The sequence below is a fragment of the Variovorax sp. WDL1 genome (assembly GCF_001541225.1).
Lineage (GTDB): Bacteria > Pseudomonadota > Gammaproteobacteria > Burkholderiales > Burkholderiaceae_C > Variovorax.
The window spans coordinates 220,410-278,080 of record NZ_LMTS01000026.1 but is presented as its reverse complement, the minus strand read 5'-3'; the positions used below and the strand labels follow the sequence as shown (position 1 = coordinate 278,080).

Annotated in this window: 46 protein-coding genes (1 of these 46 only partly in view); 23 read left to right on the top strand and 23 right to left on the bottom strand. The window is 63.6% G+C overall.

The features are described 5' to 3' along the window. The 3 genes in view from APY03_RS04980 to APY03_RS43255 are tightly spaced (each overlapping or abutting the next) and all read right to left on the bottom strand, a layout consistent with a single transcriptional unit that may run on beyond the window. On the bottom strand, positions 1-4,338 hold the 5' portion of the coding sequence (locus APY03_RS04980) for an AAA domain-containing protein (protein ID WP_068674509.1). 282 nt of this gene lie to the left of the window's left edge; only the first 4,338 of its 4,620 coding nucleotides appear in the window; the start codon lies at positions 4,336-4,338; its stop codon lies beyond the left edge, outside the window. After that, positions 4,335-4,532 carry a hypothetical protein gene (locus APY03_RS04975; protein WP_068674507.1) on the bottom strand — a complete coding sequence of 66 codons (198 nt, stop codon included), beginning with the start codon at positions 4,530-4,532 and terminating at the stop codon, positions 4,335-4,337. The genes APY03_RS04980 and APY03_RS04975 overlap by 4 nt, the downstream gene beginning before the upstream one ends. Next, entirely contained in the window at positions 4,504-4,761 is a 258-nt protein-coding gene (locus tag APY03_RS43255; RefSeq protein WP_232324156.1) for a hypothetical protein, read from the bottom strand. The genes APY03_RS04975 and APY03_RS43255 overlap by 29 nt, the downstream gene beginning before the upstream one ends. Positions 4,762-5,115: 354 nt before the next feature. Here APY03_RS43255 and APY03_RS04970 point away from each other — a divergent pair, with 354 nt between their 5' ends. After that, positions 5,116-6,429 (top strand): CysS/YqeB C-terminal domain-containing protein, encoded by a 1,314-nt coding sequence (locus APY03_RS04970; protein ID WP_162487205.1) that lies wholly within the window; start codon positions 5,116-5,118, stop codon positions 6,427-6,429. Positions 6,430-6,578: 149 nt separating this feature from the next. Here APY03_RS04970 and APY03_RS04965 read toward each other — a convergent pair whose 3' ends face one another. Together APY03_RS04965 and APY03_RS04960 are read right to left on the bottom strand one after the other, a co-directional pair. Continuing rightward, complete coding sequence (locus APY03_RS04965; protein ID WP_068674505.1) at positions 6,579-7,100, bottom strand: hypothetical protein; 522 nt, start codon at positions 7,098-7,100, stop codon at positions 6,579-6,581. After that, complete coding sequence (locus tag APY03_RS04960; protein ID WP_068674503.1) at positions 7,090-7,395, bottom strand: hypothetical protein; 306 nt, start codon at positions 7,393-7,395, stop codon at positions 7,090-7,092. Before APY03_RS04960 ends, APY03_RS04965 begins: the two co-directional genes overlap by 11 nt. A gap of 378 nt (positions 7,396-7,773) precedes the next feature. On the opposite strand from APY03_RS04960, the gene APY03_RS04955 reads away from it, so the two are divergent. Further along, complete coding sequence (locus APY03_RS04955) at positions 7,774-9,873, top strand: class I SAM-dependent methyltransferase (RefSeq protein WP_068674501.1); 2,100 nt, start codon at positions 7,774-7,776, stop codon at positions 9,871-9,873. A 28-nt stretch (positions 9,874-9,901) separates the two neighbouring features. Here APY03_RS04955 and APY03_RS04950 read toward each other — a convergent pair whose 3' ends face one another. The 3 genes from APY03_RS04950 to APY03_RS45585 form a co-directional block, all read right to left on the bottom strand. Continuing rightward, positions 9,902-11,407, bottom strand: coding sequence for a hypothetical protein (locus tag APY03_RS04950; protein WP_068674499.1), 1,506 nt, complete (start codon positions 11,405-11,407; stop codon positions 9,902-9,904). Between the two features lie 248 nt (positions 11,408-11,655). Further along, positions 11,656-12,552, bottom strand: coding sequence for a hypothetical protein (locus APY03_RS04945; protein ID WP_146039509.1), 897 nt, complete (start codon positions 12,550-12,552; stop codon positions 11,656-11,658). Between the two features lie 5 nt (positions 12,553-12,557). Beyond that, entirely contained in the window at positions 12,558-13,442 is an 885-nt protein-coding gene (locus APY03_RS45585; protein WP_443082796.1) for a GIY-YIG nuclease family protein, read from the bottom strand. A gap of 173 nt (positions 13,443-13,615) precedes the next feature. Here APY03_RS45585 and APY03_RS41230 point away from each other — a divergent pair, with 173 nt between their 5' ends. Continuing rightward, positions 13,616-13,801: a hypothetical protein gene (locus tag APY03_RS41230; protein WP_102905932.1), complete on the top strand. Its 186-nt coding sequence runs from the start codon at positions 13,616-13,618 to the stop codon at positions 13,799-13,801. 13 nt (positions 13,802-13,814) lie between these two features. On the opposite strand, the gene APY03_RS04940 is transcribed toward APY03_RS41230, so the two are convergent. The 3 genes from APY03_RS04940 to APY03_RS04930 form a co-directional block, all read right to left on the bottom strand. Continuing rightward, positions 13,815-14,159: a cold shock domain-containing protein gene (locus APY03_RS04940; protein WP_162487206.1), complete on the bottom strand. Its 345-nt coding sequence runs from the start codon at positions 14,157-14,159 to the stop codon at positions 13,815-13,817. An 876-nt stretch (positions 14,160-15,035) separates the two neighbouring features. After that, the gene (locus APY03_RS04935) at positions 15,036-15,578 is read right to left on the bottom strand and encodes a hypothetical protein (protein ID WP_068674494.1); all 543 of its coding nucleotides are present in this window, start codon (positions 15,576-15,578) and stop codon (positions 15,036-15,038) included. 903 nt (positions 15,579-16,481) lie between these two features. Next, positions 16,482-17,939 (bottom strand): RNA-guided endonuclease InsQ/TnpB family protein, encoded by a 1,458-nt coding sequence (locus tag APY03_RS04930; RefSeq protein ID WP_068674491.1) that lies wholly within the window; start codon positions 17,937-17,939, stop codon positions 16,482-16,484. 293 nt (positions 17,940-18,232) lie between these two features. Here APY03_RS04930 and APY03_RS04925 point away from each other — a divergent pair, with 293 nt between their 5' ends. The 3 genes from APY03_RS04925 (at position 18,233) to APY03_RS04915 (ending at position 19,849) form a co-directional block, all read left to right on the top strand. Then, on the top strand, positions 18,233-18,787 hold the full coding sequence (locus tag APY03_RS04925; RefSeq protein ID WP_146039510.1) for a hypothetical protein: 555 nt from the start codon (positions 18,233-18,235) through the stop codon (positions 18,785-18,787). Between the two features lie 389 nt (positions 18,788-19,176). Beyond that, positions 19,177-19,431 (top strand): SWIB/MDM2 domain-containing protein, encoded by a 255-nt coding sequence (locus APY03_RS04920; protein WP_083944163.1) that lies wholly within the window; start codon positions 19,177-19,179, stop codon positions 19,429-19,431. Between the two features lie 37 nt (positions 19,432-19,468). Continuing rightward, positions 19,469-19,849, top strand: coding sequence for a hypothetical protein (locus APY03_RS04915; protein WP_068674485.1), 381 nt, complete (start codon positions 19,469-19,471; stop codon positions 19,847-19,849). 27 nt (positions 19,850-19,876) lie between these two features. Here APY03_RS04915 and APY03_RS04910 read toward each other — a convergent pair whose 3' ends face one another. From APY03_RS04910 to APY03_RS04895, 4 genes are all read right to left on the bottom strand, one after another. Next, positions 19,877-20,437 carry a peptidoglycan recognition protein family protein gene (locus tag APY03_RS04910; protein ID WP_068674483.1) on the bottom strand — a complete coding sequence of 187 codons (561 nt, stop codon included), beginning with the start codon at positions 20,435-20,437 and terminating at the stop codon, positions 19,877-19,879. A 154-nt stretch (positions 20,438-20,591) separates the two neighbouring features. Further along, positions 20,592-21,089, bottom strand: coding sequence for a hypothetical protein (locus tag APY03_RS04905; protein WP_068674481.1), 498 nt, complete (start codon positions 21,087-21,089; stop codon positions 20,592-20,594). A 188-nt stretch (positions 21,090-21,277) separates the two neighbouring features. Further along, positions 21,278-21,490: a hypothetical protein gene (locus tag APY03_RS04900; RefSeq protein ID WP_068674479.1), complete on the bottom strand. Its 213-nt coding sequence runs from the start codon at positions 21,488-21,490 to the stop codon at positions 21,278-21,280. A 101-nt stretch (positions 21,491-21,591) separates the two neighbouring features. Next, entirely contained in the window at positions 21,592-22,005 is a 414-nt protein-coding gene (locus APY03_RS04895; RefSeq protein ID WP_068674477.1) for a hypothetical protein, read from the bottom strand. A gap of 335 nt (positions 22,006-22,340) precedes the next feature. Between APY03_RS04895 and APY03_RS04890 the strand changes: the two genes are divergently transcribed. Further along, on the top strand, positions 22,341-23,492 hold the full coding sequence (locus APY03_RS04890) for a glyoxalase superfamily protein (protein WP_068674476.1): 1,152 nt from the start codon (positions 22,341-22,343) through the stop codon (positions 23,490-23,492). Positions 23,493-23,878: 386 nt separating this feature from the next. Beyond that, positions 23,879-24,637 carry an SPOR domain-containing protein gene (locus tag APY03_RS04885; protein WP_068674474.1) on the top strand — a complete coding sequence of 253 codons (759 nt, stop codon included), beginning with the start codon at positions 23,879-23,881 and terminating at the stop codon, positions 24,635-24,637. Positions 24,638-24,985: 348 nt separating this feature from the next. Here APY03_RS04885 and APY03_RS04880 read toward each other — a convergent pair whose 3' ends face one another. Then, a complete protein-coding gene (locus APY03_RS04880) occupies positions 24,986-34,828 on the bottom strand; it encodes a choice-of-anchor D domain-containing protein (protein WP_068674472.1) in 9,843 nt (3,280 codons plus the stop codon). A gap of 302 nt (positions 34,829-35,130) precedes the next feature. Between APY03_RS04880 and APY03_RS04875 the strand changes: the two genes are divergently transcribed. From APY03_RS04875 to APY03_RS04855, 4 genes are all read left to right on the top strand, one after another. Then, entirely contained in the window at positions 35,131-35,427 is a 297-nt protein-coding gene (locus tag APY03_RS04875) for a hypothetical protein (protein ID WP_068674470.1), read from the top strand. Between the two features lie 350 nt (positions 35,428-35,777). Further along, positions 35,778-36,212: a hypothetical protein gene (locus APY03_RS04870; RefSeq protein WP_068674468.1), complete on the top strand. Its 435-nt coding sequence runs from the start codon at positions 35,778-35,780 to the stop codon at positions 36,210-36,212. A gap of 139 nt (positions 36,213-36,351) precedes the next feature. Next, positions 36,352-37,011, top strand: coding sequence for a hypothetical protein (locus APY03_RS04865; RefSeq protein ID WP_068674466.1), 660 nt, complete (start codon positions 36,352-36,354; stop codon positions 37,009-37,011). A 797-nt stretch (positions 37,012-37,808) separates the two neighbouring features. Continuing rightward, entirely contained in the window at positions 37,809-39,020 is a 1,212-nt protein-coding gene (locus APY03_RS04855) for a hypothetical protein (RefSeq protein WP_068674462.1), read from the top strand. A 1,121-nt stretch (positions 39,021-40,141) separates the two neighbouring features. Here the strand turns inward: APY03_RS04855 and APY03_RS04845 are convergent. Next, positions 40,142-41,191, bottom strand: coding sequence for an acyltransferase family protein (locus APY03_RS04845; RefSeq protein ID WP_068674458.1), 1,050 nt, complete (start codon positions 41,189-41,191; stop codon positions 40,142-40,144). 318 nt (positions 41,192-41,509) lie between these two features. Next, a complete protein-coding gene (locus APY03_RS04840) occupies positions 41,510-43,831 on the bottom strand; it encodes an FG-GAP repeat protein (RefSeq protein WP_146039512.1) in 2,322 nt (773 codons plus the stop codon). A 752-nt stretch (positions 43,832-44,583) separates the two neighbouring features. Between APY03_RS04840 and APY03_RS04835 the strand changes: the two genes are divergently transcribed. The 6 genes from APY03_RS04835 (at position 44,584) to APY03_RS04810 (ending at position 48,065) form a co-directional block, all read left to right on the top strand. Continuing rightward, complete coding sequence (locus tag APY03_RS04835; protein ID WP_232324155.1) at positions 44,584-45,099, top strand: hypothetical protein; 516 nt, start codon at positions 44,584-44,586, stop codon at positions 45,097-45,099. 191 nt (positions 45,100-45,290) lie between these two features. Further along, positions 45,291-45,482, top strand: coding sequence for a hypothetical protein (locus APY03_RS04830; protein WP_068674452.1), 192 nt, complete (start codon positions 45,291-45,293; stop codon positions 45,480-45,482). A 17-nt stretch (positions 45,483-45,499) separates the two neighbouring features. Next, positions 45,500-46,078 carry a hypothetical protein gene (locus tag APY03_RS04825; protein ID WP_232324154.1) on the top strand — a complete coding sequence of 193 codons (579 nt, stop codon included), beginning with the start codon at positions 45,500-45,502 and terminating at the stop codon, positions 46,076-46,078. Between the two features lie 120 nt (positions 46,079-46,198). Further along, on the top strand, positions 46,199-46,615 hold the full coding sequence (locus APY03_RS04820; RefSeq protein WP_068674449.1) for a hypothetical protein: 417 nt from the start codon (positions 46,199-46,201) through the stop codon (positions 46,613-46,615). A 6-nt stretch (positions 46,616-46,621) separates the two neighbouring features. Further along, complete coding sequence (locus tag APY03_RS04815; protein ID WP_068674447.1) at positions 46,622-47,557, top strand: hypothetical protein; 936 nt, start codon at positions 46,622-46,624, stop codon at positions 47,555-47,557. An 88-nt stretch (positions 47,558-47,645) separates the two neighbouring features. Further along, positions 47,646-48,065: a dual specificity protein phosphatase family protein gene (locus APY03_RS04810; RefSeq protein ID WP_068674445.1), complete on the top strand. Its 420-nt coding sequence runs from the start codon at positions 47,646-47,648 to the stop codon at positions 48,063-48,065. Positions 48,066-48,197: 132 nt separating this feature from the next. On the opposite strand, the gene APY03_RS04805 is transcribed toward APY03_RS04810, so the two are convergent. Then, positions 48,198-48,401, bottom strand: a complete 204-nt coding sequence (locus tag APY03_RS04805) for a hypothetical protein (RefSeq protein WP_068674443.1) — start codon at positions 48,399-48,401, stop codon at positions 48,198-48,200. 240 nt (positions 48,402-48,641) lie between these two features. Here APY03_RS04805 and APY03_RS04800 point away from each other — a divergent pair, with 240 nt between their 5' ends. Both APY03_RS04800 and APY03_RS04795 read left to right on the top strand, forming a co-directional pair. Then, the gene (locus APY03_RS04800; RefSeq protein ID WP_083944159.1) at positions 48,642-50,423 is read left to right on the top strand and encodes a phosphoadenosine phosphosulfate reductase domain-containing protein; all 1,782 of its coding nucleotides are present in this window, start codon (positions 48,642-48,644) and stop codon (positions 50,421-50,423) included. A gap of 103 nt (positions 50,424-50,526) precedes the next feature. Then, the gene (locus APY03_RS04795) at positions 50,527-50,961 is read left to right on the top strand and encodes an NUDIX hydrolase (protein WP_068674439.1); all 435 of its coding nucleotides are present in this window, start codon (positions 50,527-50,529) and stop codon (positions 50,959-50,961) included. Positions 50,962-51,005: 44 nt separating this feature from the next. On the opposite strand, the gene APY03_RS04790 is transcribed toward APY03_RS04795, so the two are convergent. Continuing rightward, positions 51,006-52,088: a competence protein CoiA family protein gene (locus APY03_RS04790; protein ID WP_068674437.1), complete on the bottom strand. Its 1,083-nt coding sequence runs from the start codon at positions 52,086-52,088 to the stop codon at positions 51,006-51,008. Between the two features lie 47 nt (positions 52,089-52,135). On the opposite strand from APY03_RS04790, the gene APY03_RS04785 reads away from it, so the two are divergent. After that, a complete protein-coding gene (locus APY03_RS04785) occupies positions 52,136-52,618 on the top strand; it encodes a hypothetical protein (protein ID WP_146039513.1) in 483 nt (160 codons plus the stop codon). 442 nt (positions 52,619-53,060) lie between these two features. Further along, complete coding sequence (locus APY03_RS04780) at positions 53,061-55,022, top strand: dienelactone hydrolase family protein (protein ID WP_162487209.1); 1,962 nt, start codon at positions 53,061-53,063, stop codon at positions 55,020-55,022. Between the two features lie 367 nt (positions 55,023-55,389). On the opposite strand, the gene APY03_RS04775 is transcribed toward APY03_RS04780, so the two are convergent. Beyond that, complete coding sequence (locus APY03_RS04775; protein WP_068674431.1) at positions 55,390-55,602, bottom strand: hypothetical protein; 213 nt, start codon at positions 55,600-55,602, stop codon at positions 55,390-55,392. A 133-nt stretch (positions 55,603-55,735) separates the two neighbouring features. Between APY03_RS04775 and APY03_RS04770 the strand changes: the two genes are divergently transcribed. Further along, positions 55,736-56,341 carry a hypothetical protein gene (locus tag APY03_RS04770; protein ID WP_068674429.1) on the top strand — a complete coding sequence of 202 codons (606 nt, stop codon included), beginning with the start codon at positions 55,736-55,738 and terminating at the stop codon, positions 56,339-56,341. A 33-nt stretch (positions 56,342-56,374) separates the two neighbouring features. On the opposite strand, the gene APY03_RS04765 is transcribed toward APY03_RS04770, so the two are convergent. Further along, on the bottom strand, positions 56,375-56,809 hold the full coding sequence (locus APY03_RS04765) for a hypothetical protein (protein WP_146041337.1): 435 nt from the start codon (positions 56,807-56,809) through the stop codon (positions 56,375-56,377). A gap of 269 nt (positions 56,810-57,078) precedes the next feature. Beyond that, positions 57,079-57,537 carry a competence protein CoiA family protein gene (locus APY03_RS04760; RefSeq protein WP_068674425.1) on the bottom strand — a complete coding sequence of 153 codons (459 nt, stop codon included), beginning with the start codon at positions 57,535-57,537 and terminating at the stop codon, positions 57,079-57,081. Positions 57,538-57,671: the final 134 nt, after the last annotated feature.

Genomic DNA, 57,671 nt, shown 5'->3' with positions numbered 1-57,671 from the left:
CCAGCCGGCTCGCTCGAGCACGCGCTGGCGGCCCATGTCGGCCTGCCAACGGTCGGGCCCGTGGAACTCGTCCCCGTCACATTCGATGGCCAGGCGAGCATCGTCAGCGCCTTCGACCACCATGTCGATGCGGAAGGAGCCTGCCTTCACCTGCGGCACCACGCGATAGCCGCGGCTGTAGAGCTCGGTGTAGACCTGTTTCTCGAAGCCAGATTCGCACAGCTCGATGAGCGACTTGGCCTGGTCGTCCTTGAACTCCTCCATCGGCCGGCTGAAGTGCTCCAGGAGCCCACGGCGCAGGTCCAGGTGCGACAGGTCTGACATCTGAACCGAGCGCACCAGGTACATCCGGTCTCGTGCACGGCTTGCCGCTACGTTGAACCGCTGCTCGGAACTGTTGCCGGAGAGCGCCTTCGAGCGCTGCGGGTCAGCGACCATCGAGAGGAACATGATGTCGCGTTCGCTGCCCTGGAAAAGGCGGGCGTCGCCCACGTCGAACCGCCGGCGGATGAGTTCCTTGGCATCTAGGCGCTGACGCACCAAAGTATCAATTCTCTTGGCCTGTTCGGGGCCCAGGAGTGACACGACCCCGATGGTCCGGCCGGCAAGCTGTGGGTTGGCGACGATGGCCTCGATTTCCGCCAGGATGCACTGCGCTTCCAGGCTGTTCTCGTCCTTCACGCCGCGCATGCCGCCGGGCACGAAGATGTCCACAAGCGGAGGGTCGATGCGCTCAGAGGCCTTCGGAATGCGCAGGGGCTGGATGCCGTCGTAGAACCTGTCGCTGTAGGCAATGATGGCCGGCACGCAGCGGAAGTGTTCCCGCAGCATCACCTTCTGGGCCGCGAAGACGGTTGAGGCGATGTCGTAGAGCGACTTCTCCGGCGTCAGCACGGTCGCGTACGGCTGCTCGCTCAGGAACCGGTCACGCAGTTCCTGAATTCGAACGGCCGAGACGAAGCTGCCGTCGGGCGAGACCTGCTTATCGTCTCCGACCACCAGAATCTTCTTGCCGCGCAGCACCGCGGGCAGCGCCCACAGGTCCGACTGGCTTGCCTCGTCGACGATGACGAGGTCGAAGGCGCCAAGCTGCGCCGGGAGGCTCTCGGACACCTTGGCGTGGCTCATCACCCAGCAGGGGATGGCGCCCTGCGCGTCCAGCATCGCTTTCTGCGCGTCGCGACGGTGCCGCGTCGCATTCGGGCCGGTGCCCATGCCGATACGGCGGACCGCTGTCCGGTAGGTCTCCAGTGCCGCCAGCACTCTTGGCGAAGCTCCGAGCTTGGTTGAGAGCCAGGCGGATTTGGACACGACGCTCTCGTAGAGCCGGGCGAGGCCTGCCTCCAGGTCTCGCCGGCGCGCCGCGAGTGTGCGCAGCTCTTCGCGCGATTCGATGGCATCCAGATGGGCGCGGACACGCGACCACGTCCAGGCCTCGCGCCAGCTGACTGGCAGGACAGGGTCATCTCCAGACGCGTCGACCACCGAAGTTCTGATTCGCACAGCAAGCTTGGCGGCGCCGGCGCGCTCCAACCTGTCCGCCACGTCGTTCACCAGCGCCAGGTCATGGCCGAGGCCTTCCACTCGGCGCACGTCACTCACGAGCTCCGCGTATCGTGCCGTGGCCCGTTCAACAGGGATGGCTGTGTTGCCTAGCTCATTCGCAACGAAGGCGCGCAGGGCGTCGGAGACCGGACCGGTCGTTCCCGCAAGCTTCTCCTGCAGCGTCACCAGGGTCGTGGCTGCCTTGGCCAACTCGAGACGGGTCAGATGACTGCGCAGATGGCGCTGCATCTCTTCGAGCTGGGAGGACAAGCCACGCAGCAGCATCTTTGGAGGGTTCGCAAAAACGCGTTCTCCAAGAGCCGGCAACTGCGCGTCGAACTGCATGGCTAGCGTGTGTGCCTTCCTGGCAATGCCCGTGACCAGCTCAACGCGCCGCAGCCCGACCACGCCACCCTTGAGCTCAGGCAAGGAGAGAAGGTCGGCGACCTCGTTCCACCGCACGCCGAACGAAAGAACTTGTTCGTGGAGCGCCAGGTAGCGGTGCACGTGCTTCCAGTGGTCGACGGAGGCAGGCGCCAGGCCGCTTACCCGGATGGCATTCACGAGCTCCTTGATGTCGCTGCCGCCGAAGCTCATGAGACCAAAGGGTTTGCCGGTTTCCGCAGCGCGCTGCACGGCTTCGCGCACCTTCGGCTGCGCCAGCGCCTGCTCAGGCACCTCCACCGGCGTCTTCAGGAACTGGGCGCGCGCTGCAATCAGCTGCTCGATGTTGGCAAAGAGTGCCTCGAAGGCGGCCCGTTCGCTCGCAAAGGTCGCCTGGCCACACTTCTTGCGCAGCTCCAGGGTCCACAGCTCGCCGGATTCCTCGAGCTCGAAAGCGAGTTGCCGTGCCTCCTCGACCTTTGCCAGCAGGCGACGGGCGTCATCCAATACCTCAGGGGTCATGGCGCGCAACGCCAGCAGGCCTCCATTGGCTTCTGCAGCCTCGATTTCGCGCAAGCTGACCAGCGCGTCGTGCAGCTGGGCCACCTCTGCAGCTGGCAACAAGGCGTTGCTCGAAGGGATGCGGGCGAGGGCGTAGTCCAAGTCTTGGCCAAGCCGGCGACGGGCTTCACGGGTCTGGGCGGCCAGCGCTGCGTCCATGGGCGGCGCATGCGCGGCATCGAGCGACAGCGCGTCATCGAACCATGCGTGCTTCTCCTGGCCCGAGATGACCAGCTCTGCCATCTTTTGCGCGCGCATCTGCACCCCGTCGACCTCGATGTCCGAGAGCTGTGCCATCGCAATCGCGTCCACCCGTCGGTCGATGGTCGCGAGCTCCTCGTGCGCGCGGTCGATGCCGCTGCGCTCGGTGCGAATCTGCTCGTTCACCACCTCGGGGTTGAGCTGCGAGACGTTGTGGATGATGGCCTCGATGGAGCCCTGAAACTGGCGCATGCCTTCGCGGTCACCGGAGAGGAGCGCCACGGTCAGCGGCCGGACGGTCTCCGGAATCTTGGACTGCAGCACCTCGAGCGCCTGCTCGCCTTTGGAGGTCACCAGCACCTTACGCCCCGTGGCCAGGTAGTGGCAAACGATGTTGGCGATGGTGTGAGTCTTGCCCGTCCCGGGCGGGCCTTGCACGGCGACACCACTCGAGCGTTCGAGCTGCTCGACGATGGTGACCTGCTCGTGGTTGTAGGGCAGGGGGAAGAAGAGCTCCTGCACCTGGTTGCGGCCGCCGTAGTTGCCTGAAACACCGGAGAGCCCGCGGAACGCGACCGGCACGTGCGTGGCCAGTTGGTCCGATGGTGGCGTGACCAGCGAGAGTGGCCCGAGAGGAATCTCGACGCCGGGCGTGAGGCGCGCCTTCAGGCGCTCGATGTCCTCTTCCAGGTAGTTGACGGACTTCGGGCGGGACAAAAGAACCCATGCGTCGGTGACCACCAGGTCCTCGCCAGGCTTCGGGAAGGCCTCTGCTCCAGGCTCGTAGCGCCCCTTGTCATGCAGGTTGCCGGCGATGAGCTTGAGCAGGTGCTCGTAGCTGCCCGAATCAAAGGGGCTCACTGGGCGGTCTGCGCTCTTCTCCAATGCCGCGCGAGCGGCCTTCTCGACCTCGGGCGCGCTGAGCAGCTGGCAGGCAGCGAACGCATCGAACGAGAACTGCGGGCCGACGGCGCGCGGGCGCAGCTCAAGCGCTAGCGTGCGGTCATCCATCCCGACCTCGAGAGCCTGAGTGATGAGCGGGTACTGGAAATCGACGACCGATGTCGTGCCGCGCTCAGTGTAATTCAGCTTCCAGGCTGACACGCCCACGCCCCAGACGAGCTCATGGGGCTTGGCGGTCTCCTCGGCCTCCAGCTGATGCTTGATGGCAAAGAGGTCGCCGTAGAGCGCGATGGTCTTGCGGCGGGGCTTCTCGCCGGTGGCCCAGGCTGTCCACAGCTGGGTGTACGCCCCAAGGGCTTCTTCGAGCCGGGTACGTGCTTCGGCGACAAAGACGACCCGCTCCTCGGCGAGCATGGCTTGGGTCGCAGCTGTCATCCGATGCTCAAACGCGACCTCGTCGATGCTCGGGCGGGCGCCCGTGGGCTCGCGGTGCGCGACGATGAGGGGCTTCCACTCGTCGTTCGGCAGCGCCGGCGGCGGGTGCGCTTCAAGGCGCGCCACCTTCAGCCACACATGGTCGCCGTCACCGGCCAGGTCGAAGTCAACACCGGGCAGGCCTTGGAGGTCGGGCTTTGCCTTCTGGAAGCCGCCCTGGCCAGAGAGCTGGAAGGCCGTGGGGTCGACGGTCTTCGCTTGCTCGAGCACGTAGTCGAGCAGCTTCTTCATCAGGTCGGGCGCGTTCATTGGGCACCTGCTTTCTCGAGCTCGCGCGCGGCCGGCGGGTTGGCGCTCAGGCCGTGGGTCCGGCAGTAGTCGAAAAGAAGTTTTTCGAGGAGGTTCGTCTGGCTGCGCTGCTCGTGAGCTGCGGCTCGCTCGAGGAGGAACTTGAACTCAGGCGTCACTCTGAAACTAATCGAGACGTTCTTCTCTGCGGCCATTTGGCTCCTCTTTGCTTTTATCGGCTGTATAGAGGTTCACCATACAAGACTTCGCTGTGTTGCCGACTGCTTGCGGCTCAATGAACTGGTGCACCTGTGAAGTTGTTTGCACCATCGCTTGCTGTGACGGGCAGGACAGGGCAGATGGGCGGCTCAGCCCTCGGACGAACGGCCGTGCAACGCCGCCGACGAGTTCAAAGGACAGGTTCAAAAAGCTGAAAAGGGCCACTTCTATGTTGTGTGGTCCAGACTTTCCAGCCGACGTCCCGCGGCAGGGCGGCCAAGGTGTTCCCTCGGGATGAAACCTACGCAGCCATTGGCCCATGGATGATGCCGGAGTACGCGTTCTCGAGCGCCTGTGCCAAAGCTGAAATCATGAGACAGTGCCGCCGTGCCATGGCTGTGTATGCGACGCGGCAGGCTAAACTGATACGCTATAGGCTACGTTTTAAAGGTAGAATTCAAAGATGACGGTTTTAAGCAAGCTAAGCATTTCCAAGGCGGTTGTCCGCCATGCTGCGCTTGCACGATGTCTGTGCGCGAATCACGTCAACCGATTCCCGCAGCCATCGAACGAACCATCATGCATCTCAAAGATTCCCTCTCGGGCGCGCTGAAGCGCGTCGAACCCACCGACGTTTCAATCTACGCTTGCGGCATCACGCCGTACTCGTCCGCGCATGTCGGTCACGCACGCACCTATGTCGTCTTCGACCTCCTGAAGCGCGTCCTCACGGCGCAGGGTCACCGTGTGCGCCTGGTGCGCAACATCACAGACATTGACGACAAAATCATCAACACGGCCAAGACGGCCGGCGTTGCCTGGCACGAGCTCTCGGACAAGTACGCCGAGGAGAACCGCCAGCTGATGCGCGCCACCGGGCTGGATGTTCCGGAGGAGCCGAAGGCGAGCGAGTACCTGGCCGACATGTTCTGGCTCATGAAGCAGCTCATCGGCCTGGGGCTGGCCTACGTGGCGAGCACGGGTGACGTGCTCTACCGGGTGAGCGCCTATGACGGTGCACTGTTGATGCCCCACAAGGAAGGCGCACTTCGCTCGGAGCAAGGCGCCACGCGGGTGAGTACTGACGGCAAGGAGGACCTGCGGGACTTTGCGCTGTGGAAAACCACTTCTCGGGATGAGCCTGGCTTCGAATCGCCCTGGGGCTGGGGCCGCCCGGGCTGGCACATCGAGTGCTCCGCAATGATTCGCGCGCTCTTTGGCGGCAGCGTGACCATCCACGGAGGCGGCGTCGACCTCAAGTTCCCGCACCACCAGGCGGAGATGATGCAGTCGGAGCCGGTGTTCGGCCGGCCCCTGGCCGAAATCTGGATGCACAACGGCTCGGTCCTGTCCGATGGTCGCAAGATGAGCAAGAGCGAGGGCAACTTCGTCACTTGGCAGGCGGCCCTCGACTCCGCGGAGGCGTTGGCGCCGGGCCTGGGCGGGCAGCTGCTGAGCTTCGCGCTGGTGCAGGCTCACTGGCAGAAGCCGCTGGACTGGAATGACAAGCTTCTGGCGTCCACCCATGCGGACGTGCTGCAGCTCACCCAGGATTTGGCTGGCGTTGTGCCTGGGACAGCGGATGCTCTCATTGAGGTTCTGGCGGACAACCTGAATGCACCTGCCGGCAGCTTTTGGCTGAAGCAGGAGCTCAAGGGCGGCACACCTGCGCGATTGGCGGCCGGTCTGCACTTCTTCGGTATCGACGTCGATGCCTGGGCCCGCCTGCCCCGTTCGGCCGCGGTGAGCTTGAGCCACACGGACATCGACGACCTGCAGTCGCAGCGACAGCAGGCCCGGGCTGCCAAGAACTGGGCGCTCGCCGACGAAATCCGCCAGCGGTTGAATGCCCATGGCGTTGCCGTCAGCGACGCGCCCGTCGCGCAGCTGTAGTCCGACTCGGCTCGAAATTCCATCCCCAAGGACGCCTTGTGCCGCGAGAACGATGGCAAGCCTGCACCTTGCGAGGAGGCATTTTGGGCAGCTGACGGCCGAAAACAAAATGCCCTGCATCGCAGGGCTTCCTCCGACTCTGGCAAGGACTACTGGTCGGAATGCCCGCGGGCCTTTGCTGCATGCGAGCTCGCGTGCCACAGGCTTTCGAACACTTCGTAGGCCACGATGAGTCCCAGAAGCTCATGCATGCCCAGCACGGCAGCGCATGCCGTCGGGCCCAGCTGAGAGGCATGCCACAGCCACATCGCGAGCGGCGCCAGCATGACCCCGTTCGCCACTGCATCGACCAGGCCAAGCCAAGAGCTCAGGCGGAGCTGCGCTTTGGGCAGGAGCCGACGAACGCACGCACCGAAGGTGCGGGCCCACCTAGGCTGCTCGTTTCCGTAGCGGGCCAGCACATACGCTTTCGCGGGGGCCCCAAACAAATGCACCGAAAGCTTGGCCGCGACGTAGATGGCGGCCAGGGCGTTCGGGTCGGTGAAGACCGATACCGCGTCGGCCAGGTTCTGCGCCGCCAACAGGCCGCGGGCCACCGCGAACACGCCCGCGCTGTGAGCGGCTTGCGTGCCCAGCAGAAGGAAACCCCAGAGTGTCAGTTTAGTGCTCACTTTCGGCTCCTTGCATGATGTGTGCTGTGGTGGCAGCGCGAGGCTTGTTGAACTCGGCTTCGAGCAGATGAGGTGCAAAACGCTCCTCGTGCTCGCGCTTTTGGATGGGCGCCGGCGGCTGGGTAGGTTCTGGCTCGTGGCCGCCTCCGTGGGTATCGCCGTGGGTTCCGCTGAAAAAGGCACCAAGGGATAAGCCGAGCGACACGGCGACGGCGGTTGCCAGCCGACGCACAGCAGGTTCCTTCAGGCAGGCGGTCGCGACGGCGGTGATGACCTGGACGATGGGGCTGAACACGACAATCTCCGGTTGGGTTTTAGATGACCCAATCATCCGGATTGAAACGGGAAAGTCTTTAGGGTACTTTGCGTTGACTCTAAAACGTTCCCTGAACTCGCCGCCCGGGCTACTGAGCCACCGCGCAGCACGGTCCGAAAACCGTCGTCAGGGCGTTTCAGGGGGCCGAAAGACGAGGGCCGGGAAAACCCCAGTGCCTTGTCATCGGGTCGGGGCCCCTCGTCGCAGTGCTCGGCTCAGCGGACCGTCGTATTCGGCGGAATTCTGCCATGCGTGCGGGCGTGGGGGTAACGTCCAGGCGTGGAACCTTCATATCAAGAACGCGTTTTTTGGGCAGAATTCTCCGCTTCGGGGAATCCTCCTCGACGGAGGACAGGCATGGCAGCGCAAGACGCAGAGGATGTCGATGGTGCCGACCAGGGCCGGGAGGTCCGAGACGCTGGCGACGCAACCGATGAGCTTCGCCGAGAACTGGTCGACCCAATCGTGCAAGGTCTGTTGTGCTACGACCCCACGGGAAGCCGAGATGTCACCTCCATCCAGGCGGCGCTACAGAGGTGGGAGGGGCTTTGCGACCAGGCGACAAGCGCTGAGTTGACGCCAGAGAAGATGTGGACCTACAAGGATTGGCCCTCCAACAAGCGTCACGACAGAGTGCTGGACCTCGGGTGTGGCGATGCAGTCATCGGCCACAAACTGATGAATGCGCCGAATGTCGCCGCCTACGTCGGCGTGGATAAGGAATCGGAACGGCTCAAGGCTGCGCAGCCCTCCAAGTTCATGCAGGTTCTCGTCAGGAACCTCGAGGAAGACGACCCCTTCGGATTCATAGACACGAAGGAGATGCCGAACATCATCCTGGCAATTCGGCTTTTCGACCACATCGCTGACCCGGCTAAGCTTTTGCTCGCACTCGGGCAGCTGTTCGAACCGGGCCGGGAAGGAATCATGTTGGTGGCGACGAGCAACAGGCGCTATTTCAAGAAGGACCTGGGTCCCGAAGACTTCAGCACTGAAAAGCAGGATGAGCCCTCCTTGACCGAGTGCCGGGATGGGCTCCATCGGCATTTGCGGTCCCGAACGGCGATGAGACGACACTTCCGAGACGCAGGCTTTCACGTCTTCGACGAGGCCTCACCCCTCCTTCCGGCGAGCATCGACCGTCTCAAGGGTTTCACAAAGCGCAACGGAGACCACGCGGTAGCGCCATTCCACATCTGGTTGCTTGGGATATACAGCACACGGCGCATTCAGGCCTCACGCAAGGACATCGACAAGTGGGTTGCAGAGCTCGCGGCCGCGCGTAGAAGTCTCGGGCCAGAGGAAAACCCCGGTCCGGCCCACTTGCTGCTGAGCGCCATCAGCGACGATATCCTCCCTGGTGTGCATTGGCGCACGGTTGCCGTCAACCATCCGATAGCCTACAAGCACAACACGGCCGGCCAGGTCTTCATTGTTGAGAGTGGACGATTCGGAGCCTACCTTCCTGGTACTGAGCCATCCCCGGCCCTCACCGTCAGTGCGGAGCCTCGAGTGGTCTTCGACCCCAACGAGGTGTTTGGCGAGCTCGAGGTGTTCAACCAGGACAGGGAGCATGACCGACGCTACGTGGCTTCGGTCTATGCCATGCCGGGCGAAGACAAGGCTGCCAAGTTCTACAACGTGTTGGTCCTTCCTGTGAAGCCGACGGTGCAGGCCTTGATGGGGGTGGCCACGGTGCTCGGCAACCCCATGCTGCAGGATTTGCGCACGAAGAGTTTGGAGTCGAATTTGCGCTATCACGCCCAATACAACGGCGTGGAGCGCTTCAGCTTTACCTCCCCGACCGGGGTGACCACGACTGTAAGGCCGGCATTCGTCATCGTGGTGGCATCGCTGCTCGCGTTGGCTCTTGAAGCGGACAGGGAAAAAGGGCTGTACTCGCTCGATGGACGGCGGGTGGTCTATATCGACCGAATCGACCTGGCAGCGGAACGGCTGCTGCGCCGGTCAGGATTCAAGGACGCGAATGCCATCAACGGAGCTCTGAAGTATCTCCAGGCCGCGGGCATTATCGGGGTATTGAGGCCTGTGCCTGACGTCGCAGCCGAACGGGTGGCAGCAGCGGCGCGGCTGGAGCTTGCGGCGAGCGAGCTGTACGGCGTTCGAAAGGCCACGGCTAACGTTCCTGGCAGCAAGGAGGTGTTCGACGGATTCATCAGGAACAGCTATATATGCATGGTGCTGGTGGAGCGCGAGATGGCGCTGCGCAAGTTTCTCCTGGAGCCCACTCAGGCGCTATTCGATGAGACAACGAGGGGAATAGCGGCCCAGGACCCCGCCAGCGCGGAGACGCAGGAGTACTGGCGGGCGGAAATGGACAAGGTGAGCATGCAGTTCTGGAAGCGGCGCATTGAGGTCGGTGCATGGGCTTACGACAGTCTCGGGTTCCCGTTGTCGAAGTTCGCGGGAGCGAAGCGGCCGGCCAGAGTGCAATGACCCACGGAGATGGCGACGGCCGCGTCGTTCAGTTGGGGAAGAGTGGCGGTATCTCCAGCATCTCCGTCGGGGGCCCGCGTCCTGGCAACATGGCTGTTTCACACTCGTCCGCCACCTTCTTGAGGTCCCAGGGGCCTATTGCCCGCCTACGGGCCACACTGGATGGCGTGCCGACGGCCGCAAGGACGCTTACGCCGACGTACAGCCACACGTTGCCGCGCATCTCAGCCTGTTTGAAGGAGCAAAACCGTTCTGCTTCGAGGCGGACGTAAACGCTAAAAGGGCGTCCAAGCTCCAATAGTGCTACGTCCTCCACGACGCTGCCTCTCACCTGCGAAACGTGCCCAAGTCCCCCGGCGCGCAACTCAGCGGTGCTCGGCTCTCCCTCCTGCTCCAGCGGCTGTGGCGGCCTCATTGCTTGAGCTGCGAATTCTCCGAAGCTTGGCGTTGCTATAGCGGCGGCTGTGCTTAGCCGGCGGGTGGTGCGCACGCCGGGGCCAAGGATTCTGGGTGTGAAGTACAGCAGCTGCTCACCATAGTCCAGGGCAATGCTGCCCGCACCGGACGTGAAGCCCAGGAGCTGGCACTCAATCACTGACTCACCGGCTTGGGTCATTGGGCCCAACTTGCAGAATGAGGTCAATGGCTCCACCTCTACCGTCTCCTGGGGTTCCCCTCTTGGAGTGCCTGCAACTTGCGCCTGTTCCAGGAGTCCTGAAGAGGTACTCAGCGCGAGAACAGCGCTCATCAAAATTGCTGCTGGCAGGGAGACTGCAAGCAGGACGAGTGCCGGCGCGGTGAGGATGGAGGACAAAAGACCTGCCCACCTGCGGCGAAAAAGGGCTCCCGCAAGGCTCCGGGAAGCGCGAATCGCCGCGACCACGAGAGCGAGATACAAGGGGACTAAAGCCAAGTACGACAACAAGCTCGCAACAAGCCCCGCATACATGGCGGTCGGCAGCTCACGGGGCGAGGTGGGCACACTGTTGAAGTCGTAGTTGCCTAGTCCAAGCACCCCGCGTATTGGTGCAAGCGGAACCAAGGCGCCCGAGACCAGAAATGCAATCAGCCAGGCGCTGAGCGCGAGGGCGAACGTCGTCGCGGCCAGCAGTCGGACACCGTGGGCAGCGCGACCATTTACGAGCTTCGCAGCAAACCAAGGGACCAGCGCCCAGGCCAGCCCGAGAGCAAGCAAAGGTACAAACGCCGCGAGGTATCGCGATGGCGTCAGCACGTTGCCGAGCGATACCGCCAGCGAAAAGGGGTCTACTATGCGCGGCCCATGGGCGAGCACTGGGTAAAGGACGCTGAATAGCGCGGTGGACACCAGGAGCACGCCAACCCAGCCGAGGACGCGCCTATCGGCCTCCAATTTGCAAAGCTTGTCGACGGGATGCCGACTCATCAACGTGCCGTAGCCGTGGATGACGGAGCCCCACACCCGCTTGACCAATTCCAGCCAGCCTGCAAGCCAGTCTTCCCCTTCGGATACCAGAGGAAGCCGCTGCCGCAGCTTCTGGGTCTCCTGTGCCATCCTACGGGAACGGGACCGAAGTGAGCCCCCGGGTTTCCGCGCTGCGGACCCTCTCAAGCTCCAACGCCTTTTTGGGTGGGCCATCCTTCGCTCCTTCGCCCACATCATCAAGGCGCGGCGTCACCTTGGCAACTCGTTCGGAGCCGGCCATGAGCTAGGAGCCAGGCCCAGCGACCGTCCGCGCTGGGCGATTCGAGAGGGCTAGCAAAAGAAAACGAGCCCAGAGGGCTTGTTTGCAGCCAATCAGGCTAGTCGTCGAGGAGGTCGGCGCCGCCGTCGGGGGCCAGCTCGGGCACCAGCATCGACACGGCAAAGCCGATGCGCTCCATCGCATGTGAAATCCGGTGGAAGCCGAACCAGTGCACATCTTTGACCGCCGGGCAATCCCCATAGGGCTGCTCGTAGCTCAGAACGTAGCCCTTGTCGCGGCCGTCGGCATAGCGCAGACCGATGCCCGCATCCTTGTGACCAGGTACCAGTGAGCCGCGCAGGAACGTATTCAGGCAGGGCCGTTTGGGATAGTTCACCCCGGGCATGTCATCAGAAAACCTGTCCGCAGCTTCTGCAGCCAGGCGGACGACGTCCTTGATGCTCAGGTTGCTCCCGGTGTACTGGTCGAACGTACCGTGGTAGTCCGGGGAATCCAGCAAGGCTGGGTCGTCCCAGAACTGCCGGATGTGCAGCGTGTGCCGCCCGAAACGTTCCTCGAGGACCACGACCCAGTTCGTGCTCTGTGTTTCCACGACGAACGCCTTGACGACATGCGGCGGTAGCTTCTCGCCGCCAATCAGGCCGAGGAGGCCCTTTGCGCCGGCGGGTACCTCTTCTGCCTCCACCTCGCGATGAGGGATGAAGTAGCAGTACGCGTCGTTGCCGAACTCGAACGAGTTGCTGGCGTCGTGGCCCTCGGCGACCAGCTTGTCGTAGAGGGCGACGTATCCTGCGAGGACGCCTTGCACCGCCAGGCCGACGTAGTTGGCCATCGTGCTCTCGAGCTCGAGGTTGCGAAGGGCCGCCTTGTCGCGGCGCTTGAGCTCAAAAAGCTCGGCCAGGACGACGGGGCGCTCCAGAAGCGAAAACTGCTCGCAGCAGCCGGCCTCCATTGCGACGCGCAGGGACGCGGCGAGCGTCTTCAGCTCTGTCATGCTTTTCATGTTCGTTTCCTTGTTGATTGACCTTCCTTGTGTAGGAAGCTGCAAACAAGGGACGGGGTAGGCTTCTCCGAAAACATCACAAGCTGGCGCGGTGTGCCTGGGTTGCGCCTCACAAAGCAATCAAGTCTGCTGGACGTTGCGCTAACCGGCCGCTCCGATTGCCCGCTGTTGCCCTTTAGTGGCCGCCGGGTGCGGCAGTTTGCCAACGGGCATCGCCTAGACCCCATAGAACTCGCGCGTTTGATGTCCATTGAGGGCCGTACCCTGACTTTGCAGGGTCCGTAAATCAAGTTGCTGATTGAGCGCGCCAGCGATGCGGCGTCCTGCTGGGGAGGAGGCGGTATGCCATGCACGAGCATCATCTGCCGTACCTCTCGCACAGTACGTCGCCTGCTGAAGGGCTCGAATACCCAATCACCGGGAGCAACGTCGTCACGCGCAATAAGACCTGCGAGCGTCTTCAATCCAAGGCGAAAGTCGACGCTCAACGCCTCTACGCTGAGGTAGCGGCGATGCTCGAGAGTTCGAAGGTTCCAGGCGAACCACTTGTGCAGGACTGTGTCTCTCAGAACCTCATGGGCGGAGTTGTAGTTTTTCGCGGTGCCCCAATAAGTGTTTAGCAGCGCCTGCTCGCCTGCAAGCATTGCCTCTCTCGTCTCGAATCTCTCGATGATTCCAAAACGAAAATCAGACAGCCCCCAGCCGTTCTTCTGAATGTCCAAGCACATCAGATGGTTCCCGACTCTGGCTGTGCGGGCAGCTTTAATAGCCCGCCGATGTTCTGCCCACCGGCTTGAAGTATTGCTCGTCGACCCAACGTAGAACTTGCCGTTCCGCTCGTTTTTTATCTTGTAAGTGACAAACGGACGTTCGCTTTCCATCATTCTCCCTTTCTACGCTTCTTCCGTTTCTAGTGTTCCGTGTCGACGCCAACTGCTGACCTGACCGGGGTTCAAAGGACTCTAAACGGTAGCGTTAAGTGTTTTAGAGTCATCAATGATACAATGCAGCCATCGGGTATTCCGCCCTAAAACACAAGGGTAAGAAGAATCGAATGAGCGAAATGAACGGCTGGGCCTGGTTTGCCCTTTGGTATGCGACTGGCCTGCTGACAAGCTTGTTCTGGCCGCTCAGATATCGCAAGAACATGCGTCGGCGCGACTGGGATGTTGTGCTCAAGCGGTTGCCCTTGATGGCGCTCTGTGGCCCGTTGGGCCTGATTCTTTTCTTCCCGGTCTAGGCCGACGAGTTCCTCAGCCGACAAGGCCCGGCCATGCCGGAAAGGGCGTGGCCGTGGCAGGAGCCGTTGTGCCTTCCTGCTTGTCCGCAATGCCAGCTGCCCCTTCCGCTACCGCGGTCGCCGAATGAGCTTTCAATGTACGCTGCTGGAGGGCCATGTGGCGTGACAGGACTGAAACGGCCAACGCCTGAGGCACACCGTCCAAGTCGCCCAACTCGAACTCCACCTGGTCGCCGGCGTCGAGCTTCCCTTTGCCTGCGACGACCTGTGAGAGGTGGAAGCTCACCTTACCCGACGTCTTGCTCGCAATGAGCCCTCGGCCCGTGATGCGGTTGAAATCAGCGACTTTGCCGGTCATTCTCATTCAGCACTCCATCCTCGTTGTTGCAGCATTTTAGGCGCGCATCTGATGCACTCCGATGCGGACTAACGCGCACTCCGTTGAGACCGTTTGCGGCGGGCCGCAGCGGTAGACTGCAGCCTGGTGGCTTCTGAGAGGACCGCAATGAAGACGACGAAGGCTTGGGTGCGAGGAGAGGGCGTGGTCCTTGAGATGGACCTCGCGACCGGAGAAGCCCGGATTGAGTGTGGGCATTTGGGCAGGCTCACCGCTCGTGCCAAGGAGGTACGGGCCGGCGCCAGGCTTAGCGTAGGGCAGCGCGTGGACTTCGACATCGTCCTTTGCGGCGGGACCGCCTCGGCCGTTGACGTTCGGGTGCTCCCAGAAAAAGCCGGTGTACCGCCCCGGCAAGCGCCCGTCTACGCAAGGCCGAGCCCCAACGTACTCCGGCCAGGGCCGCTCGAACCTGGTTCCGCAAGCCGTTCTGCCAGGTCCGCGGGGCCGCGGGAGGTCCCGGCTTGGCCACAGCGGTCGCCGCAACCGGTCTCGGCTGGAAAAGGAGTTTTCTCTCGCCTGCCGGATGAGCGGACGCATCCAAATGCTGCCGGTGCTTCCCAGGTGCAAGTTCCGCCTAAGGCCCGGCCGGCGGCGCCCTCCATGGAGCCAAAGCCCAAAACGGCGCGCCGCCAACGGCCGGACGTCACGGAAACGCATGACCGCTGCGGACACTGCGGAAAGCTGATGGTCCCAATACTCGTTGTCAGAAAGGGCAGGGCGGTCCGCTCTCTGTGTCGGTTTTGCGGGGGCACGCACATCGATTTCACGAAGAGCAGCGGCGCCGGGGTGGCGGCCGCGCTGTTGTTGCTCGGCCTCCTCGCGAGCTGAAGCTCGAGCCTAGAACACTTCGTAGAGCTTCTTCTCGCGGCCGCGCGGGTCAAGCGCGCTGCAATGTCGGATTGCCTTGGGCGTTTCGGTATAGCCCTCGACCGACTTTCCAGGCAGGACCCGCAGTCCGGTGAGCTCGAGCTTCACGAACTCGCGGTCGCGCACGGTCCTCGACGAATAGTCCGAGATGTGCTCTCCGCCCTTGCCCTTGCGGCCATCGCCCGAGGTATTTCCGAACAAAAGGGAAAAGTCTTCGTCAGGCGCCACGACAGCTGCGCCTTTAGCTGAGTGCTTCGGACGAGGCCTGGCAGGCGGGACGTACTCCGGGGTCGTGGTCACCGCAGGAAGGTCTACGTCGCACTGGACGGTGAGCCCGGTCAATACCGCCTGGCTGCCATTGAGAATGTCGACGAAGAGCGCCTTGCCGTCCTTCCTGAAGGTGACTTCCAGCTTCTGGGCAGCCTCTGTTGGCAGCAGCCGGTCCGCAGCATGGGCAACCGACGTGAACAGGAGGGTGGTTGCAAGGATTGGCAGCAGGGGTTTCTTGAGCATCTGTCGTTGGCGGAGGGTCGAGTGCGAGAGTGTATTGCCGGGGCGCAAGGTGCCAAGAACGACTTTCTCACGAAGGGCGCGACGAAAGGCCCCCCCGGCGAACGAATCACAGGGGGGCCAAGTCAGCGTGGCAACATTTACCTCGAACAAGCAGGGCAGCCGAGAAAGAGCCTTCCAAGACAGGACCGCAAATCCTTCACGCGGCCGCCGTCGACCATTGCATTCGTGTCATCCGCGCCAAGCGCCTGCCCCTGATGGTCGGCGCCATACTCCAGCGGACACCCAAGCCGAGCCCAGAGGGCCAGACGGGCCGCTGAGCCTGCCTGGGGCGTACGGATACCACTTGCGCCGGCATTATCCGCACGACAGCGCAGGCGCTCCAGGCACCGGCGGTTTCTGCGAGGCGGTCAAGAACCGGCGCGCGGCGGCGCTGAGTGGGCCCGACCGCAGGCGCGAGCTTGGCGACTGTGCCCCGGCGTTCGAGCGTGCGCCGCTTGAGGAGCGCGCGCGTCGCTCAGCGGCGCCCCTAAGGTACTCAGGGCTCCGCCCTACCTTCGCCACTCTGCAGAATCTTCAGCACGGTCATTTGCGACACGCCCACCAGGCGACCGATAGCCTCCGCGCTGAGCGATGACCGCTGGTGCTGGAACCAGATTCTCTCGAGAAGTGCTTCTCTGGAATCGTAGCGACCTGTCGTCTGCTTTCGCCCTCGCTTCTTGGTTGAGCTAGGCTCGGAGGAGGGCAATGGGGTGGCGTCGGGCTCGGGCATTTAAAGGCTAGGTGAAAAGGTGAGTTTAAGCTAAAATGCGCATCTGGTGACATTCCTCCCGCCGCCTGAAGGCGGGGGCTTCCTACGTTTTAGGTCAGGCGCTGAGCCCGGACCTGTCCGGCGTGGTGCTCGTCTCAGCCGCTCAAGTTGGGCGCCAGAGCGCCTGGCAAGAGCTGCGGGTTCTTGACTCCCGCGGTAGCTTGCGCACCCGCGGTACACGCCAGCCGTCGGCCGGTGGAGGATGGACGCTTCACAGGAGGCTCTGTCGCTTTGCGCGAGGCCTTCACCGGTCGCCCGGCTTGGCACTTGCCTTCTCCACGTCTGACGAGGCCCTGCCCGGGCTCCGGGGGCTTCACCGCCCCGAGGTTTGAATATCCGAACGCGATGTCCATCGCGATGTTGGCGCTGACCGCGTCGCGGTCCGCCGACAGGCCGCAGGCCGCACAGACGTGCCAGCGCTCCGAGAGGGTCTTGGGCACCGATGCGCCGCACAGGCACGTCTGGCTGTTGCCTCCGATGCCGGGACGCCGGCTGGCGACCGGAACGTAGCGCTCTCCGAGTGCGTGCTTGAGCAGTCCCTTGAACATCGCAGGGGCGACGTCCGAGACGCTGCGGCTGGTGCGCCGGTTCCGCTTCATGAACTCGACCCCGTGCTCCTCGACCGCGATGAGGCGGTACTTCTGCTCGAGCTGGCGCGCGACCTTGCGCAGCTGGTCTCGGCGCACGCACTCGATGCGCGAGTGCAGGATGGCGACCCGCCGAATCTGGCGCTTGAGCCGATTGCTGAGCGGGCGGTGGTCACGCTCCGGCAGCGGCCCATGGAGCCCCAGGGCCCGAAACGCCTTCCTGTATGCCGCGAGCTCGCGTTTGCGGGCCTCGAACTGTCGGCTCATCTTGCGCTGCTCGGCCTTGAGCCGCGGCAGCAATTGCTTCAGGGGCTTCGCCGGCGTATGGGTGGTGCCGTCGGCGAGCGTAGCGATTCGCGCGAGGCCCGTATCGAGCCCCGAATCCGGCAGCAGCGCCACCTCGGGAGAGGCGTGGCGACGCCGTCCCTCGCAGTGCTGCACCTGCACCTCGCAGGTGAATTGCGCGAACCAGCGGCCCTGCTTGAACACGAGGGTCACACTCTTGACGCGACCCGGCAGCTTGCGCAGGCCGATGAGCCACGCCTCGCCGAGCCGGCTCATGTGCAGGCGCCCGCCTTGAATCTTCACCGCGAAGCCGTACTGCGTGAAGGTGAGGCTGCGGTAGTTCTTGCGCGGCACTGCCGTGGGTGCCCCACGCTCGCCCTTGAGCCACGCCTTGGTGGCGTGGTCGAGGCGGTCGGCAACGTTCTGCAGGACCTGGGAGTGCACGCCGGCGTAGCGATGGTCGCGCGCCGCCAGAGCGCGCACGGTCTGGTACTGGTCGGCCTTGGCGAGATAGCGGTGGCTGCCCCCGGTGGCCCGGGCGGCGCGGCCCAGGGCACGGTCGTGCTCGCGTTCCCGGCGCAGATGCTCGCGCAGCTCGCACAGCACGTCGAGCGTTCCGTGCAGGCGTGCACCCAGCGCGGGCGACACCTCGAGCACGCCTTCGCGGACCTCGTAGGTCACGTCGTGCTTGGGATAGGAGGTCCGCTTGGCGCGAACTTTAGACGTCGGTAGCAAAGTCAGGCTAGATTTTAGGGAAAGTATAGCCTATAGAGGTCCGCTTTGACTCAGCCTAGTCCGAGCCGGCTCACCTATATCGGCAAAGCGCAGATAGTCTGCAATACTCGCGCCTTATATCCACGGCCTGAAGACCGTGGGTTTACGGCGCTGGTTGGCTAAAGCATTTCTCTAGAGTGTTGGTCGCTTCATCCGCGAGGCGCGCACGCCCATAGGCACACCTGAGGACACATTCTCCTATGACGACAACTCAACCCCGTAGCGGCCAGGTATCCGCGCTTCGCCTGACGCCCCGGCAGCGCACGCTGATTTGCGGGATGATGCACCAGCCACAGCGCCAGGCTTGGCGCCACTACGAGCATCCGGCAACGTTCGACTCGCTCATCAGTCGTGGTCTCGCCAAGGTGGTCAGCACCAAACGCGAGAAGGTCGTGCGCGCGGAACTGACGGTCTCCGGCGCACGGGCCTGGGCGAAACTCACGGGGAACGTGCTCGATGAGCCAGCGCCGAAAGGGAAGGCGGTCAAGCCTGCGGCCATTGAGCACTCCGAGGCAGAGCTGGTCTTCGCCGCGCTCGCCACCGGCCACTGGACGGTCGAGCGCAACCTTCCGCTGTCGTACCTCACGGCCGCAGCCAACAAGCGGAACGCATGGTCCGTTCGGCGGCGCGAGGCGCCGTTCTGTGCCGACCGTCGAGACTCGCCTCGCTCCTGGTCGGCGCCCACTGCGCAGAAGGCGCTCACCGCTGCCTGCGCCGACCTCAAGCTTCCGTTGCCCCAACCTGACAAGGCCTGAGCGGCCAGGATTTGTCCCCAGACGCTCACCATCACAATAAGTAGTATTCCTATGCCCGACGCGCTCCTGCAATCTCTCGACTCCCGCACCGCCGCAGCCGTGCGCGGGCTGCTCGGCCTCGTTGACACGTACGCTGATACGCGCCACAGCTGTGGCGCGCCGGAGTACAACGCCCGTGCCGCCGAAGCTCGCAAGCGACTCATAGCAGGTCTGGTCGCAGAGCTCCCCGCGCTGCATCCGTGCGCTCAACAGGGCGCACCAAGTGCTCCGGCGTTCGTCGCACAGGGTCGTCCCACCCCTCCGAGCCCGCGCGGATTCAGCTGCGACTGAGGCCAGCGGGGCCAGATTCTGGCCTCCGTAGAATGGTGGTTTACTTGGACTTTAGAATCATGACCGAAAAGACAACCAACGCCTTCTCTCGCCCACTGACCCCCAGCACGGAGCTGGCAGCAGTCATTGGCTCGACGCCCCAGCCCCGGACGCAAGTGACGAAGCTGCTGTGGGAGTACATCAAGGCGAACAACCTGCAAAACCCCGGGAACAAGCGCAACATCCTTTGCGACGCCAAGCTGAAAGCGGTGATGGGCAAGGACGAAGTGACGATGTTCGAGATGACCGCCCTAGTCGGCAAGCACCTGAGCTGACACATCGGGCTCCTCCGCGCCTTCTATAACGTTACCCATGCCACGCCAATCCGACGACCTCACGCTCACGCGAGCCTTGGCCCCTGCAGTACTGGACCGCGAGAGCTATGCGCAAGCGTATGGTGGCAAGGGACCGGAGGCTGAAGCGGCGACAGCCCTCAAGTTTGCGTTCGAGGCCCTTCGAGGCAAGAGCCTGAAGTCCTTGACCTCCGAGGAACGAGAGACCGCGCGGCTGGCGCTTATCTACGCCGAGCAATGGGAGGCGTCGCTGGCCGAGGCCAATGAAGGCCTTCCTGATGCGCAGGAGCCGCTGCGGGAGGCCGCTGCCTTCCGCAAGATGCGGCTGCGCCTATGGGGGCGCACTGCGATGGAAGCAGCGCTTGCTGACGGCAAGCACGTAGACATCCGGAGTCTGTAGCCGCGGTCGGCGCGCCCCCGCCGGCACTCAGGCTTGGTGCTCTCCCTGATGCCTGGTCGCAAGGAGGTCCTGAACATCTGCAATCAACTCGAGCTTGCGAACGTTGGTGCCGGGGCAGGCATGCGTGGTCTCAGGGTCCTCACGATGGAGCTTCGTGGTCATGGGCTCGAGGCCAAGGATGGCACAAAGGGTGGCCATGGCGGCAACGGTGTTCTGCCGTACCTTCAGCCCTCTGCCGGCGTCAAACGCATCTCTGTCGAAGTCGCCGAGCATTTCGATGCCGAGTGACTGCTTGTTCCACGAAGGCGAGTGCACGCCTGACATGGTGAGTGGCGTGAAGACCCAAATGCGCTTGTCGTCAATGAAGAGGTGAGGGCCCGCGCTCCATTTCATCTTGTCCCGGTAGTAGGTTGCGAAGTTGCCCATGTGCGTCTTCGTGAATCCGTTCGGCCGCTGCGCCAGGGTCGGTACACCCGTGTTGTGGACGACAAGGAACGAGGGACGCCAGGCAGTCCAGGCCAAGCTGTGGCAGTACGTGTCGAACGCGTCGACATCAAACGACTGGTCGACAGTAACCTTCCAGGCCATAGGTTCCTCCGAGCTGCTGCTTTAAGCGGACGAACTCCCCTGTTGCCAATCATCTATCGTCCGGTACCTGAATGCAATCGAGAACGGCTTCTTTCAGACCTGATGCCCGGCCCAGGGGGCCAAACGCATGCGATGCGCAGAGGGTACCCGGCGGCTAGCCCCGATGCTCTGTTCGCCCGTCCTTGTGGAGCCAAACGCCGCCTTCCAAGTAGCCCGGCTCGCCATTTCCTGGACTTACTGCCTGGAACAACTGGGCAGCTTCGTCGTGTTCGGCTCGATAGCGCTCGTTTGACTCCTTTCGACCCAGGCCGACCTTCTGGAAAAACGATGGGTCTATCTCCTGGTCCTGGGTAAAACGGTGAGCTGCGTCGTTGACGCGTTGGTGGACAGCTGTTCCGCTTTCCTCGAAGTTGCACTCAGCAACGTCATCGTCCTCGCGCCGGAGGCTGATGCTGGCTTCCCCTTTTTCGTTGAGAAGCGCTTCTAGCTTGAGGGGCGTCACCACGACGTCAACTCCGCGTTTGCGGACCAGAACGAACATCGTCTTCGCTGCGGTCGCGAAGTAAAGGGCTCCCATCCAGCGAGAGGAGGCGGTCGCCTGCATCTTGAAGCCCTTCGCGCGCAGTTCTGCAATCAGCTCATCACGGGTCATCGCTTTCCTTTCAACGTGCTCGACCTGGGCCCGCCAAGCAGGCCGCCTGGCTGAGCCGGCACCAGCTCGGCGGTAAGCATTGTGTCTTACATTTGAACCGCCGTCCCTCGACCCAAGGCAGGCAGGCGTCAAGCCTGCGCGGGCTCGGTGGTTTCCCCCGGTCGCCCGGGGCAGGCGCTCATTACATCTCAGAGGTCTCCGATGAGCGCATCACGCGCCAACTCACGTGCCGCGCGGTCCTCGTGGAAGCGCACCCGGGAGCGCACGAACTTCTTGGCACCACGCTTGGCATTCGCGTAGCCCTGATGGCCGTTGGAGTTGTCTCCGCCGAAGCAGGTCCCGATGGTGCGGTCCGACAGTGGCGAGTAGGCGCCGGCGCCGTCGAGGGGGCGTTGGAGCACGCGGTGGAGCAGGAACTGTGCCGATAGCGCTCGCTATCCTTGCGAGCCTTGTCGCCCTGGCGGCGGTGGTTGGTCTTGCTCACCGGAAGCCCTTCGCCTAGTCAGAAGGTGCTGTGAAAGCCCCGCTCGAACGGGAAGTTGACCTTCAGCACCTCCGCGGCCAAGTGTCCGGAGTCGTGCAGCGCGGTGACTGCCTCCCGGAAGGCGACCACCTTGGCCGGCTGCTTCCCCCGCCAGTGCTCGACGGCTGAGAACCCCTTCACGACATAGACGCAACCGGAGACGAAGTCCGGGGCCCTTTCCTTGGAGCGCAGAACCCGCAGCGTGCAGGTCGCGACGTCCCAGGACGCGCCTTCCTTGGGATTGGGCAGCTGGATGTAGATGCTGGGGTCGCTGAACGAGGACTCGTTCCATGCGCAGATGGCGGGGAACCCCGAGCGAAGGAGCTGATTTTCCAGGCGCAGCAGCAGAGCCTCGATGGCCAGGTTGCGGGCTTGGTAGAAAAGCTCGTTCATGCCGCCAGGGGTCGGCTGGAGCGTTCGGAGCTTCGTAATCTTCTGAGCGAGTTGCATGAGATGCGTGGGGGTGAGGCGCGGCGCGCGGGTGGGAACCTATAGCGGAACCGTCTTAAACCCGCTTGGGGCACTGGCCTCGAACCGCCGCGCTCCCTATACCAGGAAGGCTGCCAAAGCCTGCCGCGCGAGCCTCTTCGGAGGTCCGGTAAATTTGGCGGTTCCCAGAACCCTGTCAGACGCAGCTTTCCCAGTCATTCCGACTGGCCTTGCTGGCAACTCGCGCACCCAAGCTTTACCCCTATCGGAGGCCAGTCAGAACCTGATTGGAAACAAAAATGGACATTTCTCAAAGCAAGCTCAAGGCCAAAGTTCTCTCGACGTACCTGCGCGAGATTGGCTCGCCCATCAAGCACGGCCAGGCGCTCGACGCCATGGCCCGCATCAACGGGCACCGTACCTGGAACGAGTTTTCTGCATCTGCACAGAACGTCGACCTGGCGCCTGCCGTGTCGCAGACCATGCATGTGCTCCCTGTGCTCAGCGTCTTCGCCGGCCAGCGCGACACGTTGCGGGCCCCTGCTCGCATCAAGTCGGACGACAACCGCATGACGGCGGACTTCGATGCCACTGCCTGGCTGGACCAGGCCAGCGACAAGGAGCTCTCGGACCTGGTTGAAATCGGATTCGGAGGCGATTACGCATCCGACGCCGCCGGCGAGTTCATGGGCGCGCGGGACGCAGAGGTCGATGCGGTGTTCAAGTACATCGAGCGGGCGCAGGAGTTCCTCGGCCGCCGGGAATCACTCGGCTTCGAAGTCGACGTGAACCCGGAAGGTGTCTGGGCTTACCTGCGGGCGTTCCGGTACGCGCTGTATGTCCGGCTCACCCTGGCGCAGCATTTCGGTCCGGTTGCCAAATGGCCAGCAGACCTTGTCGTCTCGCGGCTGAGCACTGAGCCCGCAACCTTCGTCATCGAAACGCCCGGCGTCAAGGAAACGAGTTTTGCAGACGAGGACTTCGCCTGGACGGCCGTTGGCCGCGCCCTGGAGGAAGGCCTCGCGGACGAGCGCGGCATCACGATGGAGGCCGAGGAAGTCGCCCCGTGGTCGGGAATCCGGGAAGGCAGCACACCCGCACTGCCGACTCTGGTTCCCGGCCGTTTCCTGGAGGAGGGTGGCAAGCACCTGGTGCTGGCGGGTACGTCCCCGCTCACGCACGCGGAGCTCCGCCGCATCACCGACGATGGTGAACACGTCCTGGACGTCGTGCTTGGCGTAGAACTAGAGGACATCGCCTCAGGCATTGACTCGCTCAACGACCACGTTTCCGAGCGCATCACTGGCGGCATCTGCGACCTCACCGGTCTCAGCTACCACGGCTATGCCGGCGCGGACGTTGCCGACCTTGCGGGCAACTTTGGCGCCATCATCCGCGTCCGGGCGCACTGGACGCCGATTGACGGCATCGAGGACGACAACGAAGGCTAACCCCGTGCGCCCCTGAGCGCTCATTCGACCCTGCTGGCAAGCGATTGCTGGCAGGGTTTTTTCTTGGCTCCTCGAGGCGCTACGGCGAGACCGACGTCGACCTTCGCGACTCCGGGTTCGGGAGGCACGAGCACCTCGAGGACCTCTAGCGCATCTTCAAGGGCTGACGCCCTTTTCGGTTCTTGCAGGCTGTGCAGGCTTTGCCTGACAATTTCGACCGCTGGACGTCCGCAACGGCGTCAGGCTGGCCAATAAGCTACCAAGTCAGACCTGAGGTCGCTGGCTCGTGGGTGCTGCTGCAGGTTCTGCTCCAGCGAGCGTGTTGCCGAGGTCCGCCTGCGTCGAACAAGATTGGAGAGGAGAAGTCGGGAATGGAACCTGGAGATTTGGCCGCAGGCGCAGTGCGCCGGAGCTCGCCAGGCCTGGCGCGCCTCGCACGGCTCCTCGGGTGGCTGGAGCTCATCCTTTTCGGGTTGGCTGTTGCCTCCATCGCCATCTCCGCGCAGAACATCTTGGCGGGAGATGCCTTTGCACTCAGGTCATTGAGGTCGTTCGCAAAGGTTTCCGCTTGGTTCTTCGGCCAGTGCCTGTGGTGCACAGGACGCGAGACCACAGGGGGCATCCTGGCGAACCTGGCTGGGGGTTTCGGCTACCTCCTCGGGGTGTTCTCCCCGCTGGTGTTTGGGCTAGGACTGGGCATTTTGCGCAGGGCTGTCGAGCTTCGCGCCTCAGCTCTGGACAGGGCGGCGGGCACACCTTGGCCCGCTGTGTGGCTGCGCCCATCATTCCTTGCTCCGGCGCTCGCGGCGGCGGGTAGCCTGGTGCTCGCGCTTAGTGCCGTCTACAGCAGCTCGCGGCCCGCGTCGTCCCCTGCAAGACCGTCTTCGGCTGAAGCGTTTTTGGATTCGCCTTCAGGAACATCCCTGTTTGTCGTGCAGGTGGGCGTCTTCGAGAATGAAGAGGAGGCGAACCGCGTCCAGGCGATGCTGGAGCGCGTCGGTCTGCGTCCCTTCGCCACGGCGCCGCAAGGAGGGAAGGTGCGTGTGCGCCTGGGGCCATACCCGAGTCGCGATGACGCTCTGACGGCCGCGCAGGCCGTAAGAAGGCTCGAACTCCCAGCCGCGGTGCTCGACGTCAGCCGTTGAGGGCCGCTTCGCCCGAAAGCGAAACAAAAGTGCCTGCTCGAGAGGCGCAGACGGGCAACGCCTGCTAGCGGGCCTCTCTTCAGGAGCAGACGCTGCAGCGAAAAAAGGGCCCCCGTGTGATGCTTCACAGGGGGCCAGGGTCGTCACGCAAGAAGGGAGGAGGAGAGGGGTATTGCAGCGCGACGACGATGCAATCATGATGCACCCCTCCAATGAAGGGCGTCGGCGAGTATGCAGCGGCTGGGCAGGCCGTGTCCTAACCCGAAAGTTCCAGGCGCGCCCTAACCAGGATGCAAAAGAACAGAGCCCGGGTTCTCCCGGGCTCTGTGATGTGGCCGCTTGTCGGCTTCAGCTGAACTTGAACTGGAGCCTGGTGCCGTACTGCGTGTAAGGCGTGGGAGCGACCGGGCCGTAGGTGCCCGTGGTCAACGCCTTGCGGGTAGCCGTCACCTTCACGACGCAACTGGCGCCGGGAGCGACATTGCTGCACGCCGACATGTCATAGGTGAAGTTCGCCGGGACAAAGTTGTTGTAGCCCGTCACGTTGTTGATTCCGGTCCAGTTTGCATTCTGCGTCCCGTCGTTGCGCACGGTCGCATTGAGTGTCTTCGACGTGCCCACGGCCAGTGCACCGAAGTCCACCAAGCCATTAGCCGGTGAGACGACGTTTGGTTTGTTACCAAGGATGGTTGCGGTCAGTGGCTTCACGCCCTTGATTGTCCCGCCATCGGGAATCGTCGCCGTGTATGCAACGCTGTAAGTTCCTACCCCGATACTAGAGCCAGCGCTCAGGTAGAACGAGAGTGCGCAAGTTTGACCAGGCGGAACGTTCACGCAGTTGTTGCTATCTCCAAAGAATGGGCTGGTAACGCTATTTCCGAATACCACACTAGGGATGGTCGCTGTTCCCGTGTTCAAGAACTCAACGCTGTCAGGGTACCCCCCGCTGTTGTACGGCACAGCAAAGGCCGGATGGTGCACGACAGACAACTCACGATAGACCCCTGTGCCGGAGACCGTGAAGCTCGTCTGCCCCCCCGGGCCGTCGTGGAATACGGTGACGAGGGCTGTGCTGATACCCATCGTCGTTGGCGTGAAGGCAATTCGGACTGCGAAGTCAGTTGCACCAGAAGGTGCAGTAGCCGCGTCGAAGCCAGGCAGGTCCCGTGTCACTGATTCCAGGTAAGGACTTGCGTAGTTCGTTATCGAGCTCGCCGTTGTCGAATCCCGAGAGCCTCGACCTGTCGCGGCAATCTTGAACGGGGTACCCGACTGGACCTGAACACCGGTGAACCGGACCGCACCCGCCGTCCCCATGTTGCGCACGAAGAAATACTTGAACGAGGAGCTGCCGACGAGTGCATCGCCGAGGGGAGTGGGCGGCACATACCCCGGGCCCTCGGACACTGCGAAGCTCACGTCATACGCCGTGCGCGCAGTGAGGTCGAGCGGCAGGGGGGAGACGTTGTCGCCGTTGTGCTCGACCAGTAGCTGCGCATTGAAGTCGCCAATCTTGTTCGGAGCGAACTCAATCCGGACGTACGAGCCGGCCGGGAGATTGACGGCGACGTCGCGAGTTCCCGCCGGTGGAACGGCCCCTGTATATGAGGCAATCGAAAAGGCCGAAGCATCGGGTCCGACGATGCGGAATCTCGTAATTTGGAGGCTGCCCGCTTGCGTAGGGTTCACCACATAGAAGACCTTACCCTTTGATGCGTTGACGCCGTTCGGGTTGTACGTGACGAGGCCGAAGTCGGGCGAGACGACAGGGTCGACGGCAGATGAGCTGTCCGACCAGGCCGCGGTCGCCTGCACGCCCGTGCCCTCTAGCTGAAACGTCGTGCTGCCGCCAGGTCCGTCATGGAACACCGTCACCGTCGCTGTGACCCTGCCGCGCTGGGTCGGGGTGAACTTGAAGTTGAGGGCCAGGTCGGTGGACGTGGCCGGCGCCGTCGCGACATCCGCCCCCTGCATGCTGAAGCTTGCCGAAGTGGCCCCTGCCGGGAACGTGGTGGTCGGTCCATACTGCGTCTCCGCGCCGCGGCGTGCGAAATTGGCCGAAACCGCCGTGAATGCGGGGTCGCCCGTCAACTGGATGCCGGTATACGTGACGCTTCCGCGCGTGCCGACATTGCGCACAAAGGCCGTGCCGGTGGCGGTTGCGCCCACGGCAACGATGCCCTTGTCGACATTCGCGGCTTGCAGGACGACATCACGCACGCCCTGGCCCTGCAGGTCGAGTGCCAGCGGAGACGTGTTCATTCCGTCGTGGTCCACCAACACTTGTGCAGTGTGGCTCCCCGACTTGGTCGGCGTGAACTGGATGCGGAACGACAGGTTCGTGTACGCGCCCTCGACCATGTTGGCCGGAGACACGTCCTGTGTCGACACCGAGCTGGCGCCGCTGTACGCAACAATCTTGAAGCTCGCCGCGTCAGGGCCGGCCAGGCGGATTCGGTTCACCCGCAGCGTGCCGACCCCCGTGGTGTTGACGACGAAGAACGTCTTCGCCACTGCCTCGGCAGAAGCGCCTGCTTCTCCGTTGAACGTGGCGGAGCCCAGGTTGCCGTTGGGCACCGCTGCGGGCGAGCCGGCGGTCTCAGAAAGGGCTGCCGCTGCGCGCACGCCTTCCCCGCTGATTTCGAAGGACGTTTTGCCGCCAGGGCCATCGTGGAAGACGGTCACGGTGGCCGTGTGCGTCCCGGTGGTGGTCGGCTTGAACTTCAGCAGGGTGTACATGTCCGTCCATCCGCTCGAAACGGACGGGTCCGTTAGCGTTCGCGTGTACGCGGCGTAGCGCGTACCTGTGGGATAGGGTGTCGCGCCGTTCTTGTTCGTCACGCTGGCTGCGCCGGCTTCGGAGAAGGAGAACGCCGGAGAGCCTACGACCTGAATTCCAGTCACGGTGAGGCTACCCACCGTGCCACGGTTGCGAACGTAGGCCGTCAGCGAGGCCTCGGCTCCCAAACCGACGCTCGGGAACGAAGGAATCGCGACCTCACCTGCGCCGCCGGAGGCCACCACACGCACGTCGCGCGCACCGGTTCCCTTAAGAGCCAGGATGGTCGGAGAGCCGTTGTCGGCATTGTGCGAAATCAACAGCTGCGCGTCGTGCTGGCCCAGCCGGGTCGGCTGGAATTGCACCGTAACACCGAGCGGTGACGTGGCGTTCGTTTGCGCCATTTCCAGTGGCGCGATGGACTGCGCCGGCAGGTGGTCGCCCGTGGCTTTCGGCGAAATGGACGTGATTTGGAACGCTCCCGCATCTGCGCCCACGAGTTGGAGGTCGCTCACCTTGAGCAGCTTGCCTTGCGACTCCGTGGTCAGCAGATAGAAGGTCTTGACTGCTGACGCGGCAGCTTCGGACGCTTCGTTGTACGACAGCGTCCCGAAGTCCCCAGAAGGCGCAACCACGGGCAGGGCACTCGAGCTGGAGAGCTCGGCCTTGTTGAAGTACTGCGCTTCACCGTACAGCGGCAGTTGCACTTGGCGCGCGCCGTTGTACCGAATAGTCAACTGTGCGTTGTGAACGCCCTTGGCCAGCGGTGCGTAGGACAACACGACTGCGAGGTGGGGATAGGCGCCGTTGCCGACGTCAACGACCGCGCCCGTAGCGCTCAGCTTATCGGGTGCAATCGTAGCGCCGCTGACCTTGTTCGAGCCACTGCTGGCAGATGCGATGACATTCGTGATGCGGAAGTGAGCAGCGTCGGCGCCGGTGACGGTGATAACGGGCTCGTTGATGCGCGTAGCGGCTGCCTGGACCAGGTTCAGCAGGTAGATGTTGCGTGCGACCGTGGGGTTGCCCTGGCCGGCTTCGCTAAGCGCGGCCACGACGCCGAAGTTTCCGCTGACCAGGCCGAGCCCACCCGCGGAGTTCGACAAGGCGAAGTCGGGTTCCTCGACCGTTGCGAACAAGGAAAGCGGCGCCGTGGAGCCGCCCTGCGGCACGGAGGTCGCGGCGACCAAGGTCCCGGAAGCGGCACCCAGGGTCGAACCGGTGGCGATGACCTCGACGGTGCAGCTGGCCTTTGCCGCCAAGGAGGCGGGGAATGCCTGCGGGCAGGTGCCCTCTGTCCCGAGTGAGAAGACAGAAGCCGTCGGGGAGCTGACGATGATGCTCGAGAGCATGACCGGCGCCGTGCCGGCGTTGGTGAGGGTCACCGTGCTGGAGGCCGAGGAGCCCTGCGCCACGGCACCGAAATCGCCGCCGGCCGAACCCCAGGCCAGGTCGGCCGCCGGAGCGAGGTACTGGATGGCGGCCGGCAGGCTGGCGGTGCCGGCGACGTTCGTCAAGCTCAGGGCAACGCTGCCTTCTGCGACGGTTGTGCGCGCCGGCACGGTCACGGTAGCCTGCGTGAGGCTGCGCACAACGATGGTCGCAAGCTGACCTTCAACCGCTGCGGTCATGCCGGCAACAAAGTTGGTCCCCGAGACCTGGGTCGTCCACCCGCCCGCGAGGGACCCGGACGCGGGGGACACGTCAGCGATGGTCGGTGCAGCCACGTACTGGACGGCACCGGCGCGCGACGCCGTGGTCACGCCGTTGTTCACAAGGCGCATGTCCGCGAGGCCCGCGGCGTGCGCCGGCGCGGTGACGGTCAGTTGCGTGGCGCTGACGAGGTTCACCGGTGCGGCCTCGACGCCGCCGATGAAGACCTGCGTCGTGTCGGAGAAGCCCGTACCTTGCACGACGACGGTCGCGCCGCCGGCCGCGGGGACCATGCTCGGGCTGACGGCAACAATGCTCGGCGACGAGGCGGTCGCGGTCAGTGGGACGGTCAGCTGGCCGGCGGTCGTCATGATGACCAGTGACGAGCTCAGAGCGCCATTGCCCTGGCCGGTAGCGCGCACGAGGATGTCGCAGGACGAGCCGGCGTCGATGGCTTCGCCGCATGCGTTTTCTGTTGCGAAGCCGGCTTGACTCGTGAGCGAGACCGAGCTGACCCGCATCGGGAGGGTCCCGGTGTTGTTCACGGTCACCAGGCGGTCTTGGGGGGCCGTGGAATAGACGACCCCGAAGTCCACCGCGGTCGGCGTAGCCTGGGCGGTCGTGGTGACGCCCGTCCCAGTGAAGGCGACGTCGATGGCGCCTGCGGAGTTGGAGGTCGTCAGGCGAAGCGTGCCGGTGCGCGGGCCGGCGCCGGCCGGCGTGAAGGCGACGGCAACTTGGCACTGTTCCCCGGCCGCCAGGATGCCCGGGCAACCAGAAGTCGCGCCGTAGCTCGAGGTTCCGGCAGTCACCTGCGCGGAGTACACGGCAACGCTCTGGAGGCCGTCGTTGGTGAGGGTCACCACCTGGGGTGCCGACGTGAAGCCGACGGGCTGGTCCGCAAAGGACACGTTCGTCGGAGTCACGGAGATGTGCGCCGGCGGGCCTTCGCCAGCCAGGGACACGACGCGGGACTCGCCAGCGAGCGGAACGATGCGCAGCGCAGCTTCATGCCGGCCGGCCATCGTCGGCGAGAAGCCGACAGTCACGGTGCAGGACTGGCCCGCGCCCAGGGAATCAGGGCAGGACGGCGTGGAGGTGAATGCATGGGCGCTGTCGCCCTCAACCGTGATGCCGGTAATAGGCAGTGCCGCGGTACCGACGTTTTGCACCTGGACCGGCAGTTGGGCAGAGGCTCCGATGGCCAGTGCGCCGAAGCTCAAGGTCGCCGGGTTGACCGCGAGCACGCCGATGCGGCCCACGCCATTCAATGCCACGCGGGCGGTCTGGGTCGTCGGGTCATTGGTCGAAACGAGCAGCCATTCCGAGTGCGTCCCGCCGGTGACCGGGGAATGCTGCACGAACACGCTGCAGGTGCCCTCTGGCGCCACGGAGGTGCCGCAGGTCGTGCGCTTGGTGAACTCACCACCGATGCCGATGCCGGAAATTTGAAGTGCTGCCGTGCCGGTGTTGCGCACGACGACTTCCTGCTCGGCGGAGGCCGTGCCCACGTCGTCGGAGCCGAAGTCGAGTGCGGTGGTCGAGAGCGCGAGTTTCGGAGCGGTCACTTGCGTCTGGACGCTGGCCAACGCAACCTTCACGGTTTGCTGTGTCTCGGTCACGAGCGTGAGCTCGGCCTGCTCCTCGGCACCGCTGCCGACATATTGAACGGTCAGGTCACAGTACTGGCCGCTCGCGATGAGCGCGCCGCAGCCCGTGGTCACGGAGAAGCTGGCGCTGCCGCTGACGACGCGTTGGCTGAGGGCCACGGCGTCGGGCCCCTGGTTCGCAACCCGGACCTGCTTGCTCGAGGGCGTGCCCAGGGCAACGTTCTCGTAGGTCAGCGCGAGTGGCGTCACGGTGACCGTGGCGGCCGGTGCCTTGGCGACGCCCTGCACGTGCAGAGGCACGGGGGCTAGCGACACACCGGACGTCTTGAAGCGGATGTCGAGCTGGGCGGCATGGTCGCGCTCCTCGCGGGGCGTGCCGCTGACCACGATGTCGCAGCTGGTGCCCGGCACCAGGCGTACCACGCAGTCGAGGCCGCGCGAGAAGGCGGCGAGGTCCGAGCCGTTTAGGTTGATGCTGTCGACCACCACGTCCACGTCGCCGTTGTTGCTCAGCCGCAGCTTTTGAGAAACCGTTTTGTTGACGACGACTCGCCCGAAATCGACAGCGGGCTGGCTCAGGTACACCGAGGTGGAAGGTGCCGTCGTGGACGTGCCGTAGCCGCTCAGGGCGACCGCAATGGATGTGCCAGCGCTCGTCTGGACCAGGAGGCGGGCTTGCGTGGCGGATGCCGCGTCCGGCTGGTAGGCAACCAGGGTGGAGCAGGATTGACCTGGCTCGAGGCCCAGGCCGCAATCGTTGTTGGCCGCAAACTGGTCAGCACCTGTGCCCTGCAGACTGATGCCTGTGACCTTGGCGACGGCGCTGCCGCGATTGGTCATCGTGACGACCTTCGCCGGCGAGAGCTCGCCCACGCGCACGCCACCGAAGGCGAGGGTGGTCGGCGTGACCTCGATGTAGCCGGAGCTGCCCACGCCGGACAGCGGAACGAGGAACTGGGGCAGTTTGGCGTCGTTCGATTCGATGACCAGCGCAGAGCTGTGGAGGCCAGCGCCCGTCGGCGCAAAGATGACAGCGACCTGGCACGATTGCTGGGAGGCCAATGCGGAGCCGCAGTTGCTGCTCTGGTTGAACGCAGCGGTGTCAAGGACATCCAGGCCGCGGATATCAAGCGTGCCGGTGCCGACGTTCGAGACGTTCACGTAGACCACGGAGGAAACCTTGCCGACGGCGGTCGACGCGAAGGTCACCTGGCCGGGGGACACCCGGATGGATGCGGTGCCTTCCTCGCCATCTCCGCCACCGGGGGTCGTTGCGGACAGGTTCACGACGGCAGTCGGATTGGACAGGTCGTTGGAGCTGAGGGCCAGCGACGCGCTGCGTTGGCCGGCCGCCACGGGCGAGTAGGCAACGGTCAATTGGCAAGACCCGTGCGGCGCCACCGGGGTAGTCGTGCAGTTCTCAGTCACGTTGAACTCTGCGGTTCCCGTGAGCTTGAACGTCCGGATGACCAGGCTCGCATCGCCCTGGTTGGTCACCGTCAGCGTCTTGCTGGCGGTCTGGCCGAGTGCGACGTTGCCGAAAGAAAGGGATGCGTCACTGAGCCGCATCGCCGGCGCTGCTGCCGTCCCCGCCAGCGGGACGGTCAGGCGCTGGCCGCCCGTGGATTGCACGGTCAGCATGCCCGCTTCGGCGCCGCCGGCGGCGGAGTTGTAGCGCACCGTCACGCCGCAGGAGGCGGCGGGGGCAAGGCTGCTCGAGCAGGCCGAGTTCACCAGGCTAAAGGCTTCGCCGGTCACCGTAGCGCTGGCCACGCCGACTGCAGTCGTACCGACGTTGTCGATGCGCACCACCCGGTCGAGCGGGGTGCCAATGCTCCCCACCCCGAAGTCCAGGGCGTCCGGCGTCGCAGCGAGGAGCGTGGGGGTGGCCGTGGTGCCCTGGGCGGCCACATGGACGCTCAAGGCCTGGCCGTTACCGAGCGACGCCGTCACCTCAGCCGAGTACGTCTGGGCGGCGGCCACGTCAGCCCGCACCCGGACCTCGCAGGAGGCCGTTGCACCCAGGCTGGCGCCACAGGTGCTGGTGGTCGTGAAATTCGCGACGTCCGCGCCCGTCACGCTCAGGCCGGCGATGGCGACCGCGGTGGCGCCAGTATTGGTCAGCGTGAACTTGCGGTTGACCGCCTGGGGGATGCCCACCGAGCCGAAGTCGAGCGACTCGGGGAACACGCGGACACTGCCAGCAATAGCGGCACCCGCCCCGGTCAGGAGAACGGATTTTTCGGTGCCGTCGGAGGTCTGGACGTCCAGGGAGCCGGCCCAGCTGCGACCACTCGCGTTGGGGGTGAACTGGACCGCGATGGAGCACGAGGCACCGGCATCCATGGCGCTGCCACAGTCGTTGGCCAAACTGAAGACCTGGTTGCCGGGAGCGCGAACGCCCACGCTCGAGACCCGGATGCTGCCGGGGCCCGGGTTCGTCACGGTGACTGTTTTCGCGGCAGAGGCCACGTCCTTGGCCACTTCGCCGAATTCAAGGGATGCCGGTGAGACGCTCACCTCGCCGACGAGGCCTTGTCCCTTCAGCGTCACTAGGGCCAAGGGTTGGCGGGGGTCGTTATTCTCGATAGCCAGCGAGGCGAGAGCCTGGTTTCCGTCCAGCGGTGTGAAGCTCACTGCGACTTGGCACGACTGGTTCGGCTGCAGCGGGGTGCCGCAGTTGTTGCTGCTCGAGAAGCGCTCGGGGTCGGTCACGCCGATGCCCTTGACTTCCAGGGGAAGGCGGCCGGTATTGGTGACGTCGACAGTCTTGGTCGCGGCGGTCAGTCCGACGCCGACGCTGCCGAAGTCCACGGTTGCAGGTGCAACCTGGATGCGCGGCGAAATGACATAGCCGGTGAGCGGGATTTGCAGGTTCTGGCCTTCGCCCGTCGTGACGGTGAGGGAACCGCCCGCGTAGTCGAGCGCGGCGGCCGAGAACTGGACTTCGAGGTCACAGGTTCCCTGGGGCGCCAACTCGTCGGTGCAGCCGCTCAGCACCACGAAGCTGCTCGCGGGCGAGGCAGACGTTTGCATCACGTTGGCCGCAACGGTGCCCGTGTTCGTGAGTCGCACCGTCCTCTTGACCGCGGCGTTGAGCGTCGTCTCGCCGAAGTCCACGGTCGTGGGGGCTGCGACCAGCTTGGAGTTCAGTGCAACCGAGCGCGCGACCAGGCCGACGGCGGCAGGGCTTGCGGGGTCATCCGACGCCAGCTCGAGGCTGGCGCTGTAGGACTTGTGCCCCGTCGGGTTCAGGCTGACGTCGATGGCACATGTCGCACGCTCGGCGAGCGCCTCCGGGCATTGGTTCTGGAGGGTGAAGGAGCCCGCGTCGGCGCCCTTGAGCGCGGCCGCCGAGAGCTGCAGCGCCTTGGTTCCCGCGTTGACGAGGGTGACGGTCCGCGTCACCGTGCCCGCATCCGGTTCCAGGGTCCCGAAGTCCACGGTCGAGGAGGTCACCAGCTTCGGTGTCGGCGTTGTGGGAATGGTCTCGGTGCCGCCGATACCCAGGAGCCAGACGTCGCGCACCTTCTCTCCGCTCTTCACGCGCAGCGCGCCCATGCGTTGACCCAGCGCCGTCGGGGTGAACGAGACGGTCACGATGCAGGTGTTGCCTGGCGCGAGCGAACCACCGCAGTTGTCGCTCAGCTTGAAGTCACCGCCGCCTGCCTCGAGCAAGTAGGGCTGGCTCAGGCTAACCGGCGCCGTGCCCGTGTTCTTGATGGCGAGCTGCTTGCTGGTGCTGGTGGTCCCGACTTTCCAGGTGCCGAAGTTCCAGCCGCTGTCGGAGATTTCCACGTCCGACAGCAGCGGCACGGAATTGCCCAGGAGTTGCGCTTCAGCCTTGGCGCCTGCGCCATGGACCGTCAAGGTGCCGGTATGGAGGCCTGCCGTCTGCGGGAGGTACGAGACCAGCATCGTGCAATCGCCACCGGCAGGCAACATCGAGCAGCCCTGCGTGTCGATGGCAAAAGGAGCCTCCGCGCGTACGGCCATACCTGCCACGGGCACGTCGCTGTGGTTCACGACCCTGACAGGGCGCGTGCTGCTTTGCGTGCGCGCGACATCCCCGAAGTCCGTGGCCGCGGGCTGAATCTCCAAGTCCGCCGCGCTCTGACCGACCTTGAGGTCGATGGGAATGCGGTACATGTGTTCTGAAGCAGCGGCCAGGACGGGTTGCAGGGCAATTGTTGCGCTCAGCAAGGCTGAAACGGCACGTTTGAAGTAGGGTCGCATGGGTCGGAACTCGTCAAGGGTGCGGGCGAAAATTGCCCGTATTTAGGCGTATTCGAAGGTGTAGCGAATCACCTTTTAGCTCGCCAGCGCCTAAAACCCAAGGTCTTTGGGGCGTGGATATAGGGCGGCTCCCGCTCTAGCCTCATGGGGAAACGCGGCTCGGGCTCGCGCGTGGCTACACAACGCAGGCCATCAACTCCACGCAAGCCTGCAACATGTACCAACTAAACCAAATCAAGCACGAAACTGCCAACTTCTGGGTTCTCGACGTCGGCCGGAAAGGCTTCGAGGTGTACCAGACAGGCCTGACGCACTCGACCCGCGTCGCGAGCATCGGCCGCGCGACCGAGCAATGCCCCAACCTGGGGCTGCCGCGCGCCATTCGGGAGTGCGAGAGGCGCGAACGCGAACTCCCGCCGGCCATCGACCAGGCGGAACCTTCCCGGCCCCCGGGTCAAGTCCGGGACGCTGCCGCACGCGGTGCCGTAGGAGCGGCCATGGCTGCCCAGTAGCAATCCACCATTCAAATGCGCCACCTTCATCGGTGGCGCATTTCTGCTTGGGCCCAACAGGGTCGGGTCATGCGTGCACAGGCACCGCGGGACACCCCCATTTTCTGGCTATAAGTCAGCTCCGTTTTCCCGCTAAGCGATTTAAATTGCAAGCCCCGACCGCTGGCTGCTAAAATCGGTGGACACGCCGGACCTATAAGGCGAACACTTGGCACCAGGGTGCCCGTTTTAAGACGGCGCACCCCGACCGGCCCCGCCCCATCTCGTCGACCGAGCGACCCCGGCGTCTTGGCCGACTCGGATGGCGCGCCTCCAGGCCTGAGACCTGACCCAGAAGAAAAGGAGTTCTTGTGAGCACCGACACCATTGCCCTCCGGAGCGTGAAGGACCTCGCCGCCGCGGCCGATGCGCGCACTTCGAGCATCGCGCGCAACCTGCTCGCGCTGGCCGACTCGTATGCGGACATTCGCCACGTCAGGGGCGCGCCCGAATACAACGCCCATGCCGCGCACGCCCGCAACCTCCTCATTGCTGCCATTGCACAGGCTCTCTCCAGCCAGCAGGAAGCCCTCACGTCCGCTGCGCTTGACCTGCGTGCGATTGCAGCGACCGCGGGTGTGGACTACGCCCAGAAGGCGGCCACGAGTGCCGAGCGAGCGCTCGTCGCCCCAGTGGTAATCCAGGTGGCGCAGCCTGCAGGCCCGCGAGCCAAGCAACGGGTCGAGACGGATGTGTCCAGTACTGACGGCGCTCTGCTCGATGAGGGTCTTGCTATGGCGGCCTGACCCATGCCCGCTGGAGGCTGAACGTTAGGGCCGACGATGCCATGGCGCTGCATGGAGCAGTGGGACCGTGCTCGATTGCCCGCCGGCACGATGTCTTGTGGGGTAACCTTCAACGTCTAATCGACCACTCGAGGCGTCCATGTTCATCGAGCATCCCAGCCAAGTTCTGAATGCGCTATTCCGCGATAAGCCTTACCAAGGGGCAAATCCAAAAAGCGCAAAATTCCTGTTCATTGGCCTCGACGCGAACTATCACGCAGAAGTAGAAGACGAGCCAATCTTCAAGAAGCTGCGGGAGTACCACGAAGACGGAGTCGCCTTCTGGCGCAGTCACCAACGGCATCATCCGTTTTTACTAGAGCAGTACCCATACCGAGGAGACGGCCGCTTCTATCACAGCAGCTTCGCCCGCATCGGCTTTACGCCGGAGCATGCGAGCCAAGTCGCATTCATAGAGTTACTGCACATTCCTACGGTCGGGCGAAGTCGCCTCGTGCGAGCAGACTTAGACGACGCCCATCTATCCAAGCTCAGCGACTATGTCCTGGATGGCGACGCAGAGCACGTCTTCGTGTCGAAAAAGGTGGCTCGCCTGATGCATGCCACGAAGCGCTTCCGATGGCTGGAAAAGCGACCGCTGGGCCAATTTGGACCGCTCGACATCCTATATCGTCAAGAAACGAAGACTGTCTACAGCCATACGCACTTCTCCGCATATGGCAAATATGAGGCACAGAAGGTCGATGAGGCGGACGCAATCCGGTCACTTCTTCGCGAATCCTCCAGCAAGTGCGTGTAGATGTTTTTGCGGGCAAGTCGCGGTAAATAGCAGATTTCTCAGGTCCGTAGGCCTTTTCGCCGGTGGCAGGCGTGTGCGTAGAAGGCTTGCTAAGCCCGTCAGCTCTGCTCGAGGCGCTGCGCCGCGTGCGCAAGGGAATCGATGTCGCCACCCGGCGGCTGTGAAGTTCACCATGCCGCTTGGCGGAGACCGGGACTTATTTCACGGAATAATGAGGGTGCGGGCGCGCAACCAGTCCATTCGGACCGTGCGCGACAAAGGCACGTTGGCCAGAATCCGGCCATGGACCGAACAATCACCTCGCATCTGGTCGCCACAAGGTCTTTCGTGGACGCATTCCTCAACGACATGTCGCAGCGTGGCCGCGCGCGAGGCGCCCTCGTGCCTGAGCCATCTGGGGACGCTGACGACATTTCGTTGGTGCCAATGAACCCTATGGAGGTGATGCGAGTCGCGAGCGACTGGCGACGCCTGGCCGGTGTGGACCAACGTGCTGAGCGGGTCGCACAGGCCCTTGAAGTCGTAGCGACCGCACGTCGAAGCTCGGCGCAGGTGCGAACAAGCCGGGTGGCCCGGCTTTTCGCCGGCTGCAGGGGAAGCTAGGTGAAGGCTTCCCGCGCCGGCCGCACATGCTGCCATTCGGGGCGGGGACCCGCGCGATGCCAGGTGAGACGCGTAACGGCGCACTGCATGCGGGCCGGCTACACTCGCCTTGCCGCGGCCGGGACGAGTGGTTCGTTCCGGCAAATCGGCTCTGAACGTCCATTGAGGTGTTCGAGAAAAACAAGAGGAGTGCCATGAGCGAGGAATCTAAAACTAAGAAGCCCTTCTTCAAGCGCCTATGGTTCTGGGCCTTGGTCGCAGTCGTCGTCGTCGGGGCCTCCATGGGAGAACGCAAGAACGACTCCAAGGTCGCCAGCACATCGTCGACAACCTCCAGCGAAAAAGCTAAGGACCCGAAGAAATCCGTCGTAACGCTCCCGCCCGCGGAGGAAGACCTCATTCGGGTCATCAGCGGAGCTCAGCGTGAGTCGAAGGACGCCGAGAACGACATGCAGCGAGGCGGCACCAAGGCAAATCGCGACAAGCTGATTTGTCAACAGATGCGTTCGCTTGCTGTAAGCAACTGGGTCGGCAAGGTCGAGAAGATTGACTCCAACAGTGACGGAAAGGGAGTTCTCGAGCTGTCTATTGCCCCCGGCATCACTGTGAAGACGTGGAACAACGCCATCTCGGACGTGCTCCACGGCACACTCATCGAGCCAGGCACGCCGGTTTTCCAAACAGCCTCCCAGATGAAGAGGGGTCAGTATGCGGTGTTCTCCGGCTCGTTCTTTCGCGGCACCGAGGCGGACTGCCTTGCTGAGCAGAGCGTGACCCTGCGCGGGAAGCTGGAGGCGCCCGAACTTGTCTTCAAATTCTCAAGCGTAGCGCCGTACATCGCTGCTCAGAGCGCTGCGGCGGCTCAAGGCCCGGTGCCCGCGTCCAATCCGGCCGTCACGACAGCAGTGCCGCAGGCGGCGGCCGCTGCCACTGTAGACCCCGCCGCTGGCACCAAGGTCGTGGGGCAAATCGAGGCAGACGGGCCGAAGACGCTCGGCACCGTCGCCGGGGAGCTCAAGGTCACTGAGTTGCCTTCTGGGGAGCGAGCTGTCACGTTGGGCGGTGCGCCTCTGTTTACCGGCGAGGACGCCCAATGGCAAAGCATCGTCCGGCGGTTCGCGCTTTCTGGGGGCCGGGATGCCGTACTCCTTGCGAGCAGCGGTGGCCGCGGCAATAGCTGTGAAACGCTCTACTTCTTCGTCATCTTGGAGAAGAACAACCAAGCGAAGTGGACGCCTGAGTTTGGAACCTGCTCTCCCGGCGGTACTTTTTCCCAGGACGGCGACCGAATCTCGCTCAGCCTGCCTGCGGTTGGAAAGATGGAAGTGAGCATCTTCGACGGCAAGCAGGTGATTGAAGACGGGAAGCCAGTCGTGCTGGTGGCTGGCAACGACCCTTCGAAGTGAACGGAAGTGGCGGAACGGCGCCAGGCTGACCCGCTACGCATTGCGTCCGGCGGGCGCCGACTGTATCGAGCCAGAGCACCGAGACGCGGGCGCCTAGGTCCCCTGTGAGACCATTGGCGCCGATTGCCCCGACTCGGTTCAGCTCTTGCACTCAATGAACATTGAGTTCGGTCCCCGCACGAACGTGGCGCCGGCGCCCATCGGGGTCACGATTCCATTCGGCCCGTCCTGCCGGTCTACGAGGCTGTAGCCCTGTGGGCAGAGCTTGGCGGCTTCCTCGTAGCAAGCATGAAGAACTGCGCTGCCGCACTTGACCGTGTATGCAGTTCGCCCGTTCGGACCCGGTATGGGTTTCGAGCTGATAGCGCAGCCGTGAAGTACCAAGGCCGTCGCAACAATCGCACTCGCCTTCAAAAAGCGCATAGGTGACTTCTCCTCGTTCCCGATTGGCGAGTGTACAGAACTGCTTTCCTATTCCCGAGTGCGCCGGGGTTCGGGCTGCAGGGGCTTGAGCGCAGCCTTCTGCGCCGCCCGGAGGTCCCGGACCAAACCGCAGGGGAAAAAAGGCATGGAAGGGTTGCCGATATGCTTGCCACCGGCTGACCCTTGGCGCCCAGCACAGCAGGACAAACGGCCCCCAATAATCGTGACAAACGGCTTAAGGATGACAGTAAGGGGCAACGTAGACTTCTGCCATGGGAAGCAGTCACACGGCAACACGATGTTTGAGGCTCTAAAGTTGTTCCTTGCAGGGGCGATTTTATTCGGGCTATTACCGAAATCCTGCACAGCCGACTGCACCGTGTGTGGCCGCTTTGAAGCAGTGGACGGCTGCTCTACTCTGTCTGTGTATAAAGATGGAACCGCAGCGCTGGTGGCCCAGTGCATCGGTCCGGCCAGGGCACCTCGAACCGAGGTCTACAAGTACACCCTAGAGCAGGGTTACGACAGCGACCATTTTGAGTTGTTCACCACGGGGCCCCTTCAAGCGGGGTCAAGCGCTCCGTTTCGCATTTCGATGAAGCGAGCGGGCTCCGACGACTGGGAACCAGTTGGCTACCATCAAAGAATGGATTCGCGCTACCGGCGCCGTTAGGTTTTGCGCCAAAGCCACTCCGCGACTATGAATTCCCCTGGGGCTGTGTCGCAGTCGAATCGTTGCCGGTGGACCGCTGATGCCGTTGCTGCGAATACCTGTCCAAGCCCCAAGATAGGAGGAACGAGCCGACGATGGCTGCTGCCAGGTACAGGATAGGGGAGTCAAACCCGCTTTGCTTCAGGAAATAGAACGCTGGGATGTGGATGATGTAGAGCGGGTAGGAGATATCGCCAAGCAACCGAAGTGCCGCTGAGCCGCTCGATTGCGCGCCTACGGATTTTGCAATTCGCTTAAAGGTCCAGAGCACGGCAAGCAAGGTGAATGCCTGCAGTGCGAAGCTGTCGATGCCGACGTGCAGGAACTGGTCGACCTGGTCTCGCTTCCAACTCGAGGCGAACTGGATGGATATGGCGAGGAGAATGTGCAGCGCAAACATCCACCCTACCTCATTCAGTATGGGCTGGTAGCGCTGCGGCTCTCGCGCAAGCCTGAATCCCGCCAGCCAGATGAAGGACAGGAATACGAGGTTGAGGCCATACCCCACGCCCGAATAGTAGTTCCAGTGAAACAGCGTCCGACCGCAGGTGTGCGCGAGGAACGCGACGAACGACACGCGCGCCAGCAGCTGCAGGGTCGAAGGCTTCAGGCTGAAGAGTAGCGGCGTGAGCAGGTAAAGCCAGAACTCCAGCGCCAGGCTCCAAGCAGGGCCGACGAACGAGTCGCTGGTCACAATCTGATTCAGGAAGAGCACGTTCGCCACGAGCAACCAGGCCGACGGCATGGTGCCGTGCTCCATCGCGAAGACGACGCAAGTCAGGGCGAGCGCGGCGATGTAAATTGGATAGATTCTTAGAGTGCGCCGCCGGAGGAACGCTTTCGGCTCTTTCTGGTACGAGGTGCCTATCGAAAACCCACTAATCAGCAGGAAGCCCAGCACCGCTTCAAAGGCGCCGAATTTTGGAACCAACGCCCAAATCCCGACCGGGACAAAGTCGGGCAGATGGTTTACTGCAACGATGAAGGCCAGGACAAAGCGCAGGCCCGCAAGCACGCTCCATTTATCGATTTGCATTTGACAGGCGCGATGTTGTTTTGAAGACGTTCCTCAGTCCGAGGCCAGTCCCTGGTAGCTCTATTGCTCATACCCGGAAGTCGTTTTGAACGCACTCCGCCGTTTCTCTACGGTCGGCACGCTCCCGCTGGCTTAAGCGCTCGAATCGGCTGTTCGCCTCGAGCGCGATGTCGCATGCCATCGGCCCAGGAATCGGGCCAGGCCTTAGGCCTTTTCTGCACGACCCACCTGCCCTTGGCCGGGAGGCGGGCGTTGGCGCAGGGAATGAAGCAGGCGAGGATGACGTTCTGCACTTTGCTTCGGCCGAAGCGGGAGGCGTCAATACAGGTAGACCGCACCCGAGTAGGCCGTCGCGGGTCCGGTCGGAACGCCATTGATGCCAGAGGTCACGTTCGTCTCACTGGGGGCACCTACAGCCAAGGTTCCGCCCTCGCGTGAAAGGGAAACGGCCCAGCCGAAGCCGCTCACCGAACCGCTCAGGGCAGTTGGCCTGGCCTTGACGAAATCCTCGAGCTTCCATAAACCCGTTCGGTGGTGGAAGGTTTGCACCGCACCCGTGGTGCCACCGACCATATCCAGTGGCCCTGAGCCATTGATGCCAGTTGCGGTAGAGCGGTCGAAGACAATGCCCACCGCCATGAGCAGTCCATCGTATGAAAGCGAGATGCTTTGCCCCATGCCCTGGTTTGCGTACGTGACCGCAGGCTTGAGGGTCGTCTCGAGTGCATAGGCGCCCCCGGGCGCGCGCCGGTAGGTGTGGACCGCACCGGAATTGAGCGCTGGCGGCGCCGTACCGTCAAAGCCAGTCGTGCTGTTCCAGCCTGAACTTTCGTTCGTGGCGCCGACGGCAAGGACACTGCCGTCACCTGAGAGCGCAACCGTGATGCCAAAGACCGTCGGCAGGGCGGGAGTGGGCGACTTCAGGAAGGACGTACGCGTCCAGCTCGAGCCGTTGGCAGCATAGACGTGAACCGCACCAGATATCACGCCCGCATTGCTCGTCTCGTCGCCATCCGCGATGCTGGGGTGCGCATACTCACCGATGGCCAGCGTACTCCCGTCGGGCGAAAGCGCCAAACCATGGCCGAAATGCGCGAAGAAATGGGGATGCGACGCAACGAGCCGCGTTTGCTGTGACCAGGCGCCGGCAGATTGCTCGAATACGTAGACCGCCCCTTCCCGTGTGGCCACGCCAAGCGATTCATCCGGAGCTGCGACCGCCAGACGCGTCCCGTCAGCTGACAAGGAAACGGCGCTCCCGAAGGAAGAGTACCCAGCGACCGAGCGCTTGAGATAGGCCTGTTGCGACCAGGTCGCGCCACTGCGCTTGAAGACATAGGCAGCCCCGGTGCCGGGGAGCGAGTCGTTGTTCGGGTCCGCACCTGTTCCGGTTCCCGAACTCGCCTCGGCTTCAGCGCCCACGGCCAACGTCGAGCCATCCTCGGAGAGCGCTACCGACGCGCCGAAGTAGTCGTTTGGGTCATTGTTGTCCGCCAGCACCCGGGCCTCGAACTTCCACTGGCTCGAACCGACGCGGGAGTAGATGTCGACCTTGCCCGTGTTGGTCACCCAGAACTTCGAACCGACCGCTAGCGTGCTGCCGTCACCTGAAACCGCAACCGAAAGACCGAAGTTCGTGTTGCCCGCGGGTACCGGCGCTCTGAAGTGTCCGATGGCCAGGCTGGGCACCGGCGTCACCGAGTCCGAAAAGGGGCTGCAGCCACTCGCATTGCACGCTTGAACCGCGAACTCAGTGGGTACCTGCTCGAGCAGGGGCAGATTGAGTAGGCTGAACGTTGTTGACAGGAGGTTGTCCGCCATCAGCGTGAGCGAGCTCGGCGTGACGGTGCTCTGGCCGAGCTTGTAGTACGTGGCGCCAGATACCGGCGTCCAGGCAAGGATGTAGCTCTTCACGCCATAGCTGACGGTCGGGGTCGCTGGCTTGTTCGGCGCCGGCGGCGGCGGGACGTTCGCACAGCTGATGGCTACGTCGCCGACCGTGCCCTGGACCGTCCCCGAGCCGAGTGCGACGGTGCAGGCCTGCCCGGTAGGCAGGGTGCGGACCGTCACCGCGTACGCGCTTCCGTAAGCCAAGGCGGTCGGAAATTGGAAGGTACCGTTTGAGCTGAGGTTCAGCTCGTCGCCCCCGTTGTTGCGAAGCACGAGGGTGCCGCTCAGCCCGCTGAGGCTTCCGCCCACGTTGAACGTCGAGACGGCGCAAACCACCCGGATAGCCGTGACTGCGGCGGTTACCGAGCCTTCGCCAGCGCTCACGGAGCACAGGTGCCCCTGGGGTTGCGCCGCCACGGTGACGGCATAAGGGTTGCCTGCTGTGATGGTCTTGGGGAACTGGAAACTGCCGTTGGCGGTGATGCTGATGGCGTCGCCGCCGTTGTTGTGCAGAACAAGCGTTCCGCTCAGGCCCGACACTTCTCCACCAACGCGGAACTCCTTTTCAGGAGTCGGAGCGGGTTCTGCCGGCGCCGCAGGCGATGGCGTCTCCGCTACAGGAAACATAAAGCCTCCGCCTCCGCCTCCACCGCCGCCGCCGCAGGCACTGAGAGCAAGCGCTGCTGCGGCTGCAAGCCAGGCGCGTTTGTAGTTGAGCCATTGGAATGGCGTTGTGGTCCCCAGCGTCACTGTAGCCCTTTGTTGTTAATTTAGGCTACGCAATGTAACCGAAATGTACTGCTGTCAGGTGCCAGGGCGCGCCGGTGTCTGCAGAAAAGTTCGCGAACAGCGCCGAATATCGATGCTTTTGCAACCGTGGCCCCCGCGGAGGCTCCCTCCCTGCAAGTCCTTTAAGCTTTAGCGAGCCGTGGGCGTCTTATAGGAGCGTCCCTCCGCTCCCTACCGAGTGGATTCTTCATGCCTGGCCTTTCCTTTGCACGACCCTGCATCAGCTTCCGACGACAAGGATGGCTGACGCGCCTGAGGGCACGTGCGGCAGACGCCGCCGCCTTCTGCCTGCGTGAATGCAACGCTTGATGCGAGCATCAACACGGCGACCAGCGAAAAGACAACCCTGCGAGTGATGTCTGCGAGCAAATAGAGGGTGGCGTTGCGAAGGAAGCCTCGGGGCGGACGTTGGATATGAAATGAAGACATGGGCAGCCTCGGCGAGGAGGGCGTATCAAGTTCAGGGCGAGACAGAGCACAGGGGACGTAACTGTCCGGATACAGCGTCTAGCCTTCCCGCTTAGCCTTTGGCGGGCGAGCCTATTGCGCCCCGCCCGCGAAGAGGCGGGACGCCCTCCGAGTTGACTAAAATGTGTCTCGGCCGAAATAGGGTTCTAAAATACAAGTGACTGCTATAATGCGATTTCGCGGCCTCTTTAGCGGGTTCGCATTCCAGAGATTGATAGGTCATGACCACAACTGCCGCCACAAGCTTGAGCTCCTCTGAAGTCCGCAGCCTCACCGTGTCCTCGGCGCTCGCGGCACTGCGGCAGGGGACCGGGCGTGCCGAGCCGCGCGACCAGATGTTGAACGCTGACGCGCTGCGAGCGCTGCGCCCTGTGCTCGAGCAGCGCATGGCCGTGCACCGTTCGCTGTTCGAGCCCACGTGGGTGAAAGGTGACGGCGTATTCGAGAGCTTCCTTGACGAGTTTCCGTCGCTGGACCCCGGGGCCGACCAGCTGATGAACGCCGGCGTTCGCGACGACGTTATCTTCTTCGAGGTCGCGCGCCACCGCGAGGGCGTTGGCCTGAGGTATTCCCACATGCTGCGTTTTCCGCTGAGGTATCTGAGCGACGGGGGTGAAGCTACCTTGCGTACAGAGGCGCTAGCCCGGCTGAGCAAGCAGCAGCAAGCGCTGGAAGCGAAGAACGCGGCATTCTCCGATGCAGAGACTGCGGTGCTCACCACCCTTCGGCAGCTGGCTCGCGAAGACCAGGCTGGCGCATGAACGCGATAACGTCACCCCAAACACCTCTGTGCGACTGCCTCCTCGAGGCACTGGACCCCGTCGGCGCGAGTTCCCCCTCCGAAGCTGGCTGGATGGCCGCCGCGCATCTATTCCTCAGCAGGATTACGCCTCCCTCTCTCGAAGCGCTTCTCGTGAGAGCATGTGAAGGTGCGGCCAGGGACAAGGAGCCTTTGCGCACCACCGCGCATGTTCATTTCATCGCCCTGGTGCTGAGCGAAAAGAAAGCCCTGGGCCTGGTCGAGCCCGAGGCGCGTGCGCTCCTGCTGCTTTTGGCCGGGCAGGTCGACCAAATGGAAAACATCTTTTCGTCTTGCGTGCTGCCCGAGTGGGAAGACACCGTGGACGCGAGCAGTGCAAGCTGACACTCAGCCCGACTTCTATGACGCCAACCTGTCCCTCGCAAGCCACAGACGGTCCAGCCGCTGCGCAGCGCCACGTGGCACCCGCGGGAACGCCTCTGTCCGACGCGTTGGAGCGCACGCGCGTCGAGCTCGGCCAGCAGCGCACACCCGCATACGGCGATGCCCTTGCGCTGTGCCGCTGCCTGGAAGCAGAACTTGTCGCGCTGCGAGACACGCCCCAGCCGGCTGCAATGCAGCGCGCCGACCGCACCGAGATTCATAAGCGCTTGACGCGGCTGCAGACCGGAGGCTGCACCTGCATGACGAAGACGCCGGTGCTGGCGTATCACAGCGAGAGTTGCCGATACCGGCTCGCGTCCGAGGTTGACCTGCTACTTGCGGCCGAGGAGCAGACGGTGCCCTCGGCGCCGGTGCCGAGCATTGAGGAAATGGCGGCATTGCTCGGCAGATTGCGCTATGCGCTGCGCAAGCATGCCGGTACCGTGCCTTTCGCCATGGAAGTCGCGGACCGAGCGGGGGAGTACCTTCGGCGCCATGGACTGCAAGGTTCCCCTCTGAGGACGGGGGCCCGCGAGCCCGGTCAAGACAGGGCCTAGCAATCCTGCAGCAGCCCCAGCCCTCCCAGCTGGGCTTTTTTTCATGCTTTCGCCGTGGGAGGGGCCGCCGTACTTAGGGTGGCCAGGTCCGGCCGCCGGCCAGGGTGAATAATGCGCCGGATGCACACCCCAGATTCGCTGAAGGCCTTCCTCGAGGCGCAACCGCTGCGTGGCGCCCTGTTGGCAAAGCTCGCGCCTGCCAAGGACGGGCACCACCCCCGGCCACATCTCGCCGCGGTGCACGTTCTCCTCAGCACCGCGACGCCGTCCGTCATGGAGTTCAAGCTGGAGCATTCCTGCCTTCTTGCGGATTCGACGTCGGACACGCCCGACCAGGCCGTATTCGTCTTTTTCCAGCAGCATCTGAAGCAGGGCGGCCTAGACGGCATGACCGACACTGACCTCCTTGCAACGCGCTATCTCTTCCTGGCCTTTGCCGACGAATTGAAAAATGTCTTTTCGGCGGTGCACGAAGAGTGGGTGCCAAGGCGTCGGCCCGGCGCGCTACTGCTTCCGCCGCGCCGGACCCGTGAGTGACCTCAAATGGACCCACTGCAGTTTGCACGCAATCTGCGCAGCCCGGCCTTGCCGGCCAACGCTTCGGAGTCAGCGAAGCTAAGGCGGGTGGCCAATGGCGTGCGAGCCATCGTACCGCCGCAGCTGCAGGCACTTGGCTTGACACCTACGACCGAATGGGGCGGACGCCGGGAGTTCATCCTCGGCTACATCGGCGGTGTCGCGCTGGGCATCTGCCGGGCGCTGAACATCGGGCGTCTCTCGGCAGAAGCTGCGCTATCGGCGGTGATGGATATGGCCGGTGCGTTCGCGAACGACAAGCCGACCGTGGGCGAGCTCGTCGGGTTAATCGAGGACGGCCGCCGAGCCTTCCTGGCTGGGATGGCTGCTGGGCGCGCCGACGGCCTTGCATGGGAGACGACCACCCCCGCCGCAGGCCTCGTCGGTGCCTTTCAATCAGGGCGCCGAACTTCCCCGCCAGGGCAGGCCGACCCTTCCGCCGAACCGGCAGGCACCCGCTTTGGCAAGGCCGGCGTCGCAATGCGACGCTTGGAGCGCTATCTGGTCGAGCACCTGCCGCGGGTAACGCTAATCCTCTGCACCGCCCTGGTACTCGGCATCACCTTCCAGGCTTGGTCGACGCGCCACGCCGGAAAGACTGCTATCAAGGAGCGGGAGGAAGCGGAGCAGGCTGTGGGCAGGGATGCGAGCAACAGTGCAGCAATCCTTCTTGGGGCCTACCAGAAGTGCCGTATCGTCGGCGTCAGTGACTTGCACCTTTGTGCGACGCACAACGGGCCTTTCCCTCAAGACCGCGCCGCCAAGGCGATGGCAGCCCTCGCCCTGGACTATCGCGCGAGGTTCGACAGCAGTTGTGCCCAGGTGCACAGTACCCAGGAATGTCTGGACCTGCTGTCGCGCGCCTTGCGGATAACGCAGGCCGAGGAGGCACTGGAAAAGTAGTTCGAGACGGCAACCTTGCCGGAGACGGCGAGAAGCGCGCGAGGTGCAGGGGCGGCCCTATACGCAGCAGGCCCCAACGGAGATTCTTATGAAACGTGTTCACTTCCTGCCGCGGCACATGGCGGAGAAAATCCACCCCTTGCCGAACTGCGGCGTCATCTCGCTGACGACACCTGGCGACCCGGACGCTGTGCTCCATTCGGGATGGGCAGCAGTTCTGCGCCTCGCATTCCACGATGCCGACAAGCCTGAGCCGGAGCGCATCGTGTTCAGCAAGGAGATGGCCCGCGAAATCGTGGCCTTTCTGCGCGCGAACGAGCAGCTCGACGAAGTGCTGGTGCATTGCGACCTTGGCATCAGCCGAAGCGCGGCCGTCGCGCTTTTCATCCGGGACACCTTCGACGTCCTTACCTACCGTCGGGGCGTTCCGGTCGACATCCGCTACAGCCAATACAACCGCCTAGTATATCGCCTTTTGAGCGACGCCTACTGGCGGGACGCTGATTGAACAAATACCGCCATCTGGCGGTATTTTTTTGCTCTCAGCGCTGAGCTGGCGCGACCTTTGTCGCGTTTCCGAACCTCCCCGCGCCGGGCCTGAAAAACGCCCTGCAACCAGAAGGCTGCAGGGCGGGAATGGTCAGAATTGGGCGACTGGCTTGACGCCGAGCCTGGCCGGAACGCCCCGAATCAGGTTCAGGAACTTGTCGTCCGGCTGCTTCTCCGACTTCTGCACGACGCCATAGGTGTCGTAAGGGCCGTTTACGGCAACGTACGCTCCGACGTGAAGCTGGAAACGCGAGGACAGCTGGTAGAGGCTGCCGGTGTACTTTGGGTTGGCCATGGGGTGTCCTGGAATGCTGCTGCAGCGCAAAGAGCGGCAAGGCGGGCAGCGGTTTAGAAGGTGACTGCCTTGTCTAGTGACGACGCCTCCTAGCATCTCATTTTGCTTGGCTAAAACGCGTGCGAGATGCTAAACTGTTTAGCAACTCTTAGCCCAAGGCTTATAGGCGACCTAGCATAGTTCTCCTCGTTCAGACTGGGGCTTCTTCGAACTCTTCTAGCCGAGCTCAATCGGTCGACAATGCTTGCAACTGAACTCTCAGAGGCCCACCTGCGTGAACACGAGGCCATGGCGGTCCTGCGCGGCCTGTTGGAGGCTGGCTCGCCGCTGCTGGTGGCCTATAGCGGAGGCAAGGACTCCTCCATCGTCCTGGCCCTGACGCTCAACGCTGCCCTCAGCCTAAAACGCGCCGGCGGCATCGTGCCACCCATCCTGGTCACCCACGGAGACACCGGCATCGAGAACCCAACCGTCTCGGCGCTGGCGATGCAGGAGTTGGAGAAGGTGCGTCGATTCGCCGTCCGCCATGGCCTGGTCGTACGGGCCGACGTCGCCCGCCCGGCGCTCAACGACACCTGGGCGGTCTCGGTTCTCTCGGGGCGCAAGCTCCCGACCTTCGCAAACTCGTCGTCTCGCGACTGCACCATCGGCTACAAGATTTTGCCAATGGTTAAGCTGCGAAAGCGCCTCCTGGCCGCGTTCGGCAAGCACGCCGGCCGCCCAGTCACCGTCATTGGCACCCGATTCGAGGAATCTACTGGTCGCGCGGAACGCATGGACGAGCGCAAGGAGTCCGCCTTCGTGCCCTGGGAGAAGGATGGCGCGCTCTACCTAAGCCCCATCGCGCTATGGACGTCGGACGATGTCTGGGAGAGCCTCGGAAGAATGCGTGCTGGCGACATGGAGGCCTTCACCGACGCGGCCGACGTGTTCGACCTCTACGCCGCGGGTGGCGGTTCCTCCTGCGCAGTAGTCGCCGACATGGCGAGTGAGGGCGCCAAGAAGTCGCGGGCCTGCGGTGCACGCTTCGGGTGTTCGCTTTGCGCGGCCGTCGGCCGGGACAAGTCGCTTGAGAACATGCTCGAGTCGGGCCCCGGCTACGCCTGGCTCCGCGGGCTCAACAACATCCAGCGCTTCCTAGTGGACACGCAGTACGATTTTGACCGCAGGACGTGGCTTGGGCGCACCTTGGACAAGGACGGGTTCCTGCCGGTGGCGCCGGACACGTATTCGCCGGCGATGCTCAAAGAACTCCTTCGCTACTGCCTGACCGCCGATGCCGACGAAGCGCGCGCCTGCCGCAGAGACGGCCTGGCCGCGCCACGCTTCGAGCTGGTCTCGCCGCAGGCTCTTGTTGCCATCGATGCACTGTGGGGGCTTCACGGCAACGCCGAGCGCCCTTTCGCCGCGGTGGAGGTGTGGCTGGACGTGCACGTGAACGGCGCGCGCTACTATCCGCCGAAGGACGTGATTGCGTATCCGGTCCAGAGCTTTCCGGCGCCGCGCTTCATCGCTGTGGGGGAGGAATGGGACCAGGGGTACGCGGGGGACTATTCAGGCCTTCGCGACCTGCACGCCGAGCTCGCGGCACGCGAGGGCACGCCCAACCGCAGGCTGGGTAACGGCCGAGAAGTCCTGCAGTTGTGGGAGTCCGAGCTGTTCGAGGTCGACGTGGAGGGCGCGGACACGTTCCTGGCCTGGGAGGCGGAGGGCAAGGTTGCCGACACCGCCAGCGGCGCTTCGTCGGGCGCCATCTCGTTCTTCTATTACGCGCAGCTCGGCGTCCTGGCCACGTCCGCGCGCCACACCGGCATGCTGGATTCCATCGTCCGGCGGACACGTTGGAAGCAACGTGAAGGGGTCGCGGGGCCGGTGTCTGCTGCCAAGGTGAAGGCGATGGCGCTCTCCAAGACTGAGCGGGACGTTCAGGCTGCGCAGCGTCAGGCGTCAGGAAACGCCTTCCTTGGCCCGACTCCCGAAGTGCCACTGCGCATGAAGCTGTGCCGCCCAGCCTATGTCTGAAGGTCGCCCCGGCAGGTGCCTCCCCTAACCATCGCCTACGACGGTACCTCGCGGCGATGCCCTTTGCTACACGCTTAAGGCAGTCTCCCTTAAAGCAACCAGTATGAACAACCAGTCGCTCCCCCTCGCCGTCTGTCTCATGGCGGTTGTCGGCAATCACGTCGTAGCCGTTTCGCGACGCGACGACCCCACGCAGTGGGGCCTGCCTGGCGGCAAGGTCGACCCCGGCGAGACCGAACTGCAAGCGCTCTTGCGAGAAACGAAGGAAGAGATTGGCCTTGACGTCAGGACATCCGACGTCGTGCCGCTGTTCGTCGGTCCCTGCGGCGGCGAGAACGGTACCAGGCGCTTCCTGGTGACAACGTACCTCCTCAACGCGCCGGCGCCCGAACTCTCCGCCTTGCAAGCAGAAGAGGGCCTGGCGGTCGCGTTGCAGCCCATCGCGCTGCTGCTGCGCCCGGACACGTCCCCCTTTGCTGCATACAACCAACAAGTCTCGTGGGCGTACGCCAAGCACATGGATGCCGCGCAAGCTTGATTCCAAGCAGCCCGGGCCTCGCGCCTGGGCTTTTTCCTGCCCATTCAGGCAGCGAGGTGCCCGCTGGGAACTGCTGCTGCATCGTGCAGCTTCCAGCGGCCTGCCCCGCGCTCGGTGCGGGTAAGCACGGCGGCGCCGAGGAGGGAGGACACCCGTGCGGGCGGGTTCTTCAATTCGCCAGGAGCGCCGAGCGCGGCGCGCAGCTTTTCCGTGACGTACTCGTTGGGCTGCGGCGCATTGCAGTGCAGGCAGATGTTGCTTGTCGGCGCCTTGGACCTCCTGCCGAGGTTGATTTCATACTGCTCGATACGGTTTAGACCGAGGCCGGCAAGCTCGCTCGAGCTTAGCGCGGCCTGCACGCCGGCGAGGGTCTGGGAAAGAGAAGCAGCGGTGAGCGGGTGATACCACCAGGGTTGTTCCGCGCTGTCGAGCATCCCGCAGACGTGCTTCAGCTGCCGTTTGCATGTCCAGCACTCGCCCAACAGGTATCCGACGTGGAGCGTTCGGGTGTATTCAGGCACCTCGTAGGTCAGCCGCTTGCCCAGCAGCGCCTCAACGAACTCGGGCAGCGCCAGAGGGAATCCTTTGACCCGGGGCGGCACGCCGACCTCGAAGTCCTCGAGGGAGAAGACCGGGGTTTCCTTGTCCGTCAACGGCGCAATGCCGCTCTTCATCGGCGCGTGGAACCAGGCGCCGCGTACCCCGGAATCCCTGTAGCGGCGTTGCCGCCGAAGCGTCTCGGCGTGCGGCTGCGGGGACATCTGCACTTCGAACGCGACCTGGGCACGGCCGCGCTCGCAGAAGACGTCGGCAATCCACGCCTCGCCGGTGGGGCAGGCCCCCGGCCGCTCAGTGGTCACCGTCCAGCCGGCCGCGTGCGCCGCCTGCGCGATGAGCTGTTTGCAGTAGAGGTGCTGGGCGCTTTCAGGGGCGGTGGCACAAGGTCCCTTACGGGCGTGCGCAAAGAAATAGTTCCCGAGCGGGCTCGTCTTGGGTACCGCTGCACGCTGGCAACAGGGCATGGTCAAGCCGAGCCGCTTGTAGGTAGCCTTGAGCTCCTCCCACTGGCCTTCCTCAAATTCGAAGGCGTGCAGGTTTGTCGTACCGGTGGTAGCGCGCAGAGGCATCGAGGGTTAGTCGTTCGGCGTAGCTTGGATGATAGGGGCGCGGGGCTGTGGCGGCGACCCTCAACTTTTCCCTCATTCTGCCGATAACCCCTTCCAAACCCCCCAACGAAGGGGGGGCGACCCTCGTATTCATCCGCGCCGGCGATTCCGCGGGCGTGCTGACCTTCGCTATACGGCAAAGGGTCAACTCTCATCAAGGAAGCACTGTGCTCATCACCCAACAAGAAGTGGAGGCGCTCGCCCAAAAGCGAGGCCTGGTTCTCGAATTCCCCAAGGCTTGGGCCTTGAACAAGTGGGATATCGAACTGGTCAAGCCGCAGCCCGAAGGCACGAAGCCACCTGCCGAGCCTCGCAAGGTCCTGCAGACCAACAATGTCGGCGACCTGTGTCGATTCCTGGGCAAGGACGGCTACACGGAGATGGCGGGCAAGCAAATCCGCCGCACCGAGCCGACCATCTTCCACCTGTGGCACCACGACGGCACGCTCCTTCATAAGTTCACGGGCCCGGTCGCGCTGATGCGCGACTAGCCGGGCCACTGCAACGCAATACATGCATCCGCATTCGGGCCGAATAGTGCCCCGCTCGGCCGTAAACGTAAACGGGTCGATGAGCGAACCGTCGGGGCCGACGCTCATGGTCCAAACCTGAAGGCGCTGACCGAGGCAAACGGGGCCCGGGCCACGGAAGGGAGCCAGACCTCAAGCGGGAAAACGCGCAGCGTCACAATCCGCTGGTATGTCGCGTCCCCACGGCAAACATGCCTGTGGAGGCCAAGGGGGGCAGGAGGCGCGCTTTCGAGAGCGTCTCATTCCGCTTAAGCGGTGAGACGCATGAGACGCGATGCGCACGAAGCAGCAATGGCCACCGAGGCTTCTGCCTGGCGTGCTCCGGCCCCGCCAGCGCCAGGCCATGGAGCTGTTGGTGAACAATGCATCCCACTGCCCACGCCGGTTTTTAGAGGGAGTTCGCATGCCACAAGCCTTGACGTTCGAAAACTACTTCCTGGAAGGAGAGGAGGGGCGGGTTCGCCTGAAGGTCGTGCCGTTGGTCGATGGGCTTGTGCTCGACGCGGACGAGCGCTACGCCTTTGACTTCGTGCTCCTTCCTGCGGCAAGGGCCGGGGGCTGGGCGGACGTCTACCTCTTCACCTGCGACACCTGCGGGGACCCAGGCTGCGCTCGCATCGAGGACGCCATAAGGCTGGAGGTGAGCCTCGGGCACACGACCTGGGCGATACCCGAATCGTTCCGCTCACAGCTGAATCCTGCGTTCCATGGCAAAGGACCGCTGAAACTCACCTTTGATGACAACGCGTACTCGGCCGAACTCGTGCGCGTCATGGATGCAATCAGGCAGGAGTCGCGCCGCCTTGGTCGCAACGTCGACCTCATTCCCTGGAAGTGGGGCAACGACGAACCTGCGCCAGACCTCCAGACCCACATCGACAAACTCATTCTCCGAAGAAAGTGGCTCGAATGGCGAAACCGCGTGTGGGGTGCGCTCGACGACATGCACCTCGAGCTCGAGTTTCCAAGCGGCTACGTCCATGCCATCACCGTGGAGTGCCTCGCAAACCTCGTTGTGGGCAAAGGGCCCGCGACACCCTGGACCGAGCAGGTTGGCCATGAAATCGAAGCGGACGTGGCGCCGCGCTTGAAAGCAGGGCTGGAGTCCGTCGAGGCTCTCGCCAAGACGCTGGGGTGGCCAGCCGTGTTGCGAGAGGGATTCAGGGCTGACCGCAACCCGGAGGACGTCGAACTGAGCGAACTCGAGCGCCAGACTGGATGGCCACAAGCGAAGCTGTCGCTGACCACGCACGCGCAACGCTATCCGCCAGTCGACGGGCGAAGGCCGAGCCACCGACCCCTCGATGCATGCCCACATCCTGCCCTTCTAGCTAGACAGAGGTCACCGAAACGGCCATCATGCCGCCTGGCGCGTCAGAGCGCGGTCAAAGGAGCGGCGATGCACGTTCTTCATTCTGTAGCGTGGAGAAGCTGGCGACTTCTCGCCGCATCAATCCTTGCTTTCAATGCCCTTCATCTCGCGGTAGCACAGCCACGAGGAGGGGAGACCGTTTCGTTTGAGGTTACCGAGGCATCCGGGGCCCCACGCAAGCTGCAAGGAGTGCTCTACAAAGCCACCGGCGCTCCAAAGGGGGCCGTGGTTCTGGTACATGGCTCCTCCGGCTGGACAGACCACCGAGAAGGCCACTACGGGCGTGCTCTGAGTGAGCGCGGCTACACCGTCCTTGCCATCGACACGTTTGGGCCGCGGGGAATCTCCAACACTGGAGAAAATCAAAGTCAGCTGACGACACTGCAGCAAACGCGTGATGCCTTCGCAGCGCGCCGTTTTCTGGTCGAACAATCGCACCTGCCAGCGCGCATAGCCGTCATGGGATTCTCTCGCGGTGGGCTCGTTGCGCTCTACGCGGCTGACCGAACATACCTGCCAGAGCAGAGCGACCGGTTCGCCGTCGCCATTCCTTTCTATCCGAGCTGCAGTGCCCGACCGCGAGAGCCCAAGCCAGCAAGCGTGGTCTTCATGGCGCTGGGGGAAAGGGACGATTACACCGGCGTGAAGCCGTGCGAAGAACTTGCCAAGGACTATGCGAATGCTGGAGGGAAGATTGAGGTCAAGGTGTATGCCGGAGCCAGTCACGGCTTCGACGGCGACCCAGCCAACACGCGCCTCTTTCGAGCCAGCACGGTTGAGAACTACATGGATTGTGCTGTTGTAGTGGAGCCGGACGGTCGGTACGCACTGGGTGGAAAGTACTTTTCCGAAGCGAATTACGAGGAACTACTTGGCGAGATGAGGAAGGGCTGCGTGAAGAAGGGAGCATCTTTCTGGACAAACACAGCACAGAAAGAAGCGGCGACCCGAGACGTGCTTGGATTCTTAGACGCGCGGCTCACGGGAAACTAGTACTGCCCAAGGCGCCTTCGAATACCTCCGGTAGCAGCCTTGTAGGCTCCGGCTTGTCCGTGAAGGTTACCAAGCGCGGAACCATGAACTTCCTGCAGTGCCCACACTTTCCGTGTCGTTGGGTGCGGGGGCTCTACCGTCGGCGAAGTTGGACCTGGCCACACGGGTGCGTTGGAGGCATGAGACCGCCCGCCTATATGGGCACGAGCACCGACCTCTGCATGCTGGGCGTCAGAGCTACTTACACAACATCCGGTGCCAAGACAATCTCGCCTGCTTTTCTGATATGTAGGTCGGACTCCAAAGAACCACATCCTCTCCACACGCTTTGCGGCATAAATCTCCGCAGCCGGCGACCGGCCGGCCCCTATTTGTTCGGAGCCACGATGCCCATCATCAGTTGCGTGTTCAGCGAGGCCACTTGCTGCACGAGCCCCCACTGCTTGGTCATGAGAGCCAAAAATTCCGGGTTGGTCGGCACCGCTCTGGCCGAGAGCGCGAGTTGGGACATCGACTGAGCGAGGTCCTGCTGCTCCGCATAAATTCTCTTCGCGGCTTCGGTATATTCGTCCAGCGTCATGCGGTGTCTCCAGGTGGTGATGCCAAATCTTAGCCGCATGGAAGCACAGGGAGAGGTCGAGGCGCTTCCGAAGTCCGCCGCCGCCCAGGCAACGTCTGTCCTCGGCTCCTCGTGAAATAGGAACACCTCTCAGATGGACATCGCACAATTCGAGGCAAGGGCCAGGAATCCCTCGCTGACGCGAGAGGAGCTTGAATCCTTGAAAGCAAACGCCCTTGCGAAGGGGAACAAGGAATTTGCTGCTATCGCAGCGGAAGTGCTTGACGAGCGTTTCCCGATGGCCAAGCACAAGAGCGCGGGGGCAACGCCAACCACAGCGACTATCAACGGTCGCGTCGAGCAGTCGGTCTCCGGGAAGGACGCGTACATCTGGCTGGTCGAACGCTTGCGCGACCATCGTCCCGGACTTTTGAGCGTTTACCTTCAGCGGAAGAGTCACTACTTCAAGCGCGGCGGCAGAGCCTATTTCGCCAAATCCGTCGAAGCTCTTTTCCCACAGGGTTCGGCACTCGCAGCGACGCCGGGCACGTGGGTGGAACTGCAGGAGGGCTGGTTCGCAAACGTCAACCTCAATCACGCTCAGAAGTTCGCCATCCTCCTCAGGCTTGCAGCAATAGCGGGCCTACGGTACCCAGATGATTGGGATTTCAAGGTCACAGGCGCGACTGAGAGCTTGTCTGAAAAGCAGGCTTCGGCCGCGCTCTCTGAAGCACTTCTGCACGAGCTTGGGGAACCTTGAATCGGCCGGGAGCGGGCCCGGCTCTGGACAGGTTCAGCCGCCGGGCGGTGGCAGCGAATCACGCACGACGAAGTACTTGTCCCCCGAGAAGCGCTGGTAGCCCTTAGCGACAAGATGCCCGAGGAAGCGAAGCATTTCCGAAATGATGCCAGTCATCGACTCGCCAGGGCAGGCGTCGAATAATGCCCAGGTCCAGCCGTTCACCGCTGCAGCCGAGAAGCCGTAATCGCGCTTCCGCGCGTTCCCGAGGGTACCGAGAACGAATTCTTGGAAGAGGGCACCTTGCCAAAGAGGCGCTGGCGCATTGACGGTCGGCCGTGAGTTGGGCTTCACCGTCGTGAACAGGTCGGGCCAGGCGTCCGGCGACGCGCCCAGTGCGGCCTGAAGCTCGGCGAGCTTCTGCTCGGGCGTCAGCGCACGGTGGCGCTCGTGCTCCTTGCGGGCGGTCAGGCGCTCCGCGTCGAGCATACTGAGGTCGGTTCCCGTGCGCATGAAGACCGGCGGTCCGGCGCTCCTGAACGGCGCCAGCGCTGGTGCAGGCGAGGGTCGCAAAGCGTGGAGTTCGGCCATGAGCTGCCGCTCGAGCGATGCTGCCTCCGGATGATGGAGCCACTCCCGGTTTGCGGGGCTGTCACAGACCTCCTTGGCCAGCTCCTCCAGCGTGAGGGCTTTGCCGACGAGGGGTCGCAGGTCGACCTCGACCGCGGGAATGTTCGCTTCGCGATACGCGGCGCGCTTCAGCTCATTGGCTTGGCGGTGATTCGGAACTCCACGACGCCCGCAGAGCCGTCCGCACGAATGCCGTAGGCGTCAGCGCGATGTCCTGCGACGGACCGTTCCAGCTGAACGGTCTCGAAGTCCCAACGAGCCTGCCGCTGGCGGAAAGTCTTCTGCCGGGGCCGGCCAAACCGCGGCTCATCCGTTGCGGTCACGACAAGCTCCGGCAGCTCGATGCGCCGATGGCTCTGAAGAACTTGTTTTGCCGCCAGGAGAAGGGCGGCCGTCTGGCCGTTCCTGCAGTTGTTGTTGCCTACGTGGCTGAAATGATGGACCAGGATGTCACCCTGCCTTGCCATCAATGGCAGCCTGCACCCGGGGCACACGCAGTTGCAGGTTAAACCCCGCTCGGCCGTAAACGGGTCGATGAGCGAACCGTCCGGGCGAAGTCCGAAGGGGATGTGTTGGCCGACGCTCATGGTCGAAGTCTATTCGGCCCGAATGCGGATGTCTGCGACGCCGAAAGCCAGGCGGAAGACCTGAGCCGGCGGCTAGATGCGGCATCGAGGGCGCTGACCGAGGCAAACGCTGGCCGGGCCACGGTAGGGAGCGA

Coding starts and splice junctions, on each gene's coding strand:
- APY03_RS04950 (WP_068674499.1), bottom strand. CDS start 11,407: ATGGCACAGGAGACCCAGAAGCTGCGGCAGCGGCTTCCTCTGGTATCC.
- APY03_RS04805 (WP_068674443.1), bottom strand. CDS start 48,401: ATGGCCAACCCAAAGTACACCGGCAGCCTCTACCAGCTGTCCTCGCGT.
- APY03_RS04890 (WP_068674476.1), top strand. CDS start 22,341: ATGGACATTTCTCAAAGCAAGCTCAAGGCCAAAGTTCTCTCGACGTAC.
- APY03_RS04910 (WP_068674483.1), bottom strand. CDS start 20,437: ATGGCCTGGAAGGTTACTGTCGACCAGTCGTTTGATGTCGACGCGTTC.
- APY03_RS04795 (WP_068674439.1), top strand. CDS start 50,527: ATGAACAACCAGTCGCTCCCCCTCGCCGTCTGTCTCATGGCGGTTGTC.
- APY03_RS04925 (WP_146039510.1), top strand. CDS start 18,233: ATGACGACAACTCAACCCCGTAGCGGCCAGGTATCCGCGCTTCGCCTG.
- APY03_RS04800 (WP_083944159.1), top strand. CDS start 48,642: ATGCTTGCAACTGAACTCTCAGAGGCCCACCTGCGTGAACACGAGGCC.
- APY03_RS04895 (WP_068674477.1), bottom strand. CDS start 22,005: ATGAACGAGCTTTTCTACCAAGCCCGCAACCTGGCCATCGAGGCTCTG.
- APY03_RS04945 (WP_146039509.1), bottom strand. CDS start 12,552: ATGACAGAGCTGAAGACGCTCGCCGCGTCCCTGCGCGTCGCAATGGAG.
- APY03_RS04935 (WP_068674494.1), bottom strand. CDS start 15,578: ATGCTCAAGAAACCCCTGCTGCCAATCCTTGCAACCACCCTCCTGTTC.
- APY03_RS04825 (WP_232324154.1), top strand. CDS start 45,500: ATGACGCCAACCTGTCCCTCGCAAGCCACAGACGGTCCAGCCGCTGCG.
- APY03_RS04780 (WP_162487209.1), top strand. CDS start 53,061: ATGCCACAAGCCTTGACGTTCGAAAACTACTTCCTGGAAGGAGAGGAG.
- APY03_RS04915 (WP_068674485.1), top strand. CDS start 19,469: ATGCCACGCCAATCCGACGACCTCACGCTCACGCGAGCCTTGGCCCCT.
- APY03_RS04855 (WP_068674462.1), top strand. CDS start 37,809: ATGAGCGAGGAATCTAAAACTAAGAAGCCCTTCTTCAAGCGCCTATGG.
- APY03_RS04875 (WP_068674470.1), top strand. CDS start 35,131: ATGTACCAACTAAACCAAATCAAGCACGAAACTGCCAACTTCTGGGTT.
- APY03_RS04765 (WP_146041337.1), bottom strand. CDS start 56,809: ATGCTCGACGCGGAGCGCCTGACCGCCCGCAAGGAGCACGAGCGCCAC.
- APY03_RS04940 (WP_162487206.1), bottom strand. CDS start 14,159: ATGACCGGCAAAGTCGCTGATTTCAACCGCATCACGGGCCGAGGGCTC.
- APY03_RS04970 (WP_162487205.1), top strand. CDS start 5,116: ATGCATCTCAAAGATTCCCTCTCGGGCGCGCTGAAGCGCGTCGAACCC.
- APY03_RS04790 (WP_068674437.1), bottom strand. CDS start 52,088: ATGCCTCTGCGCGCTACCACCGGTACGACAAACCTGCACGCCTTCGAA.
- APY03_RS04820 (WP_068674449.1), top strand. CDS start 46,199: ATGCACACCCCAGATTCGCTGAAGGCCTTCCTCGAGGCGCAACCGCTG.
- APY03_RS04815 (WP_068674447.1), top strand. CDS start 46,622: ATGGACCCACTGCAGTTTGCACGCAATCTGCGCAGCCCGGCCTTGCCG.
- APY03_RS04760 (WP_068674425.1), bottom strand. CDS start 57,537: ATGAGCGTCGGCCAACACATCCCCTTCGGACTTCGCCCGGACGGTTCG.
- APY03_RS04880 (WP_068674472.1), bottom strand. CDS start 34,828: ATGTACCGCATTCCCATCGACCTCAAGGTCGGTCAGAGCGCGGCGGAC.
- APY03_RS04920 (WP_083944163.1), top strand. CDS start 19,177: ATGACCGAAAAGACAACCAACGCCTTCTCTCGCCCACTGACCCCCAGC.
- APY03_RS04810 (WP_068674445.1), top strand. CDS start 47,646: ATGAAACGTGTTCACTTCCTGCCGCGGCACATGGCGGAGAAAATCCAC.
- APY03_RS41230 (WP_102905932.1), top strand. CDS start 13,616: ATGAGCGAAATGAACGGCTGGGCCTGGTTTGCCCTTTGGTATGCGACT.
- APY03_RS04845 (WP_068674458.1), bottom strand. CDS start 41,191: ATGCAAATCGATAAATGGAGCGTGCTTGCGGGCCTGCGCTTTGTCCTG.
- APY03_RS04905 (WP_068674481.1), bottom strand. CDS start 21,089: ATGACCCGTGATGAGCTGATTGCAGAACTGCGCGCGAAGGGCTTCAAG.
- APY03_RS04865 (WP_068674466.1), top strand. CDS start 36,352: ATGTTCATCGAGCATCCCAGCCAAGTTCTGAATGCGCTATTCCGCGAT.
- APY03_RS04775 (WP_068674431.1), bottom strand. CDS start 55,602: ATGACGCTGGACGAATATACCGAAGCCGCGAAGAGAATTTATGCGGAG.
- APY03_RS04955 (WP_068674501.1), top strand. CDS start 7,774: ATGGCAGCGCAAGACGCAGAGGATGTCGATGGTGCCGACCAGGGCCGG.
- APY03_RS04975 (WP_068674507.1), bottom strand. CDS start 4,532: ATGGCCGCAGAGAAGAACGTCTCGATTAGTTTCAGAGTGACGCCTGAG.
- APY03_RS45585 (WP_443082796.1), bottom strand. CDS start 13,442: ATGGAAAGCGAACGTCCGTTTGTCACTTACAAGATAAAAAACGAGCGG.
- APY03_RS04770 (WP_068674429.1), top strand. CDS start 55,736: ATGGACATCGCACAATTCGAGGCAAGGGCCAGGAATCCCTCGCTGACG.